Below are 40,974 nucleotides of genomic sequence, written 5' to 3'. Positions count from 1 at the left end.
CAGCCATAATCTGGTCCTCCTGAAAACGGGATAAGCATATCCCTGTGGGTGGACCACTTCAGTGGGGGCATCCCAACGTTATCCCGGGCGGACCGCCACTGTGATACCCAGCCGGCGGCTGATCCGAGCAAGCGAAGCCCGGGCCTGCTTACGAGCTTTTTTTTCGGCGGCATGAAACCGAACATGCCGACCTTTCGTTTAGTCGTGGTGCTGTGAGTTTAAAACAAGGCTTCAACAGAAGGTGTATCGTATAGTGTCGCAACAGTTGTTGGTAAAAAGAAACGAAGTCAGACAATACGCGTATCCAGATGAATCCAGCGATTCAGTTACAGAAGCCGAGAAGCGGATTGAGATCCACAGAACGGTCGGTCGGGTCTTTGAAGGCATCGAAGCCCTTGGTGTGCTGACGATGCAGGATGCGGGCGCCGAGCAGGACGAAGGTATCAGCCGCGTTACGTATCAATTCAATCAGCTCAGGTTATCTGGCTCTGACGCCTCAGCACCGAAATTTGCAGCCTGCTTTTACTGCCGCTCTGATGTTGACCGGGCTCTCATCACGAATGAGCTCCGTCTGGGACTTTGGGCACCCCCTTCGTTTCAGTCAAACTGGATCGTGGTTGCCAGCAAGATTGTGGTTAACCAGTTTCAACTCGCAGGGATGAAAGTGCGATGGGATGGTTCAAAATATATGAGGCCAGTCGTTCATCTGGCATAGTGAACTGACCGGCAATGGTTCAGAAGCTTTGACAGTGTCATACTATGCGAACAGCCCTCTTCGACTGGCCGTTTTGCCCGAGTGGCCTTGGCCCATCTGGTGGCAGGGTTCATGAAGATTGGACGGCAGACCCCGGCCGGGTTGGGCCGGAGCTTCGCCGCATAACTGGGCCTGATGTTGTGCAACCCACAAAGCACCACGTAAGCTCCCGTTGCTCAGCTGATCCAAACAGGCAAAGCAAGTGCTCTGCCCCCTGGAAACTGGACCGTCTTAAGCTGGAGTTTTCGGCTAGTTTTCCCTGGCTGGGAGAGGAGCTGAAGACGATGAAGGCATCGAAGTTCACGGAAGCGCAGAAGGCGTTCATTCTGAAGCAGGGCGAGGAAGGCACGCCTGTTGCCGAGATCTGCCGCAAGGCGGGGATCAGCCAGGCCACATACTTCAACTGGAAGAAGCGTTATGGCGGGTTGCTTCCCGATGAGATGCGGCGGTTGAAGGCGCTTGAGGACGAGAATGCACGGCTGATGAAGATCGTGGCGGACCTGACGCTCGACCGCGAGATGCTGCAGGACGTCATCCGCCGAAAGCTCTGAGGCCTGTCCGGACGCGCAAGCTTGTTGACGGGCTTCTGGTTGACTGGGGTGTCTCGATCCGACGGGCCTGCCAGGCGCTGCGGTTCGACACTTCGAGCTACCATTACAAATCCCGTCGCACCGGGCAGGCCGGCCTCGAACTGCGGATCCGCGAGATCTGCGAAACGCGTGTGCGCTATGGCTACCGGCGCATCCATGTGCTGCTGCGGCGGGAGGGCTGGCAGGTGAACATCAAGAAGACACGCAGGATTTACAATGAGTTGGGCCTGCAGCTGCGCAACAGGCATCCGAAGCGCCGGGTGAAGGCGAGGCTGCGCGAGGACCGACAGGAGGCCTCCGGACCGAACGAGGTCTGGGCGATGGATTTTGTCCATGACCAGCTCGCCCTGGGCAAGAAACTGCGGATCCTGACCATCGTGGATATCCATTCGCGTTATTGCCCGGCGACGGATCCCCGATTTGCTTACCGGGGCGAGGATGTGGTTCAGACGCTCGAACGGGTCTGTCGGCAGATCGGCTACCCGCAGACGATCAGGGTCGATAACGGCAGCGAGTTTATCTCCCGCGACCTGGATCTGTGGGCCTATGCCAATGGTGTCACATTGGACTTCTCCCGACCGGGGAAACCCACCGACAATGGCTTCATTGAGGCGTTCAACAGCAAGCTGCGGGCGGAGTGCCTGAACGCCCACTGGTTCATGGACCTTGCGGATGCGCGCGAAAAGTTGGAGGCTTGGCGCAGAGACTACAACGAGGTCAGGCCTCACAGTGCGATCGGTTACAACGTGCCGATCAACCTGCATATTCCCGGTGGCGCAGCCAGCCCGCCTCCGTGATCAGAGCCGCGAAACTCCAGATCGCGGCGGTCCTAACCAAGGGAGCAGAGCACACTGAGCCGGGGTCTCACTCACGCTGGATAAAACCTGGGGGCAAGGGGCATGGCGTAACTGCCACGGCATATGGGTAGAGGGCCGGCCTCATCCGTCAGAAGCCACGCAGCTCATATCGACCGGGGCGGCTGCAGGTTTCAACAAATGCCTTCAAAGACGGGTTTTCCGGGACTTCCCAGGGAAGGGCGACCAATCGATCGCTTGCTCAAAGCAGGGCAGGGACCGATCACACTTCAGACAGGCTGGCTGCCGGAAAGGCCACGAAAGAGGTCAGGCCTCAGCCAGACGGCGATACCCTTTGGCCTGTTGCCCCATTCAGTCCTGCCACAGAACATCACGGCTGATCGCTTCCAGCGAGTTGCAACCTGTCAGTGCCATTGCCACTTCAAGCTCGGCCCGCAAAATGGTGACCATATGCGCGACCCCGCTTGCGCCGCCGGTCGCAAGCGCGTGGATCTGCGGGCGCCCCACCATCACCGCCGCTGCCCCGAGCGCCAGCGCTTTCAGAATATCGGTGCCGCGCCGGATGCCGCCATCGCAGATCAGCGGCACCCGCCCCGCTGTGGCTTCGGCAATCCGGGGCAGGATCTCGGCAGAGGCGGGGAGGCCGTCCAGCGCCCGTCCGCCATGGTTCGAGACGATGATCCCGTCGATGCCTGCTGCCATGGCGCGGATCGCATCCGAAGGTCTCGTGATCCCCTTCAGCAGGATCGGCAGGCGCGTTGCCGCCCGGATCCAGGCCAGGTCTTCCCATCGCGGCTGTGCCTCCAGCAGCCCCAGAAACGCGGCGCTGCGCCCGGGCATTGCGGTGACCTGGGGCGGCGCCATGCCGATAGTGTTGACCGGCCCGATCCCGTTGGGCAGGCGAAATCCGATCCTCTCTTCGGTATTGCGCAGCTTGACCGGCGCATCGACCGTCAGCACCAGCGCGCGCGCGCCCGCCCTTTCGGCGCGCCGGATCAGGCTTTCGCTATCCTCGCGCCGGGCCTGGGCATAAAGCTGGAACCACCAGGGCCCCTGCGCCACCGAACCGAAATCCTCGATCCGCGTCGAAGCCAGCGTCGACAGGGTCATAACCGCACCGGTCGCGGCCGCTCCTAGTGCGGTTTCGATTTCCCCTTCCGGATGGGCAAGATGGTGATAAGCCACCGGCGCCAGAAGCACGGGATGATCCAGCGCCAGGCCAAAAAGCGACAGGCCGGTCGAGGCCCCGCGCATATCCGCAAGCACTCCTCCCGCCAGCCGGATCCTGTCCCAGCCTGCTAAATTGGCCGCATGGGTCACGCCGTCGCCCGCGCCCCCGTCCAGCCAGGCCGAGACCATCGCCGGCAGTCGCTCTTGTGCAAGCCTCGCATAATCGCACAGGGCGACGACATCAGGCGGGATCGCGAAATCCTGGCGCAAGGGTCAGACCTCGGCCCATTGGCGGATCATATTGTGGTAATGTGCAGTCAATGCGGTCACCGCCGGATCATCATCAGGCAAGAGCGACCGGATCCGCATGATCGCCTGATCCAGATCGTAAAGCATATGACGCTGCCAGTCATCGCGCAGCATGGATTGTGCCCAGAAGAACGAGGCCCAGCGGGAGCCGCGCGTGACCGGCGTCACCGCATGCAGCGAGGTCGCCGGATAGATCACCGCAGCCCCCGCAGGCAGTTTGACTTTATGGGTGCCGTAGGTGTCATGCACGACAAGTTCGCCGCCGTCATAGTCTTCGGGCGGGGTCAGGAAGACCGTGGTCGAGACATCGGTCCTGATGCGCTGGCCAGATCCGGGTACAACCCGGATCGACCCATCGACATGCGCGCCAAAGGTCATGCCGGGATCATAGCGGTTGAACATCGGCGGCAGCACATGCAACGGCAAAACCGCCGAAGAATAGACCGGGTTGCGACCAAGCGCACGCGCCACGATCTGCGACAATTCGCGGCCAACGGGGCTGTCTTGCGGGACTTGCAGGTTCTGCTTGACCTGCGCTGCCTGATCGCCCGCAGTCACCCGCCCGTCGACCCAGTCGGTCCCTTCAAGCACCTGACGGATATAGGCCAGTTCTTCTTTGGTCAGCAGATCGGGAATGGTGACAAGCATCGGCGGCTCCGTCTGGTTTCTGGCAAGGATAGCGTGCGACCCGGACCTGGGTAAGCCCGGATCGGGCGGGCCGGTCAGGAAGGCGGGCGGCAGATGGGCCGCCTTCAGATGTGGAAAAGGGGCGACATGGCGCCGCCCCTTTCCAGGATCAGGTGAGCCAGGGGCTGAGGCCCGGCTCAGAACCGGTAATCGATCTTGGCGGTGACCGAACGACCCGGCGCGCGGTTCGCGAAAATCCCTACATGCGACGCGTCATAGAGGCGCTCGTCCAGAAGGTTGTTGATATTGACCTGCAGCACGGTGGCCTCGGTCAGCTCATAAGCGACCATTGCGTCAAAGCGCCATTGTGACGGCAGGATCGCCGTGTTCGCCGCATCAAGCCAGCGCTTGTCGGTAAAGGTCGCGCCACCGCCCAGGGTCAGCTTGTCATTGACCGCATAGGTCGACCACAGGCTGAAGCTGTTCTTGGCATTGAACTGCATCTGCTTGCCGTCATTGGCGCCGGTGGTGCCGCCGCCTTTGATCACTTCCGCATCGGTATAGGCATAGCCGAGCGAGACGCCCCACTGATCATTGATCTGACCCGCAACGCCGAGCTCAATGCCTTGCGCGCGGCTTTCGCCGGCCAGAGCAACACCAACGCCGGTAATCGGGTCGGTCACACGGGCGTTTTTCTTTTCGGTGCGGAACAGGGCGGCCGAGACCAGCAGGCGGTTGTCAAACAGCTCCCATTTGGTGCCCAGCTCGTAGCTCTTGCTCTTTTCCGGGTCGAGATTGACGTTGGCTGCGGTCAGAGTACAGGCGCCCGCCCCGTCCGCGCCCCCTGCCATACCTGCGCATTCGCCAGACGGGTTCGACGAGGTGCCGATGGCGAAATAGACCGTGCCATTCTCGGCTGGTTTATAGACCAGCGCCGCCGAGTAGTTCAGCATATTGTCTTTGCGCGACCGGCTGGCATCCGCGACTTCATATTTGTCGTAACGCAGCCCCAGATCTAGCGACCATTGCGGGTCGAAATGGATGGTATCAAAGACATAAAGCGCTTTGGTCGTGGTCTCGATCGGGGTGCCCCAGCCGGTCCAGGCGATGGAGCCGGTCACCGGATCATAGGGGTTGGGATTGGTGATCGGGGTTGTCCCCACCGAAGGCGAGCCGGTCGAGGTTGCCGAAGCGATCTTTTCTTTCGAATATTCAAAGCCGATTGCATAATCATGCTTCAGCGAACCGGTCTCAAAAGAGCCATTCAACCCGGTCTGGAAGGCCAGGGCGCGGTTTTTACGACCACCCGAACGCAGATCGCGTACCACCTGATCGGTGGTTCCGCTCATGGTCGGGCGGGTCATCAGGTAATGCTGCTCGGACCCGATCCAGGCCAGGGTGGTATCCCATTTCAGGGTCTCGCTGAATTCATGTTCAAATTTCAGCACCGCACTCTGGTTCGTCACATCGCGGAAGTCTCGATGCGCCGAGCCGAAGAACGCGCTGTCCGGCATCACTTCGATCGGGCGGCCCGGGTTGGCGGTTGAGATCGCCGGCCCGCCGTTGCGGGTCCGCCAGCCTGCGGTCTCCATCGGCACGCCGAGATCGGGGGTGCCATGCGCCTCGTCATGCGAGAGGCTCAGCGAGACCTTGCTGGCACCAAAGCCCTTGGCAAAGGCCAGCGCGATACCTTTCCGGTCATCCTTCAGCACATCGCGTCCCGGCACGCCCGAATCCTGCGCCATCAGGTTAAGACGCAGCGCCATATCCTGACCGAGGTCGAAATTGCCGTCATAGCTCAGGCGCTTATGCTTGCCATTGCCGACAGTGACAGAGGCAGTGTTAAAGCTTTCGCCCAGGTGCGCCTGTTTGGTGACGAGATTGACCGACCCGCCGGTCGCGCCGCGGCCCGAATAGGCGCCGCCGGGGCCCTTGACGACCTCGACCGATTCCACATTGAAGGATTCACTCGAGGTCCGGCCCAGATTGCGCACGCCGTCGATCATCATATCGGTGGCGGCCTGGTAGCCACGGATGAAGAAACGGTCGCCCATCGGCGTGCCGCCTTCGCCCGAGCCGAGTGTCACGCCCGGGGTGGTGCGCAGAACTTCGAGCACCGAGGTGGCATTGCGCTCTTCCATCTGGCGCTGCGTGATGACGGTGATCGTCTTCGGCGTATCGACGATTGGCTGGGTGAATTTTTCAGAAGAACCTTCGGTGACGCGATAGTCGGTCGCGGCCTCGCCCTGCGCGCCGCCCGAATGCAGCACGATGGTGCCCAGATGCTCTGAATCTGTGGTTTGCGCATGAGCGTCACCGGCGATGCTGGCCGAGATCGCAAGGACCGGCAACAGCCCAAGTGTCGGCAAAGGACGCAGGCCGTTTCCGGCGGTGGATTTCGAAGAATAGCTCATGGAGGCTCCCGTAATAAGAATCCGGGCCGAGGGCCGCGGGGGCGAACATGTGGGGGAGCTGGCTTGAAATTCTGGCTTGCTCTATGGTTTCAGCACTGCCGCAGAAGACGATTTACGACAATTTTACCTGGTTGCCCTTCCAACACCTGACTATTTCCGTCAACACTTTGTGACACATGGCACAACAGCAAGTTCCGCATGGCGTGATTGCTGCATCATAATTGCAACAGATCTGGCGCATCCGCCGATTCTGCCGGCGATTGGTGCATTTACGCAAAAGCGCGCAAAGAATTACACGCGACCTGATCCAGGTCGCACAGTGAACAGCGCAGCGCCGGCTGATATCTGCCCTGACGCCGCAGCGGTCTGTCCGGACGCCCCGCCCGGCAAGGGCAATCTACAATGCCGATGAGAAGCGCGTCACGGCGCGCCGGAACCGGGCTTTCAAAAGGCGGCAGCGCGCGCCCTGAAGCTCTGTTAATTAGAAAATTTGCCATATTAAATGGAGCCAGCCACGCAAGACGGATCTTAATCAGAAATGGCGGGGCGAGGCCCGCACGAGGCTTGACCCCGACCAGGGCAGACCGGATAGGTTAGGACGTGATAGCGAAAAACGCGCCGGAACAGCAAAGAGGGCAGGCAATTGTCAGGAAAGGGCAGCAATTCTGGCAGGCTGCGGCAGTATAATGAGCGTTTCCTGCTTCAGTCGCTGCGCCACCAGCGCGAAGCCTCCAAATCCGATCTTGCCCGTGTCGCGCATCTGACCCCTGCGGCGGTGGCCGATATTGTCGATGGGCTGGAGCAGGCGGGTTTCGTCAGGCAGGTTGGCAAACGGCTGGGCAAGCGCGGATCACCATCGATTCTCTATGCCGTGAATCCGACGCGGCTCTACAGTATCGGCATCAGGATCGGCCGTCGCGCAATGGAGGCGGTGATGCTGGATTTCGCCGGCGAGATCTGCGCCCGGATGGAGCAGGAATATGATTTCCCGGACCCGGCCCGGGTCCGGCGCGCGGGCAATGCCGCGATCGCGGATTTTCGCGCCCAGGCCGGCCGTGCGCCCGGGGCTGCGGTGGCGGGTCTTGGCATTGCCGCCCCCTATTTCCTTGGCGGGTGGAGTGAAGAACTGGGCTTCCCCGAAGATCTGGGCAGGCGCTGGCAGGCGCTGGATCTGACGAGCTTCTTCGACAGCGGAGAGATGCCGGTTTTCGTAGAAAATGATGCGACAGCCGCCGCCCATGCCGAGCTTGTGCTCGGCAGCGGCACCCGGTTCCGCGATTTCATGCATATTTCGATTGATACCTTTATCGGCGGCGGCCTGGTGCTGGATGGCAAGGTTCATACCGGCCCGAATGGAAACAGCGCGGCGCTCGGGCCGCTGCCGGTCTCACCCTCAGGCCTGATCTCAGCGACAGCGTCGTCTGCGCGATATACGAGCCTGCTGCACCGCGCCTCGATCTGCGTGCTGATGGATCATCTGCGCGCGCAGGGAATTCAGATCGCCCGCGTTCGTGCGCTTGAGCCGTTGCCCGAAGTGGCCCGCCAGCCAGTGCGGGACTGGACGCTGGATTGTTCGGGGGCGCTGGTCGAGGCGATCATCGCGATCACTTCGGTCATCGACCTCGAAGCAATCATCATTGACAGTATCCTGCCACGCAATCTGCATCTCGATCTTCTCGCGCAGGTGCAGGCGCGGTTCAATGAGGCTGCGGCCATCGGGATCATCGCACCCGAGCTGCTGGGGGGCAGCTTTGGTGCCCTGGCTTCGCCGGTGGGGGCAGCAACCCTGCCTGTTTCCGCCTTACTCGCGCCGGATTCCAGCGTGCTGATGCTGGGCGACCGGTCACATGCGCTGGCGGGGCGGCTGTCCTGAGCGCGGATCGCTGAGGCCGTTGCGACGCGGCGGGCTATCCGCAGAGACGACCTCGACCGCGCCCGCGAAATGATAGCCGATTGCACGTTCGGTCATGATCAACCGGGGATGCGCGGGGTCCGGTTCGATTTTGCGCCGGAGCCTCAGGATCAGAACGTCGATGGTGCGTTCATAAACTGCGTCATGTCCGCGCCGCGTCATGTCCAAAAGCTGGGCGCGCGAAAGAACCCGTCCATGTGCGGCCAGCAATGCCGCCAGAAGGTCGAATTCGCCGACTGTCAGATCGACAGCACTGCCCTTTTGATCGGTCAGTCTGCGTCGCAGCGTGTCGAGCACCCAACCGCCGAAGCGGAACCCTTCGCGCAGAGGCGCATCTGCCGGACCCGGCAGCGCAACACCTGTGCTGCGGCGCAATACGGCGCGTATCCGCGCTGCGAGTTCGCGCAGGCTGAAGGGTTTGACCAGATAATCATCCGCCCCGATCTCTAACCCTACCACCCGGTCGATCTCTGATCCACGCCCGGTCAGGATGATGATGGGGATCTGGTGCAAAGCCCGCACCCGCGCCGCCAGAGCCAGCCCGTCCTCGTCCGGCAGGCCGAGGTCAAGCAGGACGAGGACGGGCGGTTCATCTGCCAGCAGCAGTGCCAGGTCTCGTGCCCTGGGGCAGGGGCGGGGCAGATAGCCTTCCGCCTCGAGCAATTCACAAAGCAAAGCCGCCTGTGCCGGATCGTCCTCGACCACGGCGATGGTTTCTCTGCTGGTCTGAGACGCCGTCACAGAGGATCCATCCAGTAATTCTTCCGCTCGTCCAGCATCTCCCGGGTAAAAAGCTGCACAGGAACTGTGAGTTCGGGCTGCGGTACAGCCTCACCATGCCAGAGCGCCAGCGCCACATGAACCGCCTGAGCGGCCATCGCCTTTGGATATTGTGCAATACTGCCCACGAGGAGGCTGTCCTTCTCAGCCATGGCGCGCAGGCCCTCGGGCGAGGCATCTACCGAAACGATGAAGAACTCGTTCCGGCCCGCCTCGCGCGCAGCCTGCAGGACGCCCAGCGAAGTCGGGTCATTGAAGGAAAAGACAGCATCAATATGCGGCAGTCGCGGCAGCAGCTGTGACATATAGGTCAGACCGCCAAGGCGGCTTCCACCGGAATCGCCATATTCGGTCAGGATTGTGATGCCGGGATGCAGCGAAAGCGCTGCTTCACAGCCCGCATTGCGGTCAAAGACGGCGGAAACCGGCGGGCCGTAAAGCATCAGTACATTGCCCTGACCGCCCAGCCGTTCCGCGATATAGGCGCAGGCGATCCGCCCGGCCTCGACATTGTCCGAGGTGACAAAGGCGTCCGCCCCCTCGGCCTTCACATCGACCGCAACCACCGGAATCCCGGCCGCGCGCGCTTCGGCGATCACCCCGGAGAGCCCGGTCGTATTGACCGCATTGACGATCAGAAAATCGGCCCCCTCCGCCACAGCATCGCGGATCTGGCGTTGCTGGCGGTTCAGGTCATAGCCGCTGGAACGGACCACGACCTCTGTTCCCGGTGAGAGCTCCGAGATGCTTATCTCGATCTGGCGCGCCAGATGGGCGAAAAACGGATTGGAGAGATCGGCGATGATCACCTCTGCCAGGCGGGGCGTTTCCGGTGCCTCTGCCATCAGAGGGGGCGCAGTTGCCATCATGCTCAGCCACACAAAGGCGAGCCGTGGCCGCAATCGGATGATAACGCGGCAAACCGGCTTCATGCGCATCCTCCCCTGATCGGAGGCTACAGAAAAATGCGGCGGTTGCAAGCTTCGGAAGGAAGAAGCCTGAACCGCCGCCGCTGATATCAGAGGATCCGGGAAGGGAGCGCGCCCGCAGAGCCCCGTCAGCTTGCCTTAATTGGTGACGGCGGGGTCGGTGGCCCAGCCGACATAATCGCCGATATTTTCACGGGTCACGAGCTTTGAATCCATCAGCTCGACCGGCTCGGCCAGGGATTCGCCATTCAGCACCTTCGCGCCCAGATCCACCGCGCGGCGCGCCATGTCATAGGGATTTTGCGAGGCAGAGGCCTCGATCATCACCGCGGCATCGTCTTTCAGCGCGACTTCGATATCGGGCGCGCCATCGACGGCGGTGATGATGATGCCATTGCGGCCCTGCTGGCGGGCGGCCAGATCCGTGCCGATCGCCTGCGGGTCATTGATTGCAAAGACCGCGTCGATTTTGTCAAAGCGGGTCAGATGGCCCTGCATGACATTCATACCGCCCTCGCGCGAGCCTTTGGCATCCTGATCATCCGAGAGAACAGTGATGCCCGGAGCCGCCTCAAACGCTGTTTTGCACCCCTTGACCCGGTCCGTCACGGCCGAGACCTGGGGGCCGTTCTGGATGATGACATTGCCCTCGCCCTTCAGCTTGTCAACGATATACTGGCAGGCGATTTCACCCGCCTGCACGTTGTTCGTCGTCACCACCGCATCGGCGCCTTCTGCAAAGGTATCCACTGCCACCACGACAATGCCCGCATCCTGCGCGCGCTTGATCGCCGGGCCGATCGCCACAGGATCGGCGGGGTTCAGAAGGATCAGGTTGACCCCGGCCGAGATGAAATTGTCGATCTGGCTGAATTGTTTGGCGATATCGTAATCATAGCCGAATGCCAGCACTTCGACATCGGGATTGATGGTTTTTGCCTCGGCCTCGGCGCCTCTTGCGAGCGCGACGAAGAACGGATTTCCCATCGAGCCCAGCGAGATGCCGATCCGCTCCAGCTTCTTGCCTGCCGGTTGCTCTTCGGCCAGCGCCGGTCCGGCCAGCAGCGCCAGAACGGCGGCTCCGGCCATCATATTTTGCTTGAACATTAACTCTCTCCTCCCGGGCCTGAACACCATGGCCGGAGGCGGCAGACCCGCCCGCGCATCCGGCCTTCTGTTTCCCGGCCTCAGGTCCGGGCAGAATCCTTCTGGCGCAAGCGGTCCAGCGCGACAGCGCCGATGATCACCAGCCCTTTGATGACATATTGCCAGATGTCAGAGACCCCGATCAGTACGAGGCCATTCGACAGAACTGCTATGATCAGCGCGCCGATCAGCGTGCCCCAGATCGAGCCGATACCGCCGACGAAAGAAGTGCCCCCGAGGATCACCGCCGCGATGGCGTCAAGCTCATAGGCCTGGCCCAGTTGCAGCCCGTTCGCAGCGTAAAGCCGGGTCGAAAGCATCACCCCGCCCAGACCCGCGCAGAGACCCGAGATGCCGTAAACGATCAGATAGATCCGTGGCACCTTGATCCCCGACAGCCGCGCCGCAGCCTCATTGCCACCGACGGAATAAATATGCGTGCCCAGCACGGTGCGTTTCAGCACGAACCAGGAGGCCACGATGACCAGCAGCGCAATGACGGCAAGCCAGGGCAGCGAGAAGACACCCGGAATGATCGGGATCGCGCCATTGCCGATAAAGGCAAAGGGGATATTGGAATTGAATATCGTAGTGTCATTGCCCATCAGCCGCGCGATGCCACGCACAGCCGTCATGGCACCGAGCGTCACGATAAACGGCGGGAGTTTCAGCGAGGAAATCAGCAGGCCGTTCAGCATCCCGAAGCCAAGCCCGGTGCCAAGCGCTGCAAAGACCCACAGATAGCTGAGCCCGGGCATATTCGAGACGATCAGCCCGGCCATCGCCGCCGCCGCCAGTACCGAGCCGACCGAGAGGTCGATCCCCGCCGTCAGGATGACAAAGGTCATCCCCGCCGCAAGCACGATGTTCACCGAAGCCTGCTGGAACACCACCGAGACATTCTGGCCGGTGAAAAAACGTCCATCCGACAAAAGATGAAATCCGATCGCCACCACGATGAGCACCGGCAACATGCCAAGCGTCGCGATCATCGCCTTCAGACGCCGTTGCCGCTCGGCTGCGCTGAAGCCGATTGTTGTATCCGTTGAGCTCATAGCCTGTTCCTCCTCCCGTCCCTGAAATCCTGACGCTGCCGGACAAAATGGCCCGGCAGCGTGCAGGCAACACCAATCACTCGTGATGTAACGCCAGGCGCAAAATGGCGCCCGGATCCGGTCTCAGGCGGCGCTTGAAAGCCCGACCCCTGAGGCGAATGCCATGATATTCTCCTGTGTCGGGGCGATGCCCGTCGCGCCGCCGACCTCGCCACTGATCCGGCCTTCATGCATGACCAGAATGCGGTCCGAGACGCCGATCACCTCGGGCAGCTCGGACGAGATCACAAGGATCGCCACCCCCTCCTGGGCGAGCGCGTCAATGATCCTGTAGATTTCGGATTTCGCCCCGATATCGACGCCGCGCGTCGGCTCATCAAGGATCAGCACCCTGGGCCGGATCTGCAGCCAGCGCGACAAAAGCACCTTTTGCTGATTTCCGCCCGACAGGCCCCCGACCGGGAAACTCGCATTCGGGACGCGGACCGAGAGGTTGCGGATCGATTCATCCGCTCTTTCGCGGGCGCGGGCGCGGTTCAGCACCATGCCCCAGCTGGCATCATTGCGCAGCACGCCGGTATTGATGTTCTCTTCGCAGGACATGTCGAGAAAGAGGCCATCTCCGCGCCTGTCCTCGGTCAGATAGGCGACGCGCGCAGCGATGGCGTCCTGGGGCGTCTGGGGTGCAAAGGGCTTGCCGTCCAGCCACATCTCGCCGGATTTGCGGGGGCGGGCGCCAAAGATTGCCTGCGCCAGTTCGGACCGTCCGGACCCGACCAGCCCGGCAAGGCCGACGACTTCGCCTGCCTGCAGGTCAAAGGAACAGCCATGCACCCGGCGGCCGTCCGAAAGGCCCTGCACTTTCAGCACCGTTTCTGCAGGTCTTGCCGTCGTCTCGGCCTTGCCGCCGGTCTTGGTGTAAAGCGAGGAAAGCTCACGCCCGACCATCCGTTTCACGATGGCGTCCGGCGAGGCCTCGGCCCGGTCCAGCGTGCCGGCATAGGTGCCGTCGCGCAGGATCGAGACCCGGTCTGCCAGCTCGTAAACCTCGTTCATGCGATGCGAGATATAGACGATGGCCAGCCCTTCCGAGCGCAGCTGGCGGATCATGGAAAACAAGCCTTCGGTCTCGCGTTCCGACAGCGCCGTTGTCGGCTCGTCCATGATCAGGATGCGGCTGTCGGCATGGAGCGCGCGAGCGATCTCGACCAGCTGCTGATTGGCGACGTTCAGATAGCGCACTGTACTGGAGGGAGAGAAACCGGCGCCAAGCCGTTTGAGGACCGGTGCGACTGAGGCCTCCATCTCCGCACGGCGCAGTACCCCGCCATGGGACAGCTCGCGCCCGAGAAAGATGTTTTCCGCGACTGTCAGATTAGGGGAAAGTGCCAGTTCCTGATAGATGATCGAGATCCCGGCCGCTCTCGCGCTGATCGGACCGGTGATGTTCACCGGCTTCCCCTCAATCAGAATCTCAGCCCCCGCATCAGGCCGGTAGGCGCCAGAGAGGATCTTCATCAGCGTGGACTTGCCAGCCCCGTTCTCTCCCATCAGCGCATGAACTTCGCCCGGATAAAGCGAGAGCTGCACATTCGACAGCGCCTTAACGCTGCCAAAGGTCTTCGAGACGTTCCTCATTTCCAGAATGGGTTGCATCTTTGTCTCCTCTCTCGCCGCAGGGCGGCACTCCCTGAGCAGAGGAAAGCGATTCTATGTGAATGGATGATCTGCGAATTGAGGCATGCTTGTTCATCGTCCATTAACAATTGGACCCTGAAGAAACGGAAAAGGCCCGCCGGAGGGCGGGCCGTCAGGGTGTTTCAGCGGCAGAGCTCAGCTCCGCAGGATGAAGTCGAACGCCCCGCTCTGGTCGCGGACCAGCGCGACATTGAGCATATCATTGTCATCGACATGTTGCGCGACCTCTGCCTCGGAACAACCGAGATCCGTCCAGCGCTGAGTCAGCCGCCGCCGCAATTCCTCCTCCGGCACATCGATATATGCGATCAGATCGAAGAGGGGCCGCAGCTGTGCCCAGGGGCCGGTCTCAAGCGCCAGATAGTTTCCTTCGACCACCACATGTTTCACATCCGGTGGCAGATGGCCGGCGGCACCGCGCACCAGGTCAAGGCGGCGGTCAAAGACCGGGGTGACCACCTCTTCGCCGGTTCTGATCCTGTGCAGCATCGCGGCAAGGCCGGAAATGTCAAAGGTCTCCGGCGCGCCCTTGCGATGGCGCAGGCCAAGCTGATCCAGGAGGATGTTGTCATAATGATAGCCATCGGCCTGCAGGATATCGGCATTCCTCAGCCGTTCCGCGAGGCGACGCGCCATGGTGGATTTGCCGGCACCCGGTGGGCCGGCCAGTGCGATCAGAAAACGGGTCTTCCCGGCAGAACGGGTGTCAACAAGCTGGGCCAGGGCATCAAGACTATGATCAGACAACACTTTTCCCCATTTTTACCCGATCGCGGGTGCAAATCTCAAGTCCGGCCCGCGTCACGGGGTGATCTGCCACCCCCGCAGCCGCCCCGTCCAGGGTTGCAGCGGTAACGTGGTTCACCAGCCGGGCCGGGACCGCCTGGTTATTGGTCGTAAAGCCATAATTATCATAGAGCCGGGGGACGTCAGCGATCGGCTGCAACCCGTCGCGCCCGCTGTCATCCACGCGCCCGAAAAAGAGCGGGATATGGCTGGCCCCGGCTTTCGCGGTATCGGCAAGGAATAGCATGGCACCTCCTCAAAAGACCAATTTATTAATTCTGCTATATTAAATAAAGAATCAAGCCGAAACCAGAGCGAAGAATGAAGCCCGTCGAATGGTGCCGTCATAAAGGATATAGCCTGGTCGTCTCTATACTTTCTTATTGAATTTATTTTAAAATATTTAATTCTTACCCTCTTTCTGTCGATCAAGAGCGGTGCGGAGAATGACTTTGCGACGCACATCCTGTCTGTGAAAGCTGACCGTCACCATGCAGACCGATGAAAGAATCGATATATATCAGGGCGGCGCCTCAGGCCGCTGCACCATCCCCCGGGGGATGCAGGGATGAGCTGACTGCACGGGCCAGCTCGCTTTTCCGGAAGGGTTTGCGCAGCACTGTGGCGCCTTCCGGCAAATGCAGCGCGCCCGTGCCCTCGACCTGCATATAGCCCGAGGCGAACAGCACCGGCAGTCCGGGCTGCAAGGTCTCGGCGTCGCGCGCCACATCAAAGCCCGTCAGACCCTCGGGCAGCAGCACATCGGTGAAGAGCAGATCAAACCGGCTCTGTGCAAGCGCTTCCCGGGCCGCACGGGCGTCCGGGACCTCGCGGACCTGGTAGCCAAGGGAGAGCAGAATATCGGCGACCGTCTCGCGCACCAGAGGATCATCTTCAACCAGCAGTATATGCTGACCCTGGCCAGGTTCTGGCACCTCAGCCAGCGCGCCCGACGTGGCAGCGGGCGACAGATCCACGGGCAGCGGCAGCCGGATCCTGACCCTGGTGCCTGCGCCCGGAGCACTTTCGACCGAGATTTCGCCGCCGGACTGGGCAATGAAACCATAGACCATGCTCAGCCCAAGGCCCGAGCCGCGCCCATTGCTTTTGGTGGTGAAAAACGGCTCATAGATCCGCGCCAGCACCTCTTGCGACATGCCTATGCCCTGATCGGCGACCATCAAAGACAGCGCGCCCTTATGCAGCGCGGCGCTGAGGGTCACGGTGCCGCCCTCGGGCAAAGCATCGCGGGCGTTGAACAAAAGGTTCAGCACCGCACTTTCCAATTGCCCCGGATCCACCACAATGGCGGGCAGGTCCGGGGCGATCTCTGCCCGGATCTCGACCGTGGGTGCGAGCCGATATCCCAGAAGTTCCAGAAGGTTGAACATCAGCTCATCCACTCTGGTCAGGACCGGCCGCAAGGCCTGCTGGCGCGAGAAAGCGAGCAGCCGTTCGGTCACGGATGCCGCGCGTTCCGTCGCATCCAGCGCTCGCAGAATGCGTTGTGACAATTCGGGGTCGTCAAAGAGCCGATCCTGCAACATCTGGAGATTGCCGCTGATTGCCGCAAGGAAGTTGTTGAAATCATGGGCGATGCCACCTGTCAGCTGTCCCACGGCCTCCATCCGCTGCGCCTGGTGCAGCTGGCGTTCGATGCGGCGGCGGTCGGTCTGATCCATATAAACGGTGACAAAGCCGCCCTCGGGCATCGGCTGGCTGCGGATCTCGATCACGCGTCCGTCCGGGTGATGCATCTCATATGAGGCCATGGTGCTGCTGCGCGTATTCGCGGTTTCCAGATGCGTTACCTGGCCACCATGGAGCCCGTGCAGCGTCACATCCGCGGCGCGCAGCTGATCGGCGATGGCGCCAAATGCAATGCCATGGCGGATGCTGTCGGCGGCAAGGCCGGTCATCGTCAGAAAACGCGGGTTCCACGAGATCAGGCGTTGCTCGCGGTCAAAGACCGAAATGCCATCGCTCATATTGGTGAAGGTCGCATCGACGAGACGATTGCCCTCGATCACCTGTTCAGCCAGTCGCTCGCGCTCGAAACTGGCATCCTTAAAGACGCTGGCGGCACGGGCGAGGCTGCCGAGTTCGTCACTGCGCTGCAGGCCGGGGATGCCGGCGCTGCGGTCGCCTGCGGCCAGCCGCGACATCGCCCGGGTGACGGCATCAAGGTTCCGTGCCAGATCCGTAAGGACGTAAAGCGCCGTGAGGGCTGCTGCAGCCAGGGCGATCACCCCCAGAATTGTGATATTGCGCTTGGTTCGTTCCAGCGTCGCGCTCAGCGCCTCGCTTTGCACCTCGGCAGCGGCTGAGGTTGTCGCGATGATCCCGGCCACTTCGGCGCCCATATCTGCAGATAAGGTATGGATCGAGGCCAGCAGAAAGCGGACCCGCTGCTGCGATTGCAATTCGTTGCGGCGCAGATCGAAAAGGCTGTTCTGCTGGTCCAGAAAGCGGGGTACCCACGCTGCGCGCGCCGGCAGTTCGGCCGAAGTCAGGCCGGCCCGTACCGCCTGGAACCGCGCTTCCAGCTGATCGAGCTGCCAGCTGCCATCGGCAATCCTTGCAACAAGGATAATCTCGACTGCCTCAGAGAACAGCTGCCTCGGACTGGTCCAGATTGCTGCAGCCAGAGCCTCCTGTGCCTCGCTATGGCGTTCAAATCCATAGTGAAGCTCGACCATTTCCGCCCGCAATTCCAGGGTCTTGCGGCTGGCCTCCAGCAATTGCCTGATAGCCTGCGACAGCCCGCTGGCAAGATCGCGCACCCGCTGCCCGGTCTCTCCGGCGAAAGATGCGCTGTCGGGCAGATCCGCCACCAGCTGACCAAGATCGCGGATCATCCCATCGATCCGCACCGTTTCGGCCTCGAGCTGATTCATCACCTCGACAGAGCTGACAAAAGGGGCAAGTGCCGCCAGGGCCGTGCTTTGCTGCGCGAGCCTTGTCGCCGAGAGGATATCCGGAAGCCGCTCTTCACTGAGCGAGGCCAGCGCGCTGCCGGTCCGGTTGAGCCCGCTTATGGCCAGAATGCCGGAGCCCAGCATCAGCGTCAGCATCACGGCAATTGCAATCAGAAGCTTGGCCCTGACCGTGCGTGGCAGCGCGATTGCCGTCATTGGCCCCTCCGTATTGCCTGCCTGATGCTCCTGGAGCATGCGCCTGTACCGTTCAGGATGTCAAAGTTGCTCTTGAACCACTGGCTGTCTGATCCGACGGTTTGATGGTCCGATCCTTTCTTTTGAATGGAGGGATGACCCACTCATCGACAAAGCCGACAGGAAGACGGCCAGGGAGTTCCTGCAACACATACTTGAGGCTGTGAGCGTCCCAAATCCGTGGCCGCCTCATTACGCTGACTTCTTGGCCCAAAAGCCGTCGCTCCGAATGTCCGCAGGTCAATCGTCGCCCGTTTCCCTGATGCGCATAGGCAGACGGCGTGTGAAAACCCATCCGAGCAACGCAGCCGCGCTGAATGCCGCCCCCAGTGTCGAAACCCCGGCCCAGCCGGCTTGCGCGTAGACCGTAGTCGCCCCGATGGCTCCGATAGCGCTGCCGAGAGAGTAGAAAGCCATATATCCGCCGACGAGCCGGCTGCGCGCCTGCGGGTGCCGGTCGAAAATGATGCTTTGATTGGTGACATGGACGGCCTGTACGGCGAGGTCCAGCAGCACGACACCAATCAACAGGGCGGGAATTGAAATCGGCAGCAATGCGATCAGCCCCCATGACACCAGCAGGAGCGTGAGCGAGAGACCTGTCGTCCATTGACCGAGACCGCGATCCGCAAGCCTGCCCGCGCCCGTTGCAGCGATAGCCCCCGCCATGCCGGCCAGTCCGAAAAGGCCGATCTGGGTGTGGGAATAGCCGAATGGGGCAGCGCTGAGCGGCAGCACCAGCGCGGTCCAGAAGGTGCTGAACGCTGCGAAGATCAGCAAGGCGAGAATGCCGCGCACCAGAAGTACGCGATCCGTCAGGAACAGAAGGGGGATGGAGCGCAAAGCCGCTGCGTAGCTGTCAGGGCTTTCGGGCGGCAGATTGCGCGGGAGGATACGCCAAAGCAGCCCGGCCATCGCCAGTGTGAGGCCCGCCGAGGTCAGATACACCGCCCGCCAACCGGCGAGGTCGGCGAGCATACCGGCGAAGAAGCGCGCGCCAAGGATGCCGATCACCACACCGCTCGTTACCATTCCCACAGCCTTGCCACGCTCGACGGGTGTGGCGAGCGTCGCCGCGAAGGACACCAGCACCTGAACCATTACGGCGAACAGTCCGACCGCAGCCATACCGGCAAAGAGGATCGCTTCGGTCTTTGCGGTGCCGACGGCGATCAGCGCGACAACGGACAGAAAGCCCTGTCCGACGACCAGCTTTCGGCGGTCAACCAGGTCGCCCATCGGTACGATGAAGATCAGGCCCAGCCCGTAACCCAACTGCGTCAGTGTTACCACAAGGCCGATGGCGGCCGGCGCAATCCCGAAATCCTGAGCCATCGACTCAAGCAAGGGTTGCGCGAAATAGATGTTGGCGACGCTGAGACCGGCGGCGATGGCGAAGACCAGGGTGATGATCCTCGACAAACTGCCATCCTTCCCGTGAAGAGTGCTGCTTTCGTGCTGCATGGTGATCCTGCTTGTAATTCAATTCTGGTCTCAATTCAGAACTACTTGCACAGGCTACAGTCTAGTTCTATTTTAGAACCAGATTCGCGGTGGTGGAGGTCGGCTGCAATGGTGAAACGGGTCAGCCTTTGGAATTCCGGTTGTCCGGTGGCGCGGTCTCTCGATGTGATCGGCGACTGGTGGTCGCTGCTCATCATCCGCGACGCCTTCCACGGTGTAAGGCGTTTCAGCGAGTTTCAGACCGGCCTCGGCATTGCCAGGGGCGTGCTGGCAACGCGGCTGCGCGACCTGACAGAACGTGGCATCCTGGAAACGGCGCCAGCCTCTGACGGCACGGCCTATCGGGAATATGTCCTGACGGAGACAGGGCGCGGCCTGTTTCTGGTGATTGTTGCGCTCCGCCAATGGGGTGAAGATCATCTTTACCACCCGGGCGAAGCACGATCTTCACTGGTGGATATCGAAACCGGCGCTCCGGTCACTCGCCTGCAGCTGCATGCGGAAAATGGGCGGGCTGTCGGATGGAAAGAGACGCGGGTGCAGTAAGCCAGCCTCGGCCACGTCACCACGCGCTCCTGCTGCGGTCGTATGACGGCCTGATCATCCGGGCCGGGAAGTCCCGGCCCTCCGCCATCGACGCCAGACCTGCCCGGCACCCCGGCTATGCCGTGTCATGGCGCTGCCGAAACTCCTCACCGCCTGAGCCGGAAAGCGCCTGCCTCCTCGCACACCGGGTCGTATCAAAGTCTGCGCAAAGGAAACCGTTCCGTTCAGCAGAGTTGTTCAGCGGCCTGTTAAGCCAGTGGCTGAATCTGCGGATAGTTCAGATAGTAACAGAGCAAAGCGCTGATCCTGCCAGCGTTTCGAAATGTCGCGCTTCCAGATACCGCCTTCGCGCCTCATTCCGCTCCCCCATGCTGGCTGCGCCTGTGGCGGGTATCAGGACGGAGGATGCGCGTGGCATCCCGCTGCGCCAACGCCGGCGCTCTTTGCGCTATGCCCCTTCCCCAGGTCTGCCGCTCTGCGACTGGCGTCGTGTCGGGCAGGGGACCTGGATTATTCGCTTTGTTATACAGACGGTTGTGCCTCTTTCATCCGATTGATAGGCGGCGCCTATCGAAACTGCATCATTGATCGATTTGTCATTGCTGCGCCTGCATCCTAAAGGGGTCCGGAATTCTGCAAGGAGCTGACCATGGCCATTATCAACAGCAAGATCCTCCCCTTCAAAGCACAGGCTTTCCGGCAGGGCAAATTCATCGAGGTGACCGAATCGGATGCTGTCGGCCAATGGTCGGTGTTTTTCTTCTACCCGGCCGATTTCACCTTCGTCTGCCCGACCGAGCTGGGGGATGTCGCCGATCACTATGCTGAATTGCAAAGCCGTGGTGTCGAAGTGTTCTCGGTCTCGACCGATACGCATTTCACCCATAAGGCCTGGCATGACAGCTCGGACACCATCGGCAAGATCCGCTACACCATGATCGGCGATCCGACCCATCAGCTGAGCCGCAATTTCGGCGTGCTGCGCGAAGCTGAAGGCCTCGCAGACCGCGCCACCTTCATCGTTGATCCCGATGGCGTGATCCAGGCCTTTGAAATCACCGCAGAAGGCATTGGCCGCGATGCCGGGGACCTGCTGCGCAAAATCAAGGCCGCGCAATATGTCCGCGCCCATCCGGGTGAGGTCTGCCCGGCCAAATGGCAGGAAGGTGATGACACTCTTGCCCCTTCGCTGGATCTCGTTGGCAAGATCTGAGGCGCTTACCGCTGATCCTGCCTCCCCCGGGGGTGTCCCCTCGCCCCCGGGACCTTCTGCTGACCCTGCCTGAAAGATTGATGCCATGCTCGACGCCGCTATGAAAACCCAGCTGAAGGGCTATCTGGAGCGCCTTGTGCGCCCGGTCGAGGTCACCACTTTCGCGGGCGATGACGCAAAATCGAGGGATATGCTGGCGCTGATCGCCGATATTCGCGGCTTGTCAGAAAAGATCACTGTTACCGAAGGCAAAGATGCGGCGCGGGTGCCGTCTTTCGCATTGTCGTCACCCGGCCAGGACATCAGCCTGACCTTTGCGGGCCTGCCGATGGGACATGAATTCACCTCGCTGGTGCTGGCGCTTTTGCAGACCGGAGGCTATCCGGCAAAGGTCGAACAGGCGATCCAGGATCAGATCCGGGCGCTGAAAGGCCGGTTCCAGTTTGAGACCTATTTCTCGCTCTCCTGCCAGAACTGCCCCGATGTGGTGCAGGCGCTGAACCTGATGGCGGTGCTGAACCCCGGGATCGAGCATGTCGCCATCGATGGCGCGCTCTTCCAGGGCGAGGTGGATGCACGGCAGGTAATGTCGGTGCCCACGATCTTTCTTAATGGCGAATTGTTCGGCGCGGGCCGGATGGATGCCGAACAGATCCTGGCAAAGATTGATACCGGTGCTGCGAGCCGCGCGGCAGAGAGCATCTCGGCCCAGGGACCTTATGAGGTGCTGGTGGTCGGCGGCGGCCCGGCAGGTGCGGCGGCGGCGATCTATGCCGCGCGCAAGGGGATCCGCACCGGGGTTGTGGCAGAACGCTTTGGCGGCCAGGTGCTCGACACGATGTCGATCGAGAACCTGATTTCGGTCCCTCATACCGAAGGACCGCAGCTGGCGCGCGCCCTGGAAACCCATGTCCGTGAATATGAGGTCGATATTTTCAACAGCCAGGTGGCGACCGGGCTGGAAGAGGTCGCGGGGGGCTTTCATGTTACCCTGGCCTCGGGCGCTGCGCTGAGCGCGACTTCGGTGATCCTGTCGACGGGGGCGCGCTGGCGCAAAATGGGCGTGCCGGGCGAAGAGCACTATCTGGCCCGGGGCGTCACCTTCTGCCCGCATTGTGATGGGCCTTTGTTTAAAGGCAAGCGGGTCGCGGTGATTGGCGGCGGCAATTCCGGCGCCGAGGCGGCGATTGATCTCGCGGGTCTTGTGACCCATGTGACGCTGATCGAATTCGACAAGGCCCTGCGCGCCGATGACGTGTTGCAGCGCAAGCTGCGCAGCCTGAAAAACGTCACCATCCTGACCGAGACCCGCACCACCGAGGTCAAAGGCGATGGCGCCCGGGTCACGGGTCTTGCCTGTGAAGACCGCCGGAGCGGCGAGATCCGTGAGATCGCGCTGGAGGGGATCTTTGTGCAGATCGGCCTGATGCCGAACACCGACTGGCTGAAATCCACGCTGACGCTCAGCCCGCGCGGCGAGATTGTGGTCGATACCCATGGCGCGACCTCGTTGCCCGGGGTCTTTGCTGCCGGCGACTGCACCACCGCGCCCTATAAGCAGATCGTTATCGCCATGGGCGAGGGCGCAAGGGCAGGGCTCGCGGCCTTTGACCACCTGATCCGTCTGCCGGTCGCCGAAAAGGCGGCCTGAACGGAGCGAATGGGATGAAGCTGCGCGATCTGGAATACCTGGTGGCCCTTGCGGATCACCGCAATTTCCATCGCGCGGCCGAGATCTGCCATGTCAGCCAGCCGACCCTTTCAGGCCAGATCCGCAAGCTCGAGGAAATGCTGGGATTTGATCTTTTTGAACGCGCGCCGCGCAATCTGCTGATCACCGATGCGGGGCGCGAAGTGCTTGCCCATGCCCGCCGCGCCCTGGCAGAAATCGGCCATATCCGGGATATTTCGGCCAGCCGCGCCAAAGGCGGGGCACAGCGGCTGCGGCTTGGCGTCTTTCCGACGCTTGGCCCGTATTTCCTGCCCTGTCTGGTTCCGGCTTTCGTCGCCCGTTTTCCCAGGACAGAACTGATCTTGCAGGAAGCCAAAAGCAGCCAGCTGATCCGGCAGCTGGTGGACGGCCAGCTTGACGCCGCTTTGCTGGCGCTGCCGGTGACCGAGCCCGGCCTCACCGGCCTGTCCCTGTTTTCAGAACCCTTCCGCCTTGCGGTGCCGGCGGCGCACCCTTTGGCCGGGCGCAAACGGATCTCGGCAGCGGAGATGTCGGGGCAGCGGCTCATGCTGCTTGAAAGTGGCCATTGTCTGCGCGATCAGGCGCTTGATCTGTGCCGCATCTCGGGCGCGGAAGAGGTCGACGATTTTCGCGGCACCAGCCTCGAGACACTGCGCCAGATGGTGATCGCCGGTATGGGGATGACCCTTTTGCCCAGGCTTGCCTGCACCAGCACCGATGGGCTCAGCTGCATCGCCATTGCCGATCCCGGATTTGTACGGCGGATCGGATTGTTCTGGCGCAAAAGCAACAGCCGCATCGAGGTGATGAATTCGCTTGGCGGCCTGATCGCTGATGCGGCGCGGGGGCAGGGGCTGCGTCTCGACGAAACAGCCTGAGCGCAATTGCCGCTCAGATGCTCGTACTGCAATATGATCGCGTGGTGGAACAGGGGGCCGGATAAATTCCGGAGAGAATTCCATGTCGATCAGGATCATCACCTATGACGCAACCCGGCACCTGGTGGCCTGGCAGGGCGTGGTCGAGGCGCTGCGCCAGGGACATCTGCACCCGCCCGCCGAAGTGCAGGATCTGATCCTTGGTGGCGATGGCAAAGCGCTTTTGAACCGCGCTGCGCGGATCCGGGGCCTGGGCTTTGCGGTCAAGGCCGAGACGGTGTTCGAGGCAAATGCTGCCACTGGTCTGCCGACGGTCCAGGGCATGGTTTTACTCTATGATGACAGCACCGGCGGCATTCGCGCGGTCATCGAAAGCCGGCTGGTCACCCGCTTCAAGACGGTCGCGGATTCACTTCTGGGGGCGCAGATGCTGGCGCGCGAGGACAGTCGCCATCTGGTGATCCTCGGCGCGGGTGAGGTTGCGGAAAGCCTCGCGCAGGGCTATGCCGCGACTTTTCCCGGGCTGACGCGGATCTCGATCTGGGCACGGCGGCATGATCAGGCACAGGCCCTGGCAGCGCGGTTGCGCGACAGCGCTGTACCCCCGCGCGCGGTCAGCGACCTGGCCGCGGCCCTGAGCGAGGCCGATATCGTCGCCAGCGCCACCCTGGCCCGCGCGCCCATCCTGCCGGGTCACCTGGTCCGGCCCGGCACCCATATCGACCTGATCGGCGCTTTTACCCCGGAAATGCGCGAGGCCGATGATGCGCTGATCGCGAAATCCCGCATCTATGTCGATAATTTCACCACCACCATTGACCGGATCGGCGAGCTGACAGACCCGATCCGCAATGGCGTGATCGCGCGTGCGGATGTGCTGGGAGACCTGTATTCCATGGTGCCCTCCGGACCACGCCATCGCGGCTCAGACACCGAAATCACGCTGTTCAAAAATGGCGGCGGCGCGCATCTTGACCTGATGGTCGCGGATTACATCGCCCGGATCACGGGCTAAGGCAGCATCCTGCGCAATCCGCCCGGAGGGCAAACCTCTGGGGCCAGCGCGAGCTCTGGTTGTCTCTTTGATAAACTTCGTCTTGCAAGGTGATTGTGTTGCTGGAGCTGGCCTCGGTGCTTCTCACCGGCAAGATGGCGGGTGACAGGGCGTTCTGCGCCGATGATCACTGCGCCTTTAACCGCAATGGCGAGGTTTTCAACAAGGGCGCGATCTTTGCCGGTGTGCCCTATGACCTTGCGCTTGAGGTGGAGCAGCACATCCGCCGTCTGGTGCCGCATATGGTGTCGATGGGACAAAACGATCTGTGCCGGATCCTGACCGAACAGGTCGTCCGCGCGGTAATCCCGGGGGCGAAAACACGCATCTGGTGCTCTTGAACAGTGCCGCCAGTGATTTGCCTGCCCTGCCAGCTGAGGCGATGGAGGCGCTGAGGGCGATCTGTCGGGCGCGGATCGCCCCCCTTGTCCATCAAGACCGGTAAGCCCCGGGCAGCAGATTTGCGGTTTCCCCGACCTTCAGTGAGATCACCGCCCGGGGCTGCGCGCGCCTGCCATATGCTCTGTGTCGGACTGGACGGCAGAATGCGGGTCAGATCTATGCGCTGCCCTTTCAGGGGTTGCCCGCCGCAATACGCCTGGCATCCGCCCGGTGTCAGCATCTGCAGCACCGTGACAACAGGCCGGATCGCGACCCTCTCATGCGAGTGGGGCTTCGCGGCGCCGGAATTAATGGGGGCGCGGCCGGTGCCGTTCGAGGCGGCGCGATCTGAATCAGGTTTCTGACCCTTGCAGGCAAAGCGCGCCCGATGATTTCACGGCGTGCCCCGCTGCTTTGCAACCTGCCGGCAGTGCGGATCTAGAGGCGCGAGATCATTTGAGGTCCGTGCCGCAGTTTCCTCGGCTTTGTGGCCAAAGATCTGGCGTCATCATGTTTTCAGGGAAAGGAGGGGGAATCGTCTGGCCCCCTTGCCCCTGTCCGCGCGGTCTCAGCCGGACCTGCCGCTGCTGGCGCAGTGTGGTGCGGATACTCCTCCCATCCCGCTGGCCAAAAACCGGAGTGCGGCCCAACGGGCACGCCGCCGCTTCGGTCAGGCGCTGTCAGGGACGGGTGCCGATTCACAGATATGAAGATGGGTCCGCCATCCGGCGCATTTTTCATACAGTGCGTCAGGCAGGGCCCGGTCGGTGAACAGCGTGTCGATTTCCGCCAGACAGGCAATCCGCGCCGGCGCGGATCGGCCCAGCTTGCTGTGATCCGTAACCAGAAACGCCTGTCGGGCCTGGCGCAGGATTGCCCGGCTGACCCGCACCTCGGCCAGGTCATAATCCAGCAGGTCGCCGTCCAGATCCAGCGCCGATGTACCGATAACCGCGTAATCCACCTTGAACTGTTCGATGAACTGGGTGGCAAGTTCGCCCACCAGGCCGCCATCCGAACGGCGCAGTGCGCCCCCCGCCACCATGATCTCGCAGCCCGGATTCTCCGCGAGAATATTGGCAACATTCATATTGTTGGTGATGACCGTGATATTCGAATGGTGGATCAGCGCGCGCGCCACGGCTTCGGTTGTCGTGCCAAGGTTGAGGATCAGGCTGGAATTGTCGGGGATCGCGGCGGCGCAGGCGGTGGCGATCGCGGCCTTGGCCTCGGAATGCAGACGGCGGCGCGCCTCATAGCCCAGATTGACCATGCCCATACGGGGCACCGCCCCGCCATGGACACGGTCGAGCAGCCCCGCCTCGGCCAGATCCGTCAGATCGCGGCGGATAGTCTGCAGGGTCACGTCGAAACGATGCGCCAGATCCTCAACCACGACCCGGCCCTCGGCCCGGGCAAGCTCTACGATCTGATTTTGCCGGATGCTCAGCGCCAAGGAGTCCCGCTTTCTGCAAGGGTTCGTTTCATGCGCGGTTTTGCCCGCCGTTTTGCCGTTGTGATGCGGAAGAATACGGAAGGCAAGCCCGCGCGCAAGCCTGCGAGATAGTGAAAAACCGAAAGTTTCGATGGAATATTTACGCTGCAATGCGGCAATTAATGTTCCTTAATGATCAAATCGCGCAAAAACGAAAATGCAGGCTTGACCGATGAAATCTGGCTGCTACTCGTTGATGGGCGCGGAATGCGAGCTGAGGGAGGGAACATGTCGACACCGACCGCAGAGATGACCGACCTCTTCATCATTGGCGGCGGCGTGAATGGCTGCGGCATTGCCCGCGATGCGGCGGGGCGTGGGCTGACGGTCACGCTGGCCGAACAGGGCGACCTGGCGCAGGGCACCTCATCGGCCTCGACCAAGATGTTCCATGGCGGGCTGCGCTACCTGGAATATTTCGAATTCCATCTGGTGCGCGAAGCCTTGCAGGAGCGTGAAACCCTGCTGGTCGCCATGCCCCATATCAGCTGGCCGATGCGGTTCGTGTTGCCCTACAGCCCCGGGATGCGGTTCGAAAGTGACACGCCGACCTCGCGGCTTTTGGGGTTTGTGATGCCCTGGATGAAGGGTCGCCGCCCCGCATGGCTGATCCGGCTGGGGCTGTTTCTTTACGATACGCTGGGCGGGCGAAAGATCCTGCCGGGCACGCGAAGGCTGGATCTGCAGACGGATCCGGCGGGGCGCTGCCTGCAGCCGGGCTTTGGCCGCGCCTGGGAATATTCCGACTGCTGGGTGCAGGATTCGCGCCTTGTGGTTCTGAACGCCCGCGATGCCGGGGCGCGGGGCGCGCGCATCCTAACGCGCACCAAAGTCATATCGGCGCGCCGGGCAGCCGCCCATTGGGAGATCACCGCCGAAGGCCCGCACGGGCGCGAGACCCATCTGGCGCGGGCTCTGGTCAATGCCGGCGGCCCCTGGGTGGGCGAGGTGATCCGCGACGTGGCCCATATCACTTCGACCGAAGGCGTGCGGCTGGTGCGCGGCAGCCATATCGTGACGCGCAGGCTTTATGACCATGACCGCGCCTATTTCTTCCAGGGCACCGACGGGCGGATCATCTTCGCCATTCCCTATGAGGATGACTTCACCCTGATCGGCACCACCGACAAGGATCATCAGGGCAGCCCGGCTGAAGTGGTCTGCACCGATGAGGAACGCGATTATCTTTGCGCCTTTGCCAGCCGCTATTTCGCAAAGCCGGTCACGCCGGATGATGTGGTCTGGAGCTATTCCGGGGTGCGCCCGCTTTACAATGACGGCGCGAAATCGGCGACGGCGGCGACAAGGGAATATGTGCTGAGCCTGGATACGGGGGCGGATCACAGGGCGCCGCCGCTTCTGAATGTGTTCGGCGGCAAGATCACCACCTATCGCCGCCTGGCGGAAAATGCGCTGGCAAAGCTCGCGCCGTTTTTCCCGCAGGCCGGGGCGGCCTGGACGGCGCGGGTTGCGCTCCCTGGCGGCAATTTCCCGCATGACGGGGTGGCAGATCAGGTGGCGCGGCTGAAAGCGGGCTTTCCGTTCCTGACCCACGCCCATGCCGCCCGCCTGATCCGCACTTATGGCACCGAGGCGTCTGAGATGCTGGCGGGCGCGACCCGGCCCGAGGATCTGGGCCCGGATTTTGGCGCGACGCTGAGCGGGGCCGAGGTCAACTGGCTGATCACGCGCGAATATGCCCGCGAGGCGGCGGACATCCTTTGGCGGCGCACGCGGCTTGGGCTGCATATGACCAAAGACCAGATCATGGCGCTGGAGGCCTTTATGGCCAAAGCGGCACAGAACCGGGAGACACCGGCGGCCTGAGAGCGAGAAATCGGCGTGCCCGGGCATTGGAGGATGCGAAGGCTGCGCCTGAGGGGAGGATGGATGACGCTGGAACTGCAAAACGTGTCGCGGCAGGTGGACGGGCGGGTGCATATCCACCCCACCAGCCTGACATTGCAGAAGGGCACGATGAATGTGCTTCTCGGGCCGACGCTCTCGGGCAAGACCAGCCTGATGCGGCTGATGGCCGGGCTGGACCGGCCCGATGGCGGGGCGATCCTCTGGCAGGGCCAGGATGTGACAGGTCAGCGTGTCCAGGATCGCGGCGTCGCGATGGTCTATCAGCAATTCATCAATTATCCCGGTCTGACGGTTTACGAGAATATCGCCTCACCTTTGCGTATCCTTGGCCGCCCAAAGGCCGAGATCGACGCACGGGTGCAGGAAACCGCCGCCATGCTGCGGCTGACGCCGATGCTCACGCGCAAACCGCTGGAGCTGTCGGGCGGCCAGCAGCAGCGCTGCGCGCTGGCGCGGGCTCTGGTCAAGGATGCGGGCCTCGTGTTGCTCGATGAACCGCTGGCCAATCTTGACTACAAGCTGCGCGAGGAGTTGCGCGTAGAGATTCCGCGTATCTTCGAGGCTTCGGGCGCGATCTTCGTCTATGCGACCACCGAACCCGAAGAGGCGCTTTTGCTGGGCGGCAATACCGCCACGCTCTGGGAGGGCCGCGTGACGCAGTTTGGCCCGACGCCCGAGGTCTATCGCCAGCCGGTCGATGCCACCACCGCCCGCGTCTTCAGTGATCCGCCGATGAATTTCCTGGCCGTGGTGAAGGAAGGCCAGCGGCTGAAATTCGGCAGCACCGCCAGCGGCCCCGCAGATGGCGCTTTCGCCGCGCTGCCGGACGGGCGCTACAGGGCAGGGTTCCGGGCCAATCACCTGTTCCTGAACCGGCCTTCCGTAAGCGCCATGCCCTTTCGGGCAAAGCTCTCGGTCACCGAGATCACCGGCTCGGAAACCTTCCTCCATCTCGGCCATGAAGGCGAACGCTGGGTCGGTCTGGTCGAGGGGGTACATGCCCTGACACCGGGCGCCGAGGTCGAGGTCTGGCTCGACCCGGCGCATGTCTATCTCTTTGATGCGGAAGGGCGGCTGGCAGCGCCGGCGCCCTATGCGAGGGCCGCCTGACCATGGCACAGATCACGCTGAAAAACCTTGCCCACAGCTATCTGCCCAATCCCGCCAGCGAGAAGGATTACGCGCTGAAGGAGATGGACCATGTCTGGCAGGATGGCGGCGCCTATGCGTTGCTCGGGTCCTCGGGCTGCGGCAAGACCACGCTTCTGAACATCATCTCGGGCCTCTTGCGCCCCAGCCATGGCCGGGTGCTGTTCGGAGACCTCGATGTGACCGACGCCGCCACGGCGGAGCGCAATATCGCCCAGGTGTTCCAGTTCCCTGTTGTCTATGACACGATGTCGGTGCGCGACAATCTCGCTTTCCCCCTGCGCAATCGCGGCATGGATCCGGCCTATATCAAGGCCCGCGTCGACCATATCGCGCAGATGATCGGGATGGAGGCGATGCTGTCCAGAAAGGCCCGGGGCCTGACGGCAGATGCGAAGCAGAAGATCAGCCTTGGCCGCGGCATGGTGCGCGAGGATGTCAACGCGATCCTGTTTGACGAGCCGCTGACGGTCATCGACCCGCATATGAAATGGGAGCTGCGCACCCAGCTGAAACAGCTGCATCGCGAGTTTGGCCATACGATGATCTATGTCACCCATGACCAGACCGAGGCGCTGACCTTCGCCGACAAGGTCGTGATCATGTATGACGGTCGCGTGGTGCAGATGGGCACGCCGGAAGAGCTGTTCGAGACCCCGGCCCATAGTTTTGTCGGCTATTTCATCGGCTCGCCTGGGATGAACTTCCTCGAGGCTCAGGTCGAAGGCGATCGCGCCACGCTCAGCGATGGTACGGTGATCGCGCTTGGCGCTGAATATGCGCCGGTCACAGGCCAGATCGGCATTCGGCCGGAATATGTCAGCCTCAGCGATGAGGGTCTCGCGCTGACCATCCACCGGATCGAGGATGTCGGCCGGCACCGGCTGATCCGGGGAGAGGTTCTGGGCAAGCCGCTGAATGTGGTGCTGCCCGAAGGTGTCGGGGTTCCCGCAAGCCCCCGCGTCAGCTTTGCTGCGCAAAGGATCAACGTCTACGCGAATGACTGGCGGGTTGCACCGCGCTCGCCTGCAGAGAGGGCCGCGTGATGGAAAAGACGCAAAACAACCGCGCCTGGTTTCTGGTGATCCCGGTTCTGATCCTTGTCGCCTTTTCGGCGGTGATCCCGCTGATGACGGTGGTGAACTACGCCTTCAACGATACTTTCGGCAGCAATGATTTCTTCTGGGCCGGGCTGGAATGGTTCGACGAGATGATCCATTCCGAGCGCCTGCATGGCGCGCTTGGCCGCCAGGTGATGTTCTCGGCGATCATCCTCGCGATCGAGGTGCCTCTGGGGATTTTCGTCGCGCTGAACATGCCGAAAAAGGGCTTCTGGGCGTCTTTCTGCCTTGTGCTGATGGCGCTGCCTTTGCTGATCCCGTTCAATGTGGTCGGCACAATCTGGCAGATCTTTGGCCGCGTTGACATCGGCCTGCTGGGGCGCGGGTTGGCGGCCCTGGGCATCAATTACAATTACACCAGCAACCCGTTCGATGCCTGGGCCACCGTGATCGTGATGGATGTCTGGCACTGGACTTCGCTGGTAGCCCTTTTGTGCTATGCGGGCCTGCAATCCATCCCCGAGGCCTATTACCAGGCCGCCCGTATTGACCAGGCCAGCCGCTGGTCGGTCTTTCGCTATATCGAATTGCCGAAGATGCAGGGCGTGTTGCTGATCGCGATACTGCTGCGGTTTATGGACAGTTTCATGATCTATACCGAGCCTTTCGTCGTGACGGGTGGCGGCCCGGGCAATTCGACCACCTTCCTGTCGATTGATCTGGTGAAAATGGCGGTGGGGCAGTTCGATCTTGGCCCGGCTGCGGCCTTCAGCCTGATGTATTTCCTCGTGATCCTGCTGGTTTCATGGGTGTTCTACACCGTGATGACCAATATGGATAAGGAGGCGAAGTGATGCGCGTGAAACCTTCCGCCATCGTCATGGCGCTTTACCTCCTGTTCCTGCTGGTGCCGATCTACTGGCTCGTGAACATGAGCTTCAAGACCAATACCGAGATCACCGGCGCCTTTACCTTGTTCCCGCACGAGTTCACGCTGCGGAACTACACGGTGATCCTGACCGACCCCTCCTGGTATATGGGTTACGTCAATTCGATCATCTATGTGGTGATGAATACGGTGATTTCGATCACTGTGGCGCTGCCGGCGGCCTATGCTTTCTCGCGCTATAATTTCATGGGCGACAAGCATCTGTTCTTCTGGCTGCTGACCAACCGCATGGCGCCGCCCGCCGTTTTCGCGCTGCCCTTCTTCCAGCTTTATTCAAGCGTTGGGCTTTTCGACACGCATATCGCGGTCGCGCTGGCGCATTGCCTGTTCAACGTGCCGCTGGCGGTCTGGATCCTTGAGGGCTTCATGCGCGGTGTCCCGAAAGAGATCGACGAGACCGCCTATATCGACGGCTATTCCTTCCCGCGGTTCTTCGTGAAGATCTTCATGCCGCTGATCGCATCGGGCATCGGGGTCGCGGCGTTTTTCTGCTTCATGTTCTCCTGGGTCGAGCTTTTGCTGTCGCGCACCCTGACCGCCGTTAACGCAAAGCCCATCGCCGCGATCATGACGCGCACGGTCTCGGCCTCGGGGATGGACTGGGGCGTGCTGGCGGCGGCGGGCGTCTTGACCATCGTACCGGGCGCCCTGGTGATTTACTTCGTCCGCAATTATATCGCCAAGGGCTTCGCCCTGGGGAGGGTGTGATGACCACTTCCGAAACGGGCACTGCGGCCCGCCCCAACTGGACCCTGATCACCCTGACCGCCGCCGTGATCCTTGGTTGCGCATTGGCCTTCCTGATCTGGGCCACACCTTCGGGAAGTGACGGCAAGGCCTGGACCGACCCGATGATCCCGCGCGGCTGGATGGCCTGGAGCTTTCCTGTCGCCTTCTTCTTCTGGTGCATCGCGACAGTGCTGGTCACCTTTACCATTCTTGCCATCCGGTTTCCCGAAACGCCGCGCAAGGGCATTTTGCGCATCGAGACCACGCGCGGCGACCGTCTTTTCATTACCGTGCTCGGCTCGGCTTTCATTTGCCTCGGCTGGCTGTTTTTCGCAGGGCCCCCGGTCTGGGGGGCGCTCATCATCTGTCTTTTTTACGGCGCAGCGGTCTTTCGCTGGGTCTGACCATTCCCGCACCGGGATCACCCGGGCGGGCTCTTTCAACAAAGTTTCTCAGGGAGGAGAACATGAGGTTGAAGCATACCACCACCGCCATGGCGCTTGCGCTGATGGTCTTTGGCGCGCCCGCCTGGGCTGATATGGAGGCGGCGAAAAAGTTCCTCGACGCGGAAATCGGCGATCTCTCCTCGCTGACCCGCGCCGATCAGGAGGCCGAGATGCAATGGTTCATCGACGCCGCAAAACCGCATGCCGGGATGGAGATCAAGGTCGTCTCGGAAACCATCACCACCCATGAATACGAGAGCAAAGTGCTGGCGCCGGCCTTTACCGCGATCACCGGGATCAAGGTCACGCATGACCTGATCGGTGAGGGCGATGTGGTTGAAAAACTGCAGACCCAGATGCAGACCGGCGAGAATATCTATGACGGCTATGTCAACGATTCCGACCTGATCGGCACCCATTGGCGCTATCAGCAGGCGCGCAGCCTGACCGAATGGATGGCGAATGAAGGCAAGGATTACACCAATCCGGGCCTTGATCTGAATGACTTCATCGGGCTGAAATTCACCACCGCGCCGGACGGAGAACTCTACCAGCTGCCCGATCAGCAATTCGCGAACCTCTACTGGTTCCGCTATGACTGGTTCAATGACGAGAAAACCAAAGCCGATTTCAAAGAGAAATATGGCTATGATCTGGGTGTGCCGCTGAACTGGTCGGCCTATGAGGATATCGCCGAATTCTTCACCGGGCGCGACATGTCCTATATGGGCGGGCCGGCTTCGGGCGTGTTCGGCAATATGGATTACGGCAAGAAAGACCCGAGCCTTGGCTGGCGCTACACCGACGCCTGGTTCTCAATGGCCGGGGGCGGCGACAAGGGGGATCCGAACGGTCTGCCGGTCGACGAATGGGGCATCCGGGTCGACGAAAACTCGCGCCCTGTCGGATCCTGCGTGGCGCGCGGTGGTGCGACCAATGACGCGGCTGCGGTCTATGCTGTGACCAAGGCGATCGAATGGCTGAACAAATTCACGCCACCCGAAGCCCAGGGCATGACCTTTGGCGAGGCAGGTCCGGTTCCCGCGCAGGGCAATATCGCCCAGCAGATGTTCTGGTACACCACCTTTACCGCCGATATGCTCAAGCCCGGCACCGCCGTGATGAATGACGACGGCACGCCGAAATGGCGCATGGCCCCCAGCCCGCGCGGGGCCTACTGGACCGAGGGCACCAAGCTTGGCTATCAGGATGTCGGCTCCTGGACCCTGATGAAATCGACCCCGGTCGACCGCGCTCAGGCCGCCTGGCTGTACGCGCAGTTCGTGACCTCGAAAACCGTCGATGTGAAGAAAAGCCATGTCGGCCTGACCTTCATCCGCGAAAGCACCATTCAGGATAAGAGCTTCACCGAGCGTTCTCCGGCGCTTGGTGGTCTGGTCGAGTTCTACCGCTCGCCCGCCCGCGTGCAATGGACGCCCACGGGCACCAACGTGCCGGACTATCCGCGTCTGGCACAGCTCTGGTGGCAGCATATCGGGGATGCGATGTCGGGGGCTAAAACCCCGCAAGAGGCCCTCGACGCGCTTTGCGCTGAGCAGGAAAGCGTGATGGCGCGTCTCGAGCGTTCGGGGGTCCAGGGCGATATCGGTCCGAAACTGAACGAGGAATCCGATCCGGCGGAATGGCTTGCGAAAGAAGGCTCGCCGGTGGCAAAACTCGACAATGAAGATCCGACGCCGGAAACCATCAGCTATGACGAGCTGATCAAGTCCTGGCAGTAAGCTGACCGGGATCGGGCGGGCCAAAGGGCTCGCCCGATTTGACTGAGCAATGAAGAGGCCTGCGCGATGACCCATATTCTTGCCATTGATCAGGGCACGACCTCATCGAGAGCGATCCTTTTCGACCAGAACCTGAAGCCCATTGCCCAGGCGCAGGAAGAATTCCCCCAGCATTATCCGCAGCCTGGCCAGGTGGAACATGATCCGGCCGATCTCTGGGCAACAATCGCCGCCGCGATGCGCGCGGTGGTCGAGCGCGCTGGCATTCAGGCCAGCGACATCGCCGCCATCGGCATCACCAATCAGCGCGAGACCACCCTTTTATGGGACCGTGCCACCGGCCAGCCGCTGCATAATGCCATCGTCTGGCAGGATCGCCGCACGGCGCCGATCTGCGACGCGCTGCGTGAGGCAGGGCAAGAGGCCATGATCACCGCGAAAACCGGCCTGCTGCTCGATCCCTATTTCTCGGCGACCAAACTGAAATATCTGCTCGATACGATTCCGGGCGCGCGGGCGCGGGCGGAAAAGGGCGACCTGGCCTTTGGCACTGTCGACAGCTGGCTGATCTGGAACCTCACAGGCGGGAAGGTTCATGCGACGGATGCCACCAATGCCGCCCGCACCATGTTGTTCAATATCGTGGAAAACCGCTGGGATTCCGAGATCCTGGCACTGCTTGATATTCCGGCCGCGCTTCTGCCCGAGGTAAAGGATTGCGCCGCTGATTTTGGTATGACCCGCTCAGATCTCCTGGGTCGCGAGATCCCGATCCTTGGTGTGGCAGGGGATCAGCAGGCCGCGACGGTCGGGCAGGCCTGTTTCCAGCCCGGTATGATGAAATCGACCTATGGCACCGGCTGTTTCGCGCTTTTGAACACCGGGGCGCAGATGGTCCCGTCAAAGAACCGGCTCCTGACAACCATCGCCTATAGGCTGAAGGGCGAGACCACCTATGCGCTGGAAGGCTCGATTTTCATCGCGGGGGCAGTGGTGCAATGGCTGCGCGATGGGTTGCAGATCATCCGCGCCGCTTCCGAGACGCAGGCCCTTTCTGAGGCCGCCGACCCGGCACAGGAGGTCATCCTGGTACCCGCTTTCACCGGGCTTGGCGCGCCCTACTGGCGGCCCGATTGCCGGGGCGCGATTTACGGGCTGACCCGCAATTCCGGCCCCGCCGAATTCGCCCGCGCGGCCTTGCAAAGCGTCGGCTATCAGACGCGCGACCTCCTGGAGGCGATGCGTGCCGATTGGGGGACCGATGCAGAGGGCGTGTTGCGCGTCGATGGCGGCATGTCTGCAAGCGAGGGCGCGATGCAGTTTCTGTCAGATATCCTCGGCGCCCCTGTCGACCGCCCCGAAGTGACCGAGACCACGGCGCTCGGCGCGGCCTATCTTGCCGGTTTCCAGGCCGGTCTCTTGCCTGGGCCGGAAGATTTCGCGAAAAGCTGGGCGCTGGAAAAGCGGTTCACCCCCCGAATGGAGCCCGGCTTGCGCGATCAGAAATATGCCGCCTGGAAAAAAGCCGTGGCTGCCACAATGGCCGCAGCATGACTGGAAGCTTCAACGTCGCTTTGCCTGGCCGGATCCTGTTTGGCCGCGGCGAGGCGGCACAGGCACCTGCGCTGATCCGTGCCTTTGGCCGCCGCGTGCTGCTGGTTCATGGCCGGGATCCAGGACGCGCCGCGTGGCTGAGCTCGTCCCTGCAGGATTGCGCCTTGCACTGCGTCTCATGCAGCAGCGAGCCGACGCTGCCGATGCTCGAAGCGGCGCTGCGCGATGTTGCGGGATTTGCCCCCGATGTGGTGGTGGGTCTCGGGGGCGGTGCGGTGATCGACATGGCCAAGGCGCTGGCGGCCCTGATCCCGGCGCCCGGCGGCGCGATGGACCATCTGGAGGTCGTGGGCCGCGCCTTGCCCCTCAGCGTGCCCCCGCTGCCTTGTGTCGCTTTGCCCTCTACCTCCGGCACCGGGGCCGAGGCTACGAAAAACGCGGTGATCGGCCTGCCCGAACATGGCCGCAAGGTTTCGCTGCGCGATGACCGGATGCTGCCGCGCCTTGCGCTGGTCGATCCTGCGCTGACCGATCAGTGCCCGCGCCATGTGACGCTGGTCTCGGGCCTTGATGCGCTGGCCCAGGTGATCGAGCCCTATGTCTCGAACCGGGCCACGCCCTTTACCGATGCGCTGACCCTGCCCGCGATCCCAAGGGGGCTTGCGGCATTGCAAAGCCTGATGCGCGGCGAAAACAAAGATGCGCGCGATGAAATGGCCTGGGTCAGCCTTACCGGCGGCATCGCGCTGGCCAATGGCGGGCTTGGCGCAGTGCATGGCCTGGCAGGCGTGATTGGCGGAGTGACACCGGCGGCACATGGCGCGATCTGTGGCGTCTTGCTTGGCCCGGTGCTTGCGGCAAATCGGGCGCACGCGAGCGGTGAGACCGCCGCGCGACTTGCCACCGTCTGCGATATTCTTGGCGAGGGGCTGGGGGTTTCCGGCGACGAGGCGCCGCGCGCGCTGTCCGCCTGGGCGCGTGAGGCCGGGCTTGCCGGCCTGCGGGACCAGGGCCTTGCGCCGGCGCGTTTTGCCGATGTGGCCAAAGCGTCGATGCAAAGCTCGTCCTTCAGAGGAAATCCGGTCGCACTGACCGCCGCTGATCTTGAAGGGGTCCTGGCAGAGGCCGGGTGAGGGCCCGGGATCAGCCCTTACCGATCTGTTTCGTGAAGAGACGCCATTCGCCCGCTGCGACGTCCCAGTCATCCCGGACAACGGGACGGCTGGCGATCTGGCGGTAACCCCTGGCCGTATAGAGACGCAGCGCGTCCAGATGCGTGTCGGCGGCGATCAGGCTGATGCTGTCATGACCGGCCGCCGCTGCAATGATCTCGGCCTGTGCCAGCAAAGCGCTGCCGAGGCCCTTGCCGCGAAACTCGGGATAAGAGGCGAGCACATTCAGATACCAGGAGCCGGGTGCCAGTGCCTCAAGTTCCAGCAGCGGCACAAAGATCGGCGGCATGTCGGGCGCGATCGGGCCGGGGTCGGCCTCGGCTGCATAGCCCAGAAGGCAGGCCGCGACCGCACCGTCAGTCTCGGCCAGCCAGGCGTTGGAATAAGAGAAATTCCCGGTCGCACGCGCGGCACGTTCTCGCCCGAACGCCCAGGGGTCGCCTTCCGGGCCCACGGATTTGCGCCAGAAATGCAATGGCAGATCGTCGGCTGCCATATTGATGAAACGCACCAGATGTGCGGCGTCATCTGCCCTTGCTTTGCGGATTTCCATGGCTCTGTCCCGTTCCTGCCTTTGCGCGGCTCTGTCCTGCAGTCTTTGACGATCTGACGCGCGCTTACCAGCCCCATCGGGCGTTTCGCGCAGGATCCGCCGGCCCGGCCTCGCGGCTTGCGCGACGGGCGGCGGCGGCCTACCAAGATTGCTGAGATCCGCAACATCACTCCGAGGACAGACATGAGTATCACGGTATTCCGCTTCCCCGCGCCCGGCCCCGAGCCCATCACCACCGATCTGGAGGGCTGGGTCAAAGTCGAAGGCAATCCGACCATGCGCTACTGGATCCAGCATACATCGCTGGACGGCAATGTGATCTCGGGCACCTGGGAGGCGACGACCGGAACCTGGCATGCAAGCTACCAGTTCTATGAATTCGTGCACCTGATCGAGGGTCGTATCACAATCACCCCCGATGGCGGCACCCCCGTCACCGTGGGCCCGGGCGATGCTTTCGCGGTCGAGGCCACGTTTAAAGGCACCTGGACCATTGAAGAGCCGGTCCGCAAACATTTCGCCATCCGCCTGAAGTAAGATCCGCCTTTGCCGGAGCGGCCAGTCGCGCCTCTCCGGCAAAATACGACCCGGCGACTGGACTTCGCGGGTGATTGCTCTATCTCTGCCCCTGCCTTTTTCCGGGACGGGGACATAATGCAGAAGATCACCCTGCCAGAGCGGCCAGACTGGCGCGCCAAAGCCGCAGAGCTCGGCTTTACCTTTGCCGATATGCATGGCGAGCCCTATTGGGATGAAACCTCGGCCTATGCTTTCACGTTGGGCCAGATCGAAGAGGATCTGGAAGACCCTGCGACCGCACTTCATGCCATGTGCCGCGAGGCCGCAGGCCAGATCATCGCCAGCGAAGAGCTGATGGAGCGCCTGGCGATCCCGCGCGCGCATTGGGATCTGGTCGCTGACAGCTGGCGCCGCAATGAGCCCGAAATCTATGGCCGGTTCGATCTGGTCTATGATGGCACCGGTCCGGCGAAACTGCTGGAATATAACGCGGATACGCCTACTTCGCTTTATGAGAGTGCATCATTCCAATGGACCTGGTTGGAAGATCAGCTTGCGGCCGGGGTGTTGCGCCAGGGCGATGACCAGTTCAACGGCATCCATGAGGCGCTGGTTGACCGCTTTCGCGAATTGTTCCCGGAAGGCACGGATCTGCATTTCACCGCCATCGGCGGCAATCCCGAAGATTACGCCACGGTTGAAACCATGGGCTGGGCCGCACGTGAGGCGGGGCTTGGCGCGCATTACAGCGATCTGGACAAGATCGGCCTCTCGTCTGACGGCCAGTTCATCGATGCCGAAGACCGGGTGATCGAGACACTGTTCAAGCTCTACCCCTGGGAAGATCTGCTGCGCGACGATTATGCGGCGCAGATTGCCGGCTCGGGCGCGATGCTGCTGGAACCGGCCTGGAAGGCGGTTCTGTCGAATAAGGGTCTGTTGCCGGTTCTGTGGCAGTTGTTCGAAGGCCATCCGAACCTGCTGCCTGCGTTTTTCGAGGCGGATATTTCGCAGGATCTGCCCGGGGCCGTAACCGGATCTGCGCGCGGCGCCGTTCCGCCCGCTGTCAGTGCCAGCCTCAGTCGCGCCGAGGCACAGCTTGCCCAGGGCTATGTGAGGAAGCCGCTTTTCTCCCGCGAAGGCGCCTCGGTCGATATCTATGAGCAGGGTCGCGCGACCGAGACCGCATCGGCGCGCGGTTATGACCAGCATCCGCGTATCATCCAGGCCCTGCAGCCGCTGCCGGTTTTTGACGGCTTTCGCCCGGTGATCGGCGCCTGGATGGTCGGGCAGGCCGCCGTGGGCATTGGGATCCGCGAGGATCGCTCGCGCATTACCCAGGACCTGTCGCGGTTCAAACCGCATTTCATTCGCGACTGAATTGACCCCGAAAGGCCAAAGCCATGCAAAAAACCGCTCCGGTCACAGCTCCGGTCACGCAGGCGAGCAGAAAACGCTCGCGTCACGTCGCGCTGGCGATCCTCGGGGCAGCGAGCTTCGCGCTTGCGGCCTGTACCGAGGATGAGGTCGATGCCCAGGCCTTTCCGGATCTGAAAAGCTGTAAAGAGGCGGCTTCGCTGGGCGGCATGTTCTCGGGTGCCGATTGCGACGCCGCTTTCGCCGAGGCCGAAGTGCTGCATGTCGAAACCGCGCCACGCTATGACAGTCTGCAAACCTGTGAGGCAGAGCATGGCGCGGGCGCCTGCGGCAATGAACAACAGGTGCAGTCAGGCGGGTCGGGGTCGATCTTCATGCCGCTGATGATGGGCTATCTGATCGGCAATATGCTGGGCGGTCAGCGCGGCGTCGCGGCGGCACAGCCGCTTTACAAGACTGCAGATGGCAAATTCGCCAATGCAGCGGGAACCTCGGCCTATTCCTCGAATTCCGGCAAGGCAAAGCTGCCGGCGAGCCAGTTCACCCGCCCGCCCACCACGGTCGGAAAGCCGCCGATGACCAAGGCGACCGCGCAGTCTCGTGGCGGCTTCGGCGCCAGCAGCGGCAGTTCTGCCGGCGGCTGAGGCACAGGCGCAGTTCCCTGTCATGCGGCAAATATGTGGCCCGGCGTTTGCCGGGCCTCTTTCATTTGCGCAAAGGTGGTGGGGCGAAGGTGCTGACCTGTGACGACCGTGCGCGTAGGTCGCGCGCAGAGGGAAATGTTCTGCCTCTGCGGGGGAGTGGAACGCGACTCCGGGAGATTGTGAGGAAAATCCAGGTGTTTCTGACGGTATCACGGCTGCGATTCTGGGTGCGGGGGCATTGATTCCAGGATGTTATCCCCATTTTGGGCGCGGGTCTGGGGATAAGGTTGTCCGGGGCTTTGGCAGGCATTCGCGGACGGGCCTTATT

35 protein-coding genes are annotated in these 40,974 nt (G+C 62.1%); 21 read left to right on the top strand and 14 right to left on the bottom strand.

Features of this window, described 5'->3' with window-relative positions:
* The first annotated feature begins 253 nt into the window (after nt 1–253).
* Together AC4FS3_RS26355 and AC4FS3_RS26350 are read left to right on the top strand one after the other, a co-directional pair.
* Nucleotides 254–715 carry a DUF6891 domain-containing protein gene (locus tag AC4FS3_RS26355; protein ID WP_491022980.1) on the top strand — a complete coding sequence of 154 codons (462 nt, stop codon included), beginning with the start codon at nt 254–256 and terminating at the stop codon, nt 713–715.
* Nucleotides 716–1,038: 323 nt separating this feature from the next.
* Nucleotides 1,039–2,141, top strand: a protein-coding gene (locus AC4FS3_RS26350) for an IS3 family transposase (RefSeq protein ID WP_491022982.1) whose coding sequence is annotated in 2 segments (ribosomal slippage) — nt 1,039–1,300 and nt 1,300–2,141 — 1,104 coding nt in all. Because the reading frame shifts where the segments join, the coding sequence is not laid out codon by codon here.
* A 369-nt stretch (nt 2,142–2,510) separates the two neighbouring features.
* Here the strand turns inward: AC4FS3_RS26350 and AC4FS3_RS26345 are convergent.
* The 3 genes from AC4FS3_RS26345 to AC4FS3_RS26335 form a co-directional block, all read right to left on the bottom strand.
* Complete coding sequence (locus tag AC4FS3_RS26345) at nt 2,511–3,599, bottom strand: alpha-hydroxy acid oxidase (RefSeq protein ID WP_491022979.1); 1,089 nt, start codon at nt 3,597–3,599, stop codon at nt 2,511–2,513.
* 3 nt (nt 3,600–3,602) lie between these two features.
* Nucleotides 3,603–4,286, bottom strand: coding sequence for a Fe2+-dependent dioxygenase (locus tag AC4FS3_RS26340; RefSeq protein WP_491022978.1), 684 nt, complete (start codon nt 4,284–4,286; stop codon nt 3,603–3,605).
* 176 nt (nt 4,287–4,462) lie between these two features.
* A complete protein-coding gene (locus AC4FS3_RS26335) occupies nt 4,463–6,679 on the bottom strand; it encodes a TonB-dependent receptor (protein ID WP_491022977.1) in 2,217 nt (738 codons plus the stop codon).
* Nucleotides 6,680–7,322: 643 nt separating this feature from the next.
* Between AC4FS3_RS26335 and AC4FS3_RS26330 the strand changes: the two genes are divergently transcribed.
* Nucleotides 7,323–8,552 carry an ROK family transcriptional regulator gene (locus AC4FS3_RS26330; protein ID WP_491022976.1) on the top strand — a complete coding sequence of 410 codons (1,230 nt, stop codon included), beginning with the start codon at nt 7,323–7,325 and terminating at the stop codon, nt 8,550–8,552.
* Here AC4FS3_RS26330 and AC4FS3_RS26325 read toward each other — a convergent pair.
* The 9 genes from AC4FS3_RS26325 to AC4FS3_RS26285 form a co-directional block, all read right to left on the bottom strand.
* Complete coding sequence (locus AC4FS3_RS26325; RefSeq protein WP_491022975.1) at nt 8,523–9,332, bottom strand: response regulator transcription factor; 810 nt, start codon at nt 9,330–9,332, stop codon at nt 8,523–8,525. The two genes, AC4FS3_RS26330 and AC4FS3_RS26325, sit on opposite strands and share 30 nt — an antisense overlap.
* The gene (locus tag AC4FS3_RS26320; protein ID WP_491022974.1) at nt 9,329–10,237 is read right to left on the bottom strand and encodes a substrate-binding domain-containing protein; all 909 of its coding nucleotides are present in this window, start codon (nt 10,235–10,237) and stop codon (nt 9,329–9,331) included. The genes AC4FS3_RS26325 and AC4FS3_RS26320 overlap by 4 nt, the downstream gene beginning before the upstream one ends.
* Before the next feature lie 201 nt (nt 10,238–10,438).
* Complete coding sequence (locus AC4FS3_RS26315) at nt 10,439–11,407, bottom strand: ABC transporter substrate-binding protein (RefSeq protein ID WP_491022973.1); 969 nt, start codon at nt 11,405–11,407, stop codon at nt 10,439–10,441.
* An 80-nt stretch (nt 11,408–11,487) separates the two neighbouring features.
* A complete protein-coding gene (locus AC4FS3_RS26310) occupies nt 11,488–12,501 on the bottom strand; it encodes an ABC transporter permease subunit (RefSeq protein WP_491022972.1) in 1,014 nt (337 codons plus the stop codon).
* Nucleotides 12,502–12,624: 123 nt separating this feature from the next.
* Nucleotides 12,625–14,157: a sugar ABC transporter ATP-binding protein gene (locus tag AC4FS3_RS26305; RefSeq protein ID WP_491022971.1), complete on the bottom strand. Its 1,533-nt coding sequence runs from the start codon at nt 14,155–14,157 to the stop codon at nt 12,625–12,627.
* A gap of 177 nt (nt 14,158–14,334) precedes the next feature.
* On the bottom strand, nt 14,335–14,946 hold the full coding sequence (locus tag AC4FS3_RS26300; protein ID WP_491022970.1) for an AAA family ATPase: 612 nt from the start codon (nt 14,944–14,946) through the stop codon (nt 14,335–14,337).
* Nucleotides 14,939–15,232: a beta/alpha barrel domain-containing protein gene (locus AC4FS3_RS26295; protein ID WP_491022969.1), complete on the bottom strand. Its 294-nt coding sequence runs from the start codon at nt 15,230–15,232 to the stop codon at nt 14,939–14,941. The genes AC4FS3_RS26300 and AC4FS3_RS26295 overlap by 8 nt, the downstream gene beginning before the upstream one ends.
* A gap of 286 nt (nt 15,233–15,518) precedes the next feature.
* Nucleotides 15,519–18,119: a PAS-domain containing protein gene (locus tag AC4FS3_RS26290; protein ID WP_491022968.1), complete on the bottom strand. Its 2,601-nt coding sequence runs from the start codon at nt 18,117–18,119 to the stop codon at nt 15,519–15,521.
* A 279-nt stretch (nt 18,120–18,398) separates the two neighbouring features.
* Nucleotides 18,399–19,580: an MFS transporter gene (locus tag AC4FS3_RS26285; protein ID WP_491022967.1), complete on the bottom strand. Its 1,182-nt coding sequence runs from the start codon at nt 19,578–19,580 to the stop codon at nt 18,399–18,401.
* Nucleotides 19,581–19,730: 150 nt separating this feature from the next.
* Here AC4FS3_RS26285 and AC4FS3_RS26280 point away from each other — a divergent pair, with 150 nt between their 5' ends.
* From AC4FS3_RS26280 to AC4FS3_RS26255, 6 genes are all read left to right on the top strand, one after another.
* The gene (locus AC4FS3_RS26280; RefSeq protein WP_491022966.1) at nt 19,731–20,168 is read left to right on the top strand and encodes a winged helix-turn-helix transcriptional regulator; all 438 of its coding nucleotides are present in this window, start codon (nt 19,731–19,733) and stop codon (nt 20,166–20,168) included.
* A 649-nt stretch (nt 20,169–20,817) separates the two neighbouring features.
* Entirely contained in the window at nt 20,818–21,381 is a 564-nt protein-coding gene (ahpC, locus tag AC4FS3_RS26275; protein WP_198839177.1) for an alkyl hydroperoxide reductase subunit C, read from the top strand.
* A gap of 85 nt (nt 21,382–21,466) precedes the next feature.
* Nucleotides 21,467–23,032, top strand: a complete 1,566-nt coding sequence (ahpF, locus tag AC4FS3_RS26270) for an alkyl hydroperoxide reductase subunit F (RefSeq protein ID WP_491022965.1) — start codon at nt 21,467–21,469, stop codon at nt 23,030–23,032.
* A gap of 14 nt (nt 23,033–23,046) precedes the next feature.
* Nucleotides 23,047–23,952, top strand: coding sequence for a LysR substrate-binding domain-containing protein (locus AC4FS3_RS26265; RefSeq protein ID WP_491022964.1), 906 nt, complete (start codon nt 23,047–23,049; stop codon nt 23,950–23,952).
* Nucleotides 23,953–24,034: 82 nt separating this feature from the next.
* Nucleotides 24,035–24,967, top strand: coding sequence for an ornithine cyclodeaminase family protein (locus tag AC4FS3_RS26260; RefSeq protein WP_491022963.1), 933 nt, complete (start codon nt 24,035–24,037; stop codon nt 24,965–24,967).
* A 98-nt stretch (nt 24,968–25,065) separates the two neighbouring features.
* Complete coding sequence (locus tag AC4FS3_RS26255) at nt 25,066–25,347, top strand: hypothetical protein (RefSeq protein WP_491022962.1); 282 nt, start codon at nt 25,066–25,068, stop codon at nt 25,345–25,347.
* Between the two features lie 710 nt (nt 25,348–26,057).
* Here AC4FS3_RS26255 and AC4FS3_RS26250 read toward each other — a convergent pair.
* A complete protein-coding gene (locus tag AC4FS3_RS26250; RefSeq protein ID WP_491022961.1) occupies nt 26,058–26,843 on the bottom strand; it encodes a DeoR/GlpR family DNA-binding transcription regulator in 786 nt (261 codons plus the stop codon).
* 267 nt (nt 26,844–27,110) lie between these two features.
* Between AC4FS3_RS26250 and glpD the strand changes: the two genes are divergently transcribed.
* From glpD to AC4FS3_RS26205, 9 genes are all read left to right on the top strand, one after another.
* Complete coding sequence (gene glpD / locus AC4FS3_RS26245) at nt 27,111–28,709, top strand: glycerol-3-phosphate dehydrogenase (RefSeq protein ID WP_491022960.1); 1,599 nt, start codon at nt 27,111–27,113, stop codon at nt 28,707–28,709.
* Between the two features lie 63 nt (nt 28,710–28,772).
* Nucleotides 28,773–29,861 carry an ABC transporter ATP-binding protein gene (locus AC4FS3_RS26240; RefSeq protein WP_491022959.1) on the top strand — a complete coding sequence of 363 codons (1,089 nt, stop codon included), beginning with the start codon at nt 28,773–28,775 and terminating at the stop codon, nt 29,859–29,861.
* Between the two features lie 2 nt (nt 29,862–29,863).
* Complete coding sequence (locus tag AC4FS3_RS26235) at nt 29,864–30,946, top strand: ABC transporter ATP-binding protein (RefSeq protein WP_491022958.1); 1,083 nt, start codon at nt 29,864–29,866, stop codon at nt 30,944–30,946.
* The gene (locus tag AC4FS3_RS26230) at nt 30,946–31,815 is read left to right on the top strand and encodes a carbohydrate ABC transporter permease (RefSeq protein WP_092903227.1); all 870 of its coding nucleotides are present in this window, start codon (nt 30,946–30,948) and stop codon (nt 31,813–31,815) included. Before AC4FS3_RS26235 ends, AC4FS3_RS26230 begins: the two co-directional genes overlap by 1 nt.
* Nucleotides 31,815–32,618: a carbohydrate ABC transporter permease gene (locus AC4FS3_RS26225; protein ID WP_249498950.1), complete on the top strand. Its 804-nt coding sequence runs from the start codon at nt 31,815–31,817 to the stop codon at nt 32,616–32,618. Before AC4FS3_RS26230 ends, AC4FS3_RS26225 begins: the two co-directional genes overlap by 1 nt.
* Nucleotides 32,619–32,761: 143 nt before the next feature.
* Nucleotides 32,762–33,043, top strand: a complete 282-nt coding sequence (locus AC4FS3_RS26220) for a DUF2160 domain-containing protein (RefSeq protein ID WP_491022981.1) — start codon at nt 32,762–32,764, stop codon at nt 33,041–33,043.
* Between the two features lie 62 nt (nt 33,044–33,105).
* On the top strand, nt 33,106–34,827 hold the full coding sequence (locus tag AC4FS3_RS26215; protein ID WP_283179790.1) for an ABC transporter substrate-binding protein: 1,722 nt from the start codon (nt 33,106–33,108) through the stop codon (nt 34,825–34,827).
* Between the two features lie 66 nt (nt 34,828–34,893).
* Nucleotides 34,894–36,381: a glycerol kinase GlpK gene (glpK, locus tag AC4FS3_RS26210; RefSeq protein ID WP_491022957.1), complete on the top strand. Its 1,488-nt coding sequence runs from the start codon at nt 34,894–34,896 to the stop codon at nt 36,379–36,381.
* Nucleotides 36,378–37,514 carry an iron-containing alcohol dehydrogenase gene (locus AC4FS3_RS26205; RefSeq protein ID WP_491022956.1) on the top strand — a complete coding sequence of 379 codons (1,137 nt, stop codon included), beginning with the start codon at nt 36,378–36,380 and terminating at the stop codon, nt 37,512–37,514. The genes glpK and AC4FS3_RS26205 overlap by 4 nt, the downstream gene beginning before the upstream one ends.
* A gap of 10 nt (nt 37,515–37,524) precedes the next feature.
* Here AC4FS3_RS26205 and AC4FS3_RS26200 read toward each other — a convergent pair whose 3' ends face one another.
* Complete coding sequence (locus AC4FS3_RS26200; RefSeq protein WP_491022955.1) at nt 37,525–38,106, bottom strand: GNAT family N-acetyltransferase; 582 nt, start codon at nt 38,104–38,106, stop codon at nt 37,525–37,527.
* A gap of 183 nt (nt 38,107–38,289) precedes the next feature.
* Between AC4FS3_RS26200 and AC4FS3_RS26195 the strand changes: the two genes are divergently transcribed.
* The 3 genes from AC4FS3_RS26195 to AC4FS3_RS26185 all read left to right on the top strand — a co-directional run bounded on the left by AC4FS3_RS26195 (nt 38,290) and on the right by AC4FS3_RS26185 (nt 40,646).
* On the top strand, nt 38,290–38,643 hold the full coding sequence (locus tag AC4FS3_RS26195; protein ID WP_491022954.1) for a cupin domain-containing protein: 354 nt from the start codon (nt 38,290–38,292) through the stop codon (nt 38,641–38,643).
* Nucleotides 38,644–38,760: 117 nt separating this feature from the next.
* A complete protein-coding gene (locus AC4FS3_RS26190) occupies nt 38,761–40,005 on the top strand; it encodes a glutathionylspermidine synthase family protein (protein ID WP_491022953.1) in 1,245 nt (414 codons plus the stop codon).
* A 23-nt stretch (nt 40,006–40,028) separates the two neighbouring features.
* On the top strand, nt 40,029–40,646 hold the full coding sequence (locus tag AC4FS3_RS26185; protein ID WP_283179785.1) for a DUF1190 domain-containing protein: 618 nt from the start codon (nt 40,029–40,031) through the stop codon (nt 40,644–40,646).
* Nucleotides 40,647–40,974: the final 328 nt, after the last annotated feature.

The organism is Pseudogemmobacter sp. TB195 (assembly GCF_058313095.1).
Note: the sequence above shows the minus strand (reverse complement) of the source record. Positions and strands in the feature narration are given on the sequence as shown.

Bases quoted from the DNA above. Each gene is read 5' to 3' on its own strand.
- AC4FS3_RS26190 (WP_491022953.1), top strand. From the start codon at position 38,761: ATGCAGAAGATCACCCTGCCAGAGCGGCCAGACTGGCGCGCCAAAGCC.
- glpD (WP_491022960.1), top strand. From the start codon at position 27,111: ATGTCGACACCGACCGCAGAGATGACCGACCTCTTCATCATTGGCGGC.
- AC4FS3_RS26280 (WP_491022966.1), top strand. From the start codon at position 19,731: ATGGTGAAACGGGTCAGCCTTTGGAATTCCGGTTGTCCGGTGGCGCGG.
- AC4FS3_RS26220 (WP_491022981.1), top strand. From the start codon at position 32,762: ATGATCCCGCGCGGCTGGATGGCCTGGAGCTTTCCTGTCGCCTTCTTC.
- AC4FS3_RS26335 (WP_491022977.1), bottom strand. From the start codon at position 6,679: ATGAGCTATTCTTCGAAATCCACCGCCGGAAACGGCCTGCGTCCTTTG.
- AC4FS3_RS26320 (WP_491022974.1), bottom strand. From the start codon at position 10,237: ATGGCAACTGCGCCCCCTCTGATGGCAGAGGCACCGGAAACGCCCCGC.
- AC4FS3_RS26225 (WP_249498950.1), top strand. From the start codon at position 31,815: ATGCGCGTGAAACCTTCCGCCATCGTCATGGCGCTTTACCTCCTGTTC.
- AC4FS3_RS26185 (WP_283179785.1), top strand. From the start codon at position 40,029: ATGCAAAAAACCGCTCCGGTCACAGCTCCGGTCACGCAGGCGAGCAGA.
- AC4FS3_RS26295 (WP_491022969.1), bottom strand. From the start codon at position 15,232: ATGCTATTCCTTGCCGATACCGCGAAAGCCGGGGCCAGCCATATCCCG.
- AC4FS3_RS26310 (WP_491022972.1), bottom strand. From the start codon at position 12,501: ATGAGCTCAACGGATACAACAATCGGCTTCAGCGCAGCCGAGCGGCAA.
- AC4FS3_RS26215 (WP_283179790.1), top strand. From the start codon at position 33,106: ATGAGGTTGAAGCATACCACCACCGCCATGGCGCTTGCGCTGATGGTC.
- AC4FS3_RS26315 (WP_491022973.1), bottom strand. From the start codon at position 11,407: ATGTTCAAGCAAAATATGATGGCCGGAGCCGCCGTTCTGGCGCTGCTG.
- ahpF (WP_491022965.1), top strand. From the start codon at position 21,467: ATGCTCGACGCCGCTATGAAAACCCAGCTGAAGGGCTATCTGGAGCGC.
- AC4FS3_RS26195 (WP_491022954.1), top strand. From the start codon at position 38,290: ATGAGTATCACGGTATTCCGCTTCCCCGCGCCCGGCCCCGAGCCCATC.
- AC4FS3_RS26305 (WP_491022971.1), bottom strand. From the start codon at position 14,157: ATGCAACCCATTCTGGAAATGAGGAACGTCTCGAAGACCTTTGGCAGC.
- AC4FS3_RS26230 (WP_092903227.1), top strand. From the start codon at position 30,946: ATGGAAAAGACGCAAAACAACCGCGCCTGGTTTCTGGTGATCCCGGTT.
- AC4FS3_RS26240 (WP_491022959.1), top strand. From the start codon at position 28,773: ATGACGCTGGAACTGCAAAACGTGTCGCGGCAGGTGGACGGGCGGGTG.
- glpK (WP_491022957.1), top strand. From the start codon at position 34,894: ATGACCCATATTCTTGCCATTGATCAGGGCACGACCTCATCGAGAGCG.
- ahpC (WP_198839177.1), top strand. From the start codon at position 20,818: ATGGCCATTATCAACAGCAAGATCCTCCCCTTCAAAGCACAGGCTTTC.
- AC4FS3_RS26340 (WP_491022978.1), bottom strand. From the start codon at position 4,286: ATGCTTGTCACCATTCCCGATCTGCTGACCAAAGAAGAACTGGCCTAT.
- AC4FS3_RS26235 (WP_491022958.1), top strand. From the start codon at position 29,864: ATGGCACAGATCACGCTGAAAAACCTTGCCCACAGCTATCTGCCCAAT.
- AC4FS3_RS26260 (WP_491022963.1), top strand. From the start codon at position 24,035: ATGTCGATCAGGATCATCACCTATGACGCAACCCGGCACCTGGTGGCC.
- AC4FS3_RS26290 (WP_491022968.1), bottom strand. From the start codon at position 18,119: ATGACGGCAATCGCGCTGCCACGCACGGTCAGGGCCAAGCTTCTGATT.
- AC4FS3_RS26205 (WP_491022956.1), top strand. From the start codon at position 36,378: ATGACTGGAAGCTTCAACGTCGCTTTGCCTGGCCGGATCCTGTTTGGC.
- AC4FS3_RS26265 (WP_491022964.1), top strand. From the start codon at position 23,047: ATGAAGCTGCGCGATCTGGAATACCTGGTGGCCCTTGCGGATCACCGC.
- AC4FS3_RS26200 (WP_491022955.1), bottom strand. From the start codon at position 38,106: ATGGAAATCCGCAAAGCAAGGGCAGATGACGCCGCACATCTGGTGCGT.